We start from the raw sequence: 57,542 nt of genomic DNA on the forward strand, positions 1-57,542 counted from the left end.
CGGAATGACTTTTGTCCAACAAGAACCGTCCGCGAAAGCGCCATACACAAGAACGATGGTCTTTATGGCCACGATGACTACTTTCTGTTGAGGCTGTTTCAAGACATGCCGACCAGTGTGGCGGTCGGCAACATCGCTTGCGGCAGCGCTGCTACTCCGCCGCCTTGATGATCAGCTCGGAGACCTCTTTCGGGAATGCCAGCATCGCGACATGGCGCGAGGGCATCTCGATCGCGGTAGCATTAGCGGCTTTCACCTGGTCCTTCTCCATTTGCGGCGGGATGATGGCGTCCTTGGTCGCAACGGCCATGAAGGTCGGCTTCTCCCGCCATGCTGCCTCGCTGATCGTCGCGCCGAGCGCTCTGATGTGGAATGGTCCCTGCGTCGCGGCTACGACGGACTGCTCCTTGGGCGGAAGGTCGGCCGCGAAATATTTCCTGATGCCTTACTCGCTGATCGTGAGATATCCGTCCGGCTCCTTGACGAAGGTTTTCAGGCTCTCGGGATCCGGATATTTCGAAGTCGCGCTCTTCACTGACTCGCCCTTGTCCGGCGCGTAGGCCGCCAGATAGACCAGTGATTTGACCTTGTCGTCGTTTTCCGCCTCGGTGATGACGGCACCGGCCCAAGAATGGCCGACGAGCACGACGAGGACTTCCGCGTTCCGAATCGCCCGTTTGGTCGCAGCGACGTCGTTGTCCAGAGAGTCGAGCGGATTCTGAGCTGCGACTACCTTGAGCCCCGCCTTTTGAGATGGGGGATAACTTTCTCCCAGCTCGACCCGTCGGCGAACGCACCGTGGAGAAGGACTGCGGTCTTGGCCTTGAGCGCGGCAGCCGAGACCGGCTGCCAAATCGCAGTCATTCCGCTCAGGAGAGCCAAGCCCAAAGCAATTTTGTAGGGTTTCATAGCTGCGTTTCCTTTTCTTTGCTGGACATGTCTGCCGCGACAGAACTGATCATGGCGATCTATCGATCTAACCGAGGTCGTGAGGGCAATAGAGGCGCTGGAGCCGAGTAAAACCAGGATATATATGTAAATGCGCCCAACCGGTCAGCGGCGCCCAATGCGCGGTGGCGAGCCCGCGCGCAGCACTCCGCTCGCTCCGGCATGCTTCTCACAGGCGTCGACGATAAGTTTCGGCACGATCAGACCGAAACTCAATGCGAGGGTGATCATCGCGGCGTTGGCGCCGTCGACCAGGATCGCCGCAATAAGATCCTGCGTCACCTGAGCTTGGGTGGTGACCTGCAGCAGCCCCGCTGCCATCCTGAACAGATAGACTCCAGGAATCATCGACACGACGGCGGCGAATCCGATGGCGGCAAATGGCATGTTGTCGCGTCGTGCGACCGGCGTCAGCGTCAGACCGACGACCAAGGCCGCAACCAACGCGCCGGTCGCGGCGCCGGCTCCGAACTGCGTGATCGCGACCCATCGCGACGCGTGGGCGACCATGCCGACCCCGACCGGCCACGGCAGCATGCGGAACGGCGCTGAGAAGAACACGCAGTAGGCTGCGACTGCCACGCCGGCTGCGACGACGTCTCTCCACAACGACGCGATGCGACCAGGCGGTTCGATCGGCAACGAAGCGCCGAAGCAGGCCAGCCCGAGCAACAATCCCGCCGAGATCGCCGCAACGACCAGGATCGCATAAAGCAGGCGCGACGCGCCGAGCGACAACCGCCCGCGAGCCAAGTCGATCATTCCGTTCAGGAAATGCGGACCCGGCACCAGCACCATGCAGGGGCAGACCGCGACGAGGCGCAGCGACGAACTCACCTGATAGCGGATCGCCAATCCACCGATCAGACCGGCCAGCAGCGCCGCGCAAAACGGTTGCAGAAATAGATTTTCGCTCAAACGCGCCAAGCCTCGCCGCAGCAAGGCGCCGAGGCAACCGCCGACGAAGATCAAGCCCGCGGCGGCAACATGTTGGACGCCGAAGATGACGGCTAGCGCCAAGCTGCCGGCCCCGGCGGCGAGCATGAAGAGCCACGTCGGCGAGGGACGCAATCGCGCGATCGCATCTATTGTAGTGGCGGCGGTATGGGGCCCTAGACGTCCCGCCTCCACGTCGCAGATGGCACGGATGACGGAGGCCACCCGGTCCATCTCGACGCTCGTAGGGTTCGCCGAGGCTTGGTACAGGAATGTGCGGGTATCCTCGACTGCGGAGAGAGTTAGCTCGCCCCACCGAGGGATGAGGGTCGCGCTCAAACCGAGCGCACGCGCAAGCCGCGACGCCGCAGCAATGGTCTGTTCCGTAGACTGACCGCTTACGTAGAGCACCTCTGCGAACGCGAGCACCAGCCTCGCCCGCCGCTCGCAGGTCAGCGGCACGTACTCGGTGCTCTCTTCCGTAGGTTCACCCTGCGGCGGATCGTCCCGGAGCCGGCGCGACATAGGGTTTCACCATCTTTGCGGGATCGACGACACGATCAAACTCCGCTTCGTCGACGAAGCCGAGTTTCAGCGTAGCCTCCTTGAGCGTAAGATCGTTGTCCATGGCGAAATGGGCGATCCTGGATGCCTTGTCATAGCCTACGACAGGCGAGAGCGCGGTCACCAACATCAGCGAGCGCTCGACGAACTCCTTGATCCTCTTCAGGTTCGGCTTGGTGCCCTCGACCAGAAACCTGCGGAAATTGGTGCAGCCGTCGGTCATGATCGTGATCGAGTGCGTGATGTTGTGGATCATCAGAGGCTTGTACACGTTCATCTCGAGGTAACCGCCACCGCCGCCGAAGCCTACGGCGACGTCGTTGCCCATTACCTGAACGGCGATCATGGCGAGCGCCTCGCACTGTGTCGGATTGACCTTGCCCGGCATGATCGAAGAGCCGGGTTCATTCTCGGGGATTTTGAGCTCGGCGAAGCCGGCTCGAGGACCGCACGACATCAGGCGGATATCGTTGGCGATCTTGTAAAGCGACACCGCGAGCGTCCGCATCGTTCCGGAGAGCTGCACCAGCGCATCGTGCGCCCCCTGAACGGCGAACTTGTTCGGGGCGGTGACGAAGGGCAGGCCCGTGAACCTAGCGATCTCCGCTGCCGCTGCCTCGGCAAAGCCCGGCGCCGAGTTGATGCCGGTGCCCACCGCGGTCCCGCCGAGGGCGAGACGGTAGACGCCTTTTAGCGCGTCCTCAAGCCGTTCCAGATCGTCCGACAGCATCCCGGCGTAACCTGACCATTCCTGGCCCAACGTCAGCGGCGTCGCGTCCTGCATGTGGGTGCGGCCGATCTTGACGATGTCATCCCATTCCGCTGCCTTGGTTGCAATCGCGTCGCGCAATTGCGCAACCGCCGGAGCGAGCCGCTGCTTCACGTTGACGGCCGCTGCGATGCACATCGCTGAAGGAAAGGAATCGTTCGACGACTGCGCCATGTTGACGTGGTCGTTGGGGTGAACCGGAGCGTGGCTTCCGAGCGGCGTACCGGTGAGCTGACAGCAGCGGTTCGAGACCACCTCGTTGACGTTCATGTTGAACTGCGTACCGCTGCCGGTCATCCAAACGTGTAGCGGAAACATGTCGTGATATCGCCCGGCCAAGATTTCATCGCAACTCTGCACGATCAGTTCATGGGGTCTGTCGTCCAGCCGTCCGCCGGCATGATTGGCGACCGCCGCGGCCCTTTTCAGGGTCGCGTAAGCGGTGATCATTTCGCGCGGGATCAGATCGTGTCCGATGCTGAAATGTTCGAGCGAGCGTTGGGTCTGCGCGCCCCAGAGCTTGTCCGACGCAACCTTGACATGGCCAAGGCTGTCGCTTTCGATACGGTAGTCGGTCATATCATTCTCTTTTTTGATATAAATCGTTGCGACCCTTGATCGCAAGGGACGCAAAGCGCCGATCTCACTCAGCTGGCGGCCTGCACGGCGACGGCGGTTTCGATGGGCGTCGCCCCCGCCGTCAACTCCAGGATCTTGCGCCGCAAGGCCGGCGTATGTATCGCTTGCGCCATGGTTGCCGCTACGTGGTCACGACTGATGTTGGTGTGGAACTCGGCGGGCCCCAGGCCGACAGCGCCGACGCCGGGCTCATTGTTGAGCGAGGACGGCCGTATGATGACCCAGTCCAGCTCGATTCGCGACAATTCCACGTCGGCACGATTCTTGTCCGCGATGTAGTGCTCGAAGCTTTCGGCCCATCCTTCCCGGCGACCGGCTTCGGGAAACACCGAGACCAGGACGAAGCGCTCGACTCCAGCCCGCCTGGCGGCGGCGATCGATTTGGTCACGCCGTCGCCGTCGACCGTATCGATCATGGCCTCGCTGTCGGCATCGCCCGCGCCGGCCGAGAACACGATGACGTCACTCCCGGAAAAATGGTGCGCCAGCTTCGTCTGATCCATTCGGACGAGATCGCCATGCGTGCCGGCAACCCTGATCGAGCGCAGCTGTTCACCTTGGTCGACCCGGCGATACAGGCCGTCGACCTCATCGCCGCGCCGTTTGAGCAGGCTCGCCAGTCTGAATCCGGTCTCTCCGGAAATGCCGACAATGAAGATTCTCACGCGTGTCCCCGTCTGGCCTACAGCTTCTCGACGAACACCGTCTTGATGTTGCAGAACTCCCGAATGCCGAACTCCGACACTTCCCTGCCGTAGCCGCTGTTCTTCACGCCGCCGAACGGCAGCCTGGGGTCGGACCGAACGTTCTGATTGACGAAGGCCGCTCCCGCGTCCAACTCCTCGGCCGCGATGCGCTCGCCCCGGGCCGTGTCGGCGGTTATGATCGCGGATCCCAATCCGAACTCGCTCGCATTCACGATACGAATCGCATCTCGCTCGCCCTTTGCGGATATGACCGCGGCGACTGGGCCGAACAGCTCCTCATCATGGGCCGCCTGGCCCGGCAAAACGTTCGTCAGGATCGTTGCCGGGAACCACGCGCCGGCGCGCTTCGGGACGTCGCCGCCCAACAGCACTTGGGCGCCGTTTTTGACGCTTTGCCGGACCTGGCTTGCGATCTGGTCCCGCGAATGCACGCTTTCCATCGGTCCAAGAAGGGTATTGGGATCGTTGGGATCTCCCATCTCGAAGCGTTTCATCTCCTCGACCAGGGCGCGCTCAAAAGCCTGCTTGACGCTCTCGACCACAACAAAGCGCTTGGCCGCAATACAGCTCTGGCCCCCATTCACCATGCGACCGCGCGCACAGATCCTGGCGGCGGCGACCGGATCGGCATCGTCGAGCACGATATAACCGTCCGAGCCGCCGAGTTCATAGACGCCTTTCTTCATGACGCCGCCCGCGATCGCTGCAACCGACTTCCCTGCAGCAACACTGCCGGTCAACGTTACTGCGGCGATGTGCGGATCTTCGATCAGCGGCCGCAAGTCCTTCGAAGACAGCAGCACGGTCCGGAACAAGTCAGCGGGAAATCCTGCTAGCTTGAATATCTCCTCCAGCGCCAAGGCGCAGCCCGGCACGTTGGAGGCGTGCTTCAAGACACCACCGTTGCCGGCCATCAGATGCGGCGCGGCGAACCGGATAACCTGCCAGAACGGAAAATTCCACGGCATCACCGCAAGGATGACGCCAAGCGGATTGAAAGTCGCGAACGCTTTAGGCGGCGCGCCCGGGCCGGCATAGCCAGCGCTCATATCGAGAGGCTTCGGTTTGAGGAACCCTTCCGCGGACTCGGCGAAATAGGCGCAGCAGGACGCACATTTCTCGAGCTCGGCAAGGCCGTCGGTGACCGGTTTGCCCATCTCCTCCGTCATCAGCTTGGCATAGCGCGTGCGATTGTCGCGAATGACCTCCGCGGCCATTTTCATCAAGGGAGCGCGCTCCTTGAAGCTCGCTCGGCGCCATGCGACTTGTGCGCGATGAGCATCGGTCGCAATCGACAACGCCTGGTCCCCGGTATGCCCCGGATAGGCAGCTCCCTTCTCGCCAGTCGCTGGATTGACCGTTTGGAAGAGATTGGGTGCAGCTACTGCGATCGCTCTCTCTTCCGCCATATGTCGCGCTCCCGCTTTCTGTGGCTCTTCGCGTTCACATTGCCAGCGACTCTTCAGCGAGCAAGTAAAGAGAGGTAAAATCAACTTTCACGGCGTCCGTCGCATCCGGGCGGTGGCGTTGGGCCGGTGCGGGAGGCGCGTCCGGAGACGCCGTTCTTCGGTCTGAGCTCACGCAGCGGCTCCGCCTTCGGCCGGGGCCGCCGCGCCCGGAGGCCAGGGGCGTCCGGCCGTCTCAGTGAAACCCGCCAGGCGATCCGTTACCGGGGATCGAGATCAGGGTCGTGGCGCCGCCCTCTCCGAGCACGCCACCAAGCATTTTGAGCTCACCGGGCACCCCATCATCGAAGGCTACGACCCGCCGGAAGGCTGGGGCTGGTGTTATCGCGACGAGGTATTCATAGACCTCGACGGGCCGACGCCGCAGTTCGGTCCGATATCGCGGTTCGTACCCTGACGATCTGAAACAAATGCCACACGAAGCCAGGCGCAGCGCGCGCCCTCAAACGCGAGTTTGGGCCTGACCGGATACTTCCACCTGACCGACTCTCGGTTCCAAGGCCCCTATTGTCGGAGGAAATGGGCCTAGCAATGGAATGCCGGCCAGTCGCGAAGAATCAGGCGAGGACGCTGTCACCCTTCTCCCCGCGGAGCCTAGAGTAGTGGCGCTGCGCGCCTCGCCCAGCGCGATGGTCTCCTCGACCCGGGCGTCCGCCTCCGCAGGCAGTGCTACCCAATCGGCCCGCAGCGTCTCGGACGTTCCTCGGGTCTGACTCAGCTTGAACATCGGGCCGCGGCGCGGATCCGGGACGCAAAACCCACCCAGCGGGGCCAGGCAGCCGGCTTCGAGCTCAGATCGTGACCTGTCTCCAACCTCCACGATGCTAAGTCGCCGCAGCCCAACGAAAGTCGCGAAGCCGCACCGCACATGCAGGTCTGCCGCGTTTGACCAGCGGCCTGAACGTTACAGCGAATGTGCGACGTTCGCCGCGTAGGCTCTCGTCGTCTCAAGCAGGCGGAACATTGGCGCATCACCTGCCCTTTCCACCGCGAGAAACGATTTGTCCAGAAGGCTGTAAAATACCTCCGCGGGGAGCTGGCCTGCGCTCCCGCCACAGCTTGCAATGGCACGTTCGACCGTAAAAGAGCCGCGAAGAGCCGCGAGGTGCACCAGCATCCGCTGCTCTTGGTCCGACAACAGGCCATAACTCCAATCGAAGGCTGCGGCGAGGGTACGATGCCTGGGCAGAGCGGTCCGGCGCCCCTTTGTCAGAATGGAGAAGCGATTGTCGAGGCGGGAAGCAATTTCGCGGAGTCCTAGTTCCGCAACCCGGGCCGCGGCGAGCTCGAGCGCGAGAGGTATGCCGTCCAGCCTCCGACAAATTTCAGCTATTTTCGGTAGATCCCTCCGGCACGGTTGAAATCTTGTCGTCGACCTAACACGCTCGATGAACAAGGACACCGCCGAGTAGTTGTTCAGGTGTCTCTCGTCGATCTCCTGTCCCTCCCCCGGAAACATCAACGAGGGCAGGCTGTGGATCCATTCTCCCGCGGCACGCAGCGTCTCTCGGCTGGTTACAAGCAACCTCAGGCCAGGGCATCGACCCAGCAGTGTCTCAGCCAGCACGGCGATGTCCTCCACGATATGCTCGCAAGTGTCGAGCACCAAAAGGGCATCATCGGATCCAACGCGTGCGCAGAGCCCGTCCATGAAATCTCGTTCCGTCATTAGATGCAACGCTTCAGCGATGACCCGAATTGCTGCTGAGCCGTCGTTGACGTTCGACAAATCGATAAACCGGACCAAGCCCCGAAAATTCTCCGCGTACCGCTTGACCGTCGCGATCGCAACTGTCGTCTTGCCGATCCCGCCAGGACCGGTGATTGTGACCAGGCGGCTTTCCTCCAATGCATCTTCGATGATCCTGATCGCATCATCCCGCCCCACGATTTTGCCGGCCAGGATGGGCAGCGTTGGACTTGGTTGGGCCCTTGAGCCGGTCGATCCTTCCCCACCCGGATGATGGCGCACGGGCAGGACGAAGCAATAACCCCGGTTCGGTACCGTATTGATGGCGCAGTTCGCCTCCTCCCATTGGGACAGGATCTTTCTGAGGATGTTAATCTGCACGCGCACATTTGCTTCCTCGACCGTCACATTGGGCCAGACTAGGCGCATCAGGTCAGCGAAGCCCACCACGTTGCCGGCTCGGGCTACCAGCAAACAAAGCAAGTCGAGCGCCCGCCCTCCAATTGCGATGCGGTCTGCCCCACGCACGAGAGCCCGCCGTTTCGGAAGCAGTCGAAAGCCCGCGAATTCGTAGCACTCCTCCGCGATCAGTTCGGGATCAAAAATGGGAGCTCCATCAGCAGAAAGCGGATCGAAACCGATGAACTGCCTAGCTGCCGTCGCCGGCCCAAGATTAAGTCCCTCCTGTTTGATGTGAACGACCCCGGCTTGGTCCGAGGCAAGCACCCTGAGAGGCGTGTTCATCGAAGTTTCTCCTTGCTTCTTCGAGCAGAGCGTCAGAACACTAGGCGTACGCCTGCAGTGTGATGGCCAGTCTGTCGAAGGCCAACATCGCAAGGGTCTCTCCGACCCACACCTTGGTATATGCCTCTTGCTGTCGTTCCAGCACCTTAGTTTAATGCGAGCCGGCGCAACTTATGATATCGAGTGTAACCCGTTGATGTGTGGCCCGCGCAAATGGCTCAAGCGAACGAAACACCTACCGTACACGTCATCGATGACGATGACTCGGTGCGCCTGATGCTCGATAGCTTGCTGCGGTCGGTTTGGTTCAATGTCCGTAGCTACGGCACCACGCAGGAGTTCCTGAAGGAGGGCCCACCGGAAGGACCCGGCTGCATCGTTCTGGACATTCGCCTTCCAGGAATCAACGGCCTGGATTTCCAAGAGCAGCTCCAAGAAATCGGGGTGAGATTGCCCGTGGTGTTGATGACCGGACACGGCGATATCCCGATGAGCGTCAGAGGAATGAAGGCCGGTGCCGTCGACTTCCTGCCGAAGCCATTCCGAGACCAAGACATGATCGATGCGGTCACGATGGCGATCAATCGCGATCTTGTGCGGCGCTCGACCGAAGACTTTGCGATGGCCGCCGCCGAACGGTTCGCGGCGCTCTCCTTGCGCGAGCGCGAAGTGATGATGCTGGTGACGTCCGGCAAGCTGAACAAGCAGGTCGCCGGCGACCTCGGCCTCAGCGAGATCACGGTCAAGATGCATCGCGGTGCAGTGATGCGCAAAATGCAAGCCCATTCCCTTGCGGAACTAGTTCGCATGGCAGATGCCCTCAAGGATAAGACGCGCTGAGGTCGACTAGGACCATCCAACTTCGCAGGCGGCGACAGAAATGATCTCCATTGTTGATGATGACCTCGCCGTACGGGAGATGCTGGTCTCTCTAACCCGATCCCTTGGATACGACGCTTTCGCCTTCGCATCTGCCGAAGATTTTCTCGCATCAGTTGATTTCGAACGCTTCACTTGCGCGATCACTGATATTCATATGCCTGGAATGAGCGGCTTCGAGTTGCAGGAATGCCTTCAAAAGCTCGAACGCTCTCTTCCTCTCATCATGATAACGGCACGCACCGAACCAGACCTCGAGAAGAAAGCGCTTTCCGGAGGCGCGATCGGCTTTCTCCGAAAACCCATCGACGTCGAAAAGTTGCTCGGCTTCATCGAACGCGCGCTGAGTGCCTGAATCCTCTGCATACTACTGCTCGGACGTCCTCGCAGCGATTACGTTCTCAGCTCAAAGGTTGGCCGGTTGATACTCGACGAGGTCGAAGATCCGAGTGGCCGTGACCATGGCGAGAAGGGCAAGATCTTCAAACATGGTCGGCCCAACAAGATCGTCCCCGACTATTCGGCCGATGGCACCATGAAATCGATCGAGGACAGCCTCAAACGCATGAAGATCGACCATATCGACTTCGTGTGGGTGCACGACATCGCCCAGGACTTCTATGGTGATCGCTGGCTCGCATTATTTGAAACCGCTCGAACGGCGGCTTTCCGCGCTTTGTCGAAACTGCGCGACGAGGGTGTGATTAAGAGCTGGGGCCTCGGCGTCAATAAGGTCGAGCCTGTGAAACTTCTGCTTGCTCTTAGCGAAGCGGATCCGGACGCCACCTTGCTCGCAGACCGGTATACGCTGCTCGATCACGAGATTGCCCTCCATCGGGGGCCCCTACAGCTCCGGCGTACTCACAGGCCGGCGTCAGTCTGAATACGGGGCTGTGCCACCAGCAATTGCCGTCAAGGTCGAGCAGATCTCCGCACTCTGCGCAGAATATGACATACCGATCAAGGCAGCGGCGCTGCACTTCTCGCTGGCGCACCCGGCTTCAGCCGCCGGCATTCCCGGGGCCAGCAAACCGGGACGCATCCTCGAAGATCATGCAGCCCTCAGGACCCAAAATTTCCGCCGAATTTTGGCTTGAGCTGGGAAAGCGAGAGCTTGTGGCCGCCGACTCGCCGCTGCCGATCGACAAAAAGTGCGTATTATGCCGGCGTCTCACACCGGATAAATTCACGCCCCACGAGATTCTACGCACCGTTACGCCGATTAAGTTGAGCTCCGTCTGGTGTGGTTCTACCCTCGCTACAAGTTCGGAATGCCTGACGACTTTGGCTTTCAAAAGGTCTGGCCGATAAGCCCACGTCTTTCCAATGCTAAATGCCATACGGATAGCGGCGCGCCATGCGTAGGTCGGGGCGCAAGCCGCCGGAGCTCCTCCCTCGGACCGCCCCGATCGTCACTTTTCTTCACATTCCGCCGCGGCTCGCCGCATGAATGTCAGGAGACGAAAATAATTCCAGCCCGCATACCAACATCCGATTCCGCATCGACGGCGCCGCCCTAGCCTTGACCGACCCGGAGAACCAGACCTTTTTGTATCCCAATCACCCGGTGGGCAGCCGTAACATCGTCCACCAGCTAGCGGAACAGTTTTGAACGGCGATTGCTTTCAATCTACGTTTCGTGAGCTGCGGAATGACCTTTGCCCAGAAAGAACAGTCGGCAAAAGCTCCATGCATAAGAACGATCGTCTTTATGGCCATAATGACTCCTTCCTGTTGACCGTTGTTTCAGGACATGCCGACCAATGTGGCGGTCGGCAATATCGCCTGCGGCAGCGCTACTCCGCCGCCTTGATGATCAGCTCGGAGACTTCTTTCGGGAAGGCCAGCATCGCGACGTGGCTCGAGGGCACCTCGACTGCCGTGGCCTTGGCCGCCTTCACCTGGTCGCGCTCCATTTGCGGCGGAATGATCGCATCCCTCGTTGCGACGACCATGAAGGTCGGCTTCTCCCGCCAGGCAGCCTGGCTCATCGGAGCGGTGAGTGTCCTGATGTGGAAGGGTCCCTGCGTCGCCGCTACGACAGCCTGTTCCTTGGGCGGAAGGTCGGCCGCGAAATACTTCCTGATGCCTTCATCGCTGATCTTGAGATAACCGTCCGGATCCTTGACGAAGGCCTTGAGGCTCTCGGGATCCGGATATTTCGAGGTGGCGCTTTTCACCGATTCACCCTTATCGGGCGCGTATGCCGCCACATACACGAGCGATTTGACCTTTTCGTCATTTCCCGCTTCAGTTATGACGGCACCACCCCAGGAATGGGCGACGAGGACGACAGGACCTTCGGCATTCCGGATGGCCCGCTTGGTCGCGGCGACGTCGTTGTCTAGCGAGTCCAGCGGGTTCTGGACTGCAATGACCTTAAGCCCGGCCTTCTCGAGATAAGGAATGACTTTCTCCCAGCTCGACCCGTCCGCGAACGCACCATGCACAAGGACGGCGGTCTTGGCTTTTGGTTCGGCAGCCAAGACTTGTTGGCTGATCGCGACCATAGCTGTTAGGAGGCTCAGGCTCAAAACGCCTTTATACGACTTCATTGCTGCATTCCTTCATTTGGTGGGAGGTCTTGGTTTTGTCGATACGAGATCATCGATAACTTTGCTCGGTCACGTAGCTATAAACTTGCGGCCGCGCACCGCTGTGCACACGTCATAGCGAGAGTGGATGCGGTATACGAGATCGATCGTCGGGAGCATCGCTTGCAGTTCGTCTTGCGTTGAAACGTTCGCTCTGACGGTCATATCTTCCAGTCCGGCCGCGGTTATGCGACCAGTAGAAGCGTCTGGTCGCGATAAAGCGAGTTTAAAGATGTAAAAGCGCTGGGCGTGGATAAATCGTGCCGACCGCACTAAGCGCTGATCGCGTGGGTGGCTTGCTTCGGGATAACCGTCACAGGTGTCGACGATGAGTATCGGCACTTCCTTTTCCGGTAGGAGCGTGCGCACCACGCGCTTCTTGCGATCGGCAGGGCGCCCATCCGGTCGGCGTCTGTCATGCGCCGGCCTGCCTCTCTTTCGAATGGGACGCGTCGTCGGAAGCCGGGACGATGTCAGCTTGGGCCACGGCCCTTTCGCCAGCGTGCCGACCCTGATCCCAACCACGGTGTCGAGCAGACGGAGCGATGGCTGCGCCAGCGCATGCTTCGGATCGATGGCAGCGACGACCAGCACAACCGTCGTCGTGATCCCGATCGTCACCATATCCTCGTGCCGTCCCAGCACCATCATCACAATGGCGCCTAGGCCGATCACGAGGCCTATGCCCGCCGCATTGACAGGAGACAGGGCAATGTAGATGAAGCATAGAACGAAGCTCACGAAAGTCGCGGCCAACCGCGAAATTCCGGATGAAAGGCTCCCCTGGCGCGTCTCGCGGAGGACGAACAGTGTTGCGACAGCGGCCCACTCCACCAAGGAGGGTATCGCTCCGATCGATAAAGCCGCCGAGCAATTCAGTCGTCAGTAGGTAGGCGCCAGCGCAGGCTGCCGCCATAACGGACGCGTGAATCAAGTCCCGAGCCGTGAGTTGGTTCATGACAACCCAGATCCGATGTTCACACAGCGCCGCCTCCCTCAATCGCCAAGAAGTCCGTCATGGCACTCTTTGGCGTGGAAACAGGTGGCGGCAAATCGATCAAGTTCACGCCTCGGCGGCGTGACGTTCAGCTGCGCTGTTGTTCGGCTCTTCATTGTAGGTGCTCTATGCGGGGCTCGATCAGGCCAATCGGCTCGATTGGCTCGGGTCCGCATCGTGGTCAAGCTGTTTGCTAGGGGCGCCGCCCTGTTCATCGCTTTCCTTGCTAAGGAACGGACCTACGGTCCAGAATATGGACCGGGCCTTCGAGGCTTATACCCAGGTGTCAACCGGCGTTCAAAATTGACCCCGGATCGGCGTCCAATTTTGACCCCCTCGGGCCACGAGTCCTGGCGGTAGCGCTCGCGGCGTCGGAGCTGGTCGGGGTTGCGGAGACGCCGCGAGCGCGGGTTGGGATGTGATCGTCGTCGCGGCTCTTGAAGCGCCAGCTGTCATTGCCGGTTTCGATGATGTCGCAGTGGTGGGTCAGGCGGTCCAGCAACGCAGTCGTCATCTTGGCATCGGTGAAGACGGTCGGCCATTCGCCGAACGACAGGTTGGTGGTGACGATCACCGAGGTGCGCTCGTAGAGGCGGCTGATCAGGTGGAACAGCAGCTGGCCGCCGGACTGGGCGAATGGCAGATAGCCGAGCTCATCGAGAACGACGAAGTCCATGCGGGTCAGATGGTCGGCGAGCCGGCCTTGCCGGCCATTGCGGGCCTCGGATTCCAGCCGGTTGACGAGGTCGACGACGTTGAAGAAGCGGCCGCGGGCACCGGCACGGATGCAGCTGCGGGCGATGGCGATGGCCAGATCGTCTTTCCGGTCCCGGTGCCGCCGATCAGGACGGCGTTACGCTGCTGAGCAAGGAAGCTCCCACCGGCGAGATCGCGCACCAGAGCCGCGTTGATCGGCGTGCCCTCGAACTGGAAGTCGTCGAGATCCTTGGCCAGCGGCAGCTTGGCGATGGTGAGCTGGTATTTGATCGAGCGGGCCTGCTTCTCGCTGATCTCAGCGGTCAGCAGATCGCCGATGATGCGCTGGGGGTCATGCTGGCGCTTGACGGCGTTGGCCATGATCTCGTCGAAGGCGGCCTTCATACCATGGAGCTCGAGCTCAGCCATGAGATCGAAGAGTTCGGATCGTTCCATCAGACGGTTCTCCTGAGGTTGTCGTAACGGGCGCAATCGGCGACCGGGGCGTGGCGAAGGGTCAGTGCGGCGGGCGTGAAGATGGTGGGAGGCGGTTCCGGATCGCGCCGGCGCGCCAGGATGTTGAGGATGACGTCGGCGGAGTGGACGCCCTCGGCGATCGCCTCGGTGCAGGCAGCCTCGACCGCCGGCAGGCCATCGGTCAGTACGGCGGTGAGGATATCGACCATCTGCCGGCCGCCATCGTCGACACCGGCGAGCCTGCGCCGCACGCGCTCCATCGCAGCCGGCAGCACCCAGTCCTTGAAGGGCGCACCGTTGCGCAGGGCCCCGGGCTTGCGGGCAAGCACCGGGACGTAGTGCCAGGGGTCGTAGAGCGTCTCGCCTCGGCCGAACGCGCGGCTGTGCTCAGCGACGATCCTGCCGTCCTGGCGGATGACGATGCGGTCCGCATAGGCATGGACCTCGACCGGGCGGCCGACGGCGCTCGCCGCCACCGAGTACTTGTTGTTGTCGAAGCGGACCAGGCACGTCTTCGAGACCGAGGCCGGCACCGCATGGAAGCCATCGAACTGTCCGGCATAGGGGACGAGCTTGGGGCGTTCGGCCTCGAACACCTCCCAGATCGTCTGCTCCGCCAACTCGGGATGGCGATGCGCCTTGGCGTAGGCGATGCACTTGTCGAGCAGCCAGGCGTTCAGCTCCTCGTAACTCCTGAACCGAAGCCGGGGCGTGAAGAAGCGCTCGCGGACCAGGCCGACCTGGTTCTCGACCTGGCCCTTCTCCCAGCCCGAGGCGGGCGTGCAGGCGACCGGCTCGACCAGATGATGGCTGCACATCTGCAGGAAGCGGCGATTATATTGCCGGTCCTTGCCGACGAACACGGTCTCGACCGCGGTCTTCATGTTGTCGTAGATGCCGCGACGGCAGGCGCCCTTGAACAAGGCGAACGCCCGGTCGTGAGCGTCGAACACCATCTCCTGCGACTCGCGCGGATAGGCGCGGACGAACAGCATCCGGCTGTGACAGAGCCGGACATGGGCGACCTTCACGGTCACCGTCACCCCGTTCAACAGGACGATCTCGTGGCTCCAGTCGAACTGGTAGGCCTCACCCGGCGCAAAGCTCAACGGCACATAGGCCGCCGCCGTGGCCTCACCGTGTTCCTTGGCCCAGCGCCTGGCGTAGCGCCGCACCGCATCATAGCTGCCGTCATAGCCTTGGCCGCGCAGCTCCTCGAAGATCCGGATCAGCGTCAGCTGTTCGCGTGACGTCTTCGCCGCGTTGGCCGACAACAATCGCTCGAGCTCGTTCGTCCATTGCCCAAGCTTCGGCCGGGGCTGCACCACCCGCTCGTACTCGAATGATGTCTCGCCCGACCGCAGCACCTTGCGGACGGTGTTCCGCAAGACCTTGAGGTCACGGGCAATCTCCTTGATCGTCTTGCCCTTGACGAAGTGCTCGCGCCTGATGCGCCCAATCGTCTCCACAACCAGCATCCCCCTGACCACCCGCTTCAACCCAAAGCGGGCAGCCTGCTACGGCCAACAATCGGGGGGTCAATTTTGGACGCCGATCCCCCAGCTTAGGGGGTCAAATTTGCACGCCGGATAACATACCCAGGTTCTCGGCGGCAACGAGGTCATGCGGGATGGCGATCTTCACGGCCTCCCGATCCATAACACGCTTATTACCGACCAGGACATCGTAGTGCGAGAGCTCAAGGTCGATCCACGTTCGATCGGCCTGCCCGACTTAACGGGCGGCACGCAGCGGCTGGACCTCCGCTTCGTTCAGTTCGACATTTTTGTGATCGAGCTCTTTCAGCATCGCAAAGCGGACCAGCCGATGGGACGCGGAAACAGCTGGGCGGAGCCACGCGACCATATGAGCCCCGCTTACCCACGACCCATGCATATCTGCTACTACATCCACGATGATGTGAATTTTTCAAATTTCATCAACGATCTCGAGGCCCTATGGGCCCGCGGCGGCATGACTCTGGTCAAAGCGAACCGCGTTGTTTCGGTGCAAACGGAAGATCAGCGCAAGGCCGCGCCCCCGAGCGCCGATGCCAACAAGATTGCTTGAGGCAAATCGAATGGCTGGTCGCCGATCTACTGCAAAGGGCCGGAAGGCGAGCAGCTTGAGTTCGTCCAGGCGCTCGCCCCCGTGAAGCAGACTTTCCAACAAGCTCTCGAACAGCTTCGGCGCCCCCGAAGCGCTGGCTGAGTGCCCGATTTCTTGGCGGGGATGTGGAGGGCTGACAATGCTGCATCCGATCAAGGTGCGTTCTTTTGGCTTGTTGTCGGCCGTCGGGATGACTTGCGCGCGAGCGAGTGGGCAAGACGGTCCCCGAGCTGAATATTCCAGCGTACCCGACAATGCCTTCTCGACCGACCATCTTGCTTCTCTTGGTCAGCTCACCGCGGGCGTCGCCCACCAAATCAAAATACGCTCAATTTCGTCAACAACTTTACGGCGTTGGCCGTTGAACTGACGGACGATTTTAATGATCTCTTGAAGCCGATCATCGTCGCAGAAGATAATCCGTTCGAAGGCCGACGAATTGATTGTTCTCAAGGACAATCTCGGGAACTGTCTAGCATGGTGGGCGAGCCGACTTCACCGTCAAAAGTACGCTGCTGCACCCGCGCGACCGCACAGGCGAGCGCCGCTCCGCTGACATCAATGCGCTGGTCGAGGAGAGCCTCAGCCTCGCCTATCACGGGGCGCGTCTCAGCGCATATTGCCTGGCTCCGCCCTGCATTGGGCAGCCATCTCGTCGAGCAACAACCAGAGTCCTTGCACCTTTTTGGGACGCGCGGTCAGGACTGCGGCGATCCTTTACGGCTATAATCATCGCGTGACCTCCACGAACCAGTGTACCCGTTTCGAGTGAGTTGATCGCGTCGATCATCGATCGGCAGACTCGATGAACGCGGCGACCTCGCGCGGATGAGACAACATGACCGCGTGGCTGCTCTTGATCTCTTCCGTGCGCGCACCGCTTCGCTGGGCCATCTTCCTTTGTGAACTCGGCGTTATCATGCGGTCCTGAGACGGGATCAGGAAGGAGCTCGGCTTTGCCTTCCAGCCAACTTTCGTGATCTTGGCTTCGACGGCCTTCAGTCCCCATGGCACCTGCGCGACCGCCATGAATTTGGTGAGTGCCTCAGGGGAATCAGCGGCGAAGGAAGCCGGGAACTTCACGGGATCAACCAGCAGGTACCCGTCCTGCGGCGGCAGCAGGGGCGCCTTCGCCTCACCGGGCTCTGCTGGCCATTCATTCAGCGATGCGGCAGATTCGCCAGCATCCGGCGCAAACGCCGCGACGTAAGCCAGGCTCTTGACCTTCGGATTGGTGCCGGCCTGGGTGATCACCATGCCGCCATACGAGTGGCCAACCAGCGTGACAGGGTATTTGGCTGCTGCGATCACGGCTTCCGTGGCGGCGACATCACCCTCGAGCGTGATAGTCGGATTCTGGACCACCAGTACCTCGTATCCGACGTTGCTGAGGAGATCGTATACCGCTTGCCAGCCTGAGCCATCGACGAACGCGCCATGCACGAGTACGACGGATGTCGTTTTCTGTTGCTGGGCTACCGAGGAGGTCGATGTTAATGCGAGAGCGGAGAAGGCCAACAAAGATGCCCGATCGTTCATGGGATTCCTCTCGTGTTGTGAGGACGGCGTTTGGAATGTTGGATTGGATCGACGATCTGGCCGTCATAACGGAACGACGGTGCCATTGCGCACAGAGTTGATCAATTTTGCGAAAAGATAATCAGACCAGGATTCCCGCCGTTGATGAGCCTTCGCGCGCTGATACGCGTTCGTGGTATTAACGAAATACATGGCCGAGTCGGGCGCATCGTCGCTGGTGGGCTGGCGCCCAGTTGGAGTTGCAAACACGACCCTGAACACCCCTCAATGTCCACCGTGGCTGGTGGCACGACCAGTTCATTAAAGTAATGGCCGGTTGGACCGGTCCGACTCGTGCCTATGCGCACGTCGATCCGGGTCGCTGTCGACACCAGGATCTGTATTTTTCCCTTGGACATAACTCATTCTTCCTTGAGCTAAGTAGGCCATGGTCTGGTTCGTGCGAAAGCATGCGTCAGCGTCGTTCATTCATTCGGTCGAGAAAATCGTTGATCAGCGGCGCCATCACGTCGAGTTGGTCCTCGAGCGCGAAGTGACCGGTGTCGAGGAGGTGCAACTCGGCGTCGGGCAAGTCGCGCAGATAGGCGTGTGCGCCGACTTCAGCGAAGACCTTGTCGTTCTTCCCCCAGACAATTAGAGCGGGCGGCTTCCATTCGCGGAAAAAGGCCTGGAACGCAGCGTAAAGCGGGACGTTGGTCCGGTGGTCGTAGAACAGATCGAGCTGAATGTCTTTGTTGCCCGGACGATCCAGTAGCGCTTGGTCGTGGAGCCAGTTATCAGGACTGATGCGCGTCGGATCGCGGACACCATCGGTGTACAGGAATTTCGTCGCGGAGAGAGAGACGAGGGACGAAATCGCATTCCTCCGCTCCTCCGTCCCTTCCTTCCAATACGCCTTGATGGGGTCCCAGGCCTCCCGCAGTCCCTCTTCGTAGGCGTTGCCGTTCTGGATGATGAGGGCAGTCACACGCGCTGGATGCTTGATGGCGAGGCGATAGCCGACCGGTGCGCCATAATCCATGACGTACATGGCGTAGCGCTTCGCTCCGAGTTGGTTTAGCAACGCGTCGATCATCTCGGCATAGTTGGCAAACGAATAGGAAAATCGGCTGCGATCCGGCGAATCGCTTTGCCCGAAGCCCGGGTAATCCGGCGCGATGACACGGTATCGGTGGGCCAGATTCGGGATCAGGTTGCGGAACATGTGTGAGGATGTCGGAAAGCCGTGCAGAAGGAGCACGACGGGTCCATCTACTGGCCCGGCTTCGCGATAGAACACGTTCACGCCGCTGATCACGGCCATGCGGTAATGAACCGTTGAAGCGTCCACGCTGCCGAAGGGCGTCGGCGAAATGCAGCGACGAACGGGCGTTTCGGCCGGTCCAAATGCCGATGTCGTGGACTGCCCAAACGCTGGATGCGCGCTTGCAATGGTCAATGCGATGACGGTCGCGCAAGAAAGTCGCATGGCGGCTCCTCCAGTAGGTACACGTCGGGTCTGTTGGCAATAATCGGGTGTAATCGACCTGAGATCCAGTAAAGGAATGTAAAGGGTGCTGAGCCATCATCGAGCACGCAGCAAGATCCTTTGGAGAGGGACGGTTTAGACAGTCGGCGGATCGATCCCGGACAGCGTACGAGGAGTTATCGTTCTCGAAAAGCCAACCCATCGGTTTGCGAACGACTTGATGTCGACAATTGCCTCCATCGAGATCGCGGCGCGAAGGATAACGAGCGAAGAGGTGCGCGTTACACTCGCTAGCGTGGCACAGCACGTTTCAACACGATCCTGACGGACATCTTTGCCGCCATTGCAAGACCAGGAACTATCATTGGTATATGACCGGGCCGCGCTTTCGCGGCTATCACCTATTGCTGGACGATCAGGCGTCGGAAATCTTCACGGTTACGGACGACATCGCCGAGCGGCTTTGCAAGACGGGCAACACCACCCTGCGGTCGCGGAATAGTCGCTCCTCGACAGACGATCAAGGATTATGATGCCGATTTCGTATCTCTCCTCAACATATTCGTCGAGCTCCGCGATGAGAGTTTTGCGCCAGTCCGCGCGCTCTGGGAGGCGAAAGTGATCGCTGATGAAGCCAACGGCACCTCCGGACTGCTCGGCCCGGCACAGCAGCGGGCTTATTTTATTTTTTGAAGCCACAAGGTCGACATGATGCTCGCAGCAGTTCAGTCGCGGTGCTCTCTCAAGATGATATTCGTGGATCGGACGCGGAACACGTAACCAAGATGACGATTACCCAGTCATCTTCCGTCTACCGCCTCCGCCGTTATCGACATACGCTCGGCAAATACCGAAACCTTGGCCAAATAGGCTTGATAATGCTGCGAGGCTCGATAAGCTTCGCTCGCTGTGCCGTCTCGGTAAAACTCTCAAGGCCGTACGACTGCTATTTTAGCGTACGCAAATCGCTCTTGCCCGGACAAGCGACTAAGATAGCAGTAATTTTGACGGTATGTCCTCGCTGGCCCGTGGGAAAGTGACTTTTGCCCAGCGTTGCTCGGCCGCCTAATCAATTATTTTCTAAGTGCAGCCAGAAGCTCCTCAGCAAGTAGCCCGGCCGACGCCGGATTCTGGCCAGTGATCAGACGTCCATCGACGACGACGTGAGGTTCCCAGTTTGCTACAGACGTATATTCGGCGCCCTCTGCACGCAGTGCATCTTCCAATTCGTAGGGAACGTCTTTGCGCGCGTAGTCGTACTCTTCCTTCTTCGAGAAAGAGGTGAGCTTTTTGCCTTTCACGAACGGCTTGCCATCGCCGAGGTCGACCCCGAGAAGCGCGCACGGACCGTGACAAACGGCAGTCACAAACTTTCCCGTACTCCAGGCGCGCACAACTGTATTTTGAACGACAGGGTTACGCTGGATATCGACCATTGGTCCAAGACCGCCTGGCACGAAGATGGCATCAAAATCTGCAGCATCCACGTCCGCAAGTTTGCGACTGCGGTTCAAGCGGCGAAAAGCCTTGCTTTCAAAGAAGACCTTCTCCGCGCGATCTTTCTCGTCGTAGGCATCATATGGTGTCCATCCGCCTCTCAAGGAAGCGAACTCGATGGCGATACCTGCCTTGTCAAGAACATCGAACGGATGCGCGACCTCGGCGAAAAAGAAGCCTGTTTTACGATTGTGCGGACCGATCACCGCTGCGTTGGTTACAACAAACAGAACATGGATAGTCATGACTTCCCTCTTTAGTGTGTGGACGCACCAAACCAACCTTGTCCCTCGCTAACAATTCGCTATACCCAGCAGCGCGTAGCAGGTCGCCGAGCAAAGGAGGCTCTCGTTCATAGGCCGATACGAAAGACCTTTGCGTAGAGTGCAAGTGATGTCAGTCCGCTTCTGTAGGCGCTTTATCGATGAAGGCCGCAACTTCTCGCACGCACGCACTTTAGGCTGCCGGGTGGCGCAGACGAGTTAATTCAGGTAAAGATTTGCGGTCTTTGGAAGTACCGTAAGCCCTAGTGACGGCCGCCTTGCGTCGGCGGTGAGGCTTCGCGAAGCGATAGGACCAGTACCTCGACACAGAGGTTTTGACTCTTTCGTTTTTCGCCGGTTTTGCCGGTTTTTTGGGATAGGCACGGCCTAATTTGGTGCGCGCCTGTTCGGTGGTGAACATCCAATTGATTTGGGCGCGCTGGGTGTTTCGACGTCTCTCCCACGCCGGGGTCTCTTGGACGAGCTTGGCGTAGCTGTCGATGCGACGATCGAGACATTGCTGCTCGAGAGCGCCGATCTCGACCATGTTGAGCCAGCTGGCATGCTTCGGGGTGTGATGGAATTCCAGGCGTCGCAGCAAGCGACGCGCCTGGTCGGCCGGGAACGCCTGATAGAGCGCGCCGGCCGTATGGGTTGACAGATTGTCGAGCACGACGCGAATGCGACCGGCCCTGGGATAGTGCACGTCGACGAGTTCGCGTATGCACTGGCGAAGTCGGTGGCGGCGCGGCGCTCGGTGACCTTGACTTTGCGCCAGGGTCGGTTCACTTCCATGAACACGAACAGGTTGTAGTGATGAAGCGGGGGCAGAAGCCGTTCTTTGACAGCCGGCTCTTGGGCGGCGGGATCGTGCCTTGCGCCACAGTCACGATCCGGCACGCGCTTTCATTGATGGGCGTTCGAAGTCTGTTGGTATTTACGGCCGCGTCGGTCAACGCAACGCCCCGACGGCGCTCAACGCGCTCTATTACACGACCCAGCTCCGGGAAGGCCGTGTTCATACGCTGGAGCAGCAGGCTGCCCTCTCGATCACCAACCCGTTCGAACAGGGCTCATCCAGCGTCGCCGATGCTGCATCCAGGATCGCCGGCGACAAGGACTACCAAGCGCAATTCATGGACGGCTCTGGCCGCGAGGTAAACGAGAAGGAAATGCTGCGCGCGATAGCGAGCTACGGACGCGCGCTGATTTCCTTCGATTCACCGTTCGATAATTTCGTCGCTGGAGATGCGAACGCCATCAGTGACGCGGCCGAGCGCGGCTGGGATCTGATCAATACCAAGGCGCGCTGCAATCTCTGCTATGCACCGACGGAGAATGAGCGGGACGTCACGTTTCTCTCCGACAATAAGTTCCATCACATCGGGATTGGATTCTCCAGCATCACGTTGGCCCTCTGGCACAGCAGGCGAAGCGTGAACTGGTGCAGGGCCAGCAGTTGGATCTCGACATAGCGGCGATCGAGGGCGAGATGTCGATCTTGGGGCGTTTTCTCGTCACGAATAGGCAGAGAGAAATTGCCGTCTTTAAGACGCCCAACCTGCGGAACGTCCTTTTCACAGGCCTTACTTTCACGACGGGTCGATGCAAACATTGTGGGACGCCATGCATCACCATAACCATGGAGATGGCGTCACAAACCCATGGCTCAACCGGGATATCCAGCCTCTGGCGAGCTGATAAAGATCGAAAAGGTGGATGGAACCGTGATCGTCACCAGTGATCTTGTCGGCGACTTTCCCGGAAGCCCCATTGACTTGCGATATTTCCTTCGGCTACAGGCAGAAGGATCGCGGTCCTGGAAATGGCCTTGTGAAGTCCAGCCCCGACCGCCAGGCCAAACGTATTTTGCTCGGCAGATTGGCAGAATAATATCTCACGCGAAGACGAACTCGCCCTGGTGCTCCGCGCGAGCCGCGCATTTTAACAAGCGGAGATCAGCGTTTGGCGCAAGTCATGACTGCACATCGGGTTAGGATGCAAGCTCGTTGATGGACAACGTCACTAGATCGGCCCAGGGCGGAGTCAATGAAGCGGAATGTCGCTCCTGCGAGGTTACTTATCTCAAATATGATCTACTCGATGTGAGTTTGCGTTAACTTCTCAGACGAGATAACGTACAGTACGTCTGCAAGTTTACAAATTTTAACAAGCGCTAAGTACCGAAAGCGAGCTTTCCGGTGCTCTATTGCAACCTCCGCAGTCAGAAGGTGCGGTTCCGTCGATGGCGCAGGACGCAGCTCTCACGGCCGGCGGCTCGGCGCCAGACGCCGCTGGCCGGTGGCCGGTGGCCGGGGAGTATGATAAGTTGAGCCAGTCCGTCCCTTTTTTGGGATCCTCGACGCAGCAGGGCGGTGAGTTGCAACCGCTTTGGGAGGATGGAGAAAGGGTATTTTCCCGTGGGCAGCTAAACGGGGACGAGCGCAGGCAGAGGCCTGTGCTGGTGGTACGTGCCGCAGATGATCGAGCGCCGCCAGCACTCCTCGATCGCTTCGCTCATGAATATGGCTTGCGCGATGTATTGATCGATGCGCCCGTCCTCGTGCCACTTGCGTTGGAACGAGACGGCAACAAGACTCTGCTGCTGCTCGAGGATTTTAACGGCGAGCCGCTCAGCCAGTTGCTGGGCGAGCCGATCGAGGTCGGCATCATGCTGCGCATCGCCATAGCAATCTGCGCGGCAGTCGGTGTGATCCATCGGCGCGGCCTCGTCCACAAGGATCTCAAGCCCGCGAACATCGTCGTCGATATTCCGTCCGGGCAGGTGAGACTCACTGGCTTCGGCATAACCTCGCGGCTGCCACGCGAACGGCAGTTTCCCGAGCCGCCCGAGACCATCGCCGGCACGCTTCCCTACATGGCGCCTGAGCAGACAGGGCGCATGAACCGTTCGATCGATTCCCGCAGCGATCTCTACGCGCTCGGCGTGACGCTCTACCAGATGGCAACCGGTTCGCTTCCCTTCTTCGCCCATGACCCCATGGAATGGGTCCACTGCCACATCGCCCGCAAGCCGACGCCGCCAATCGAGCGGCTCGAGAGCCTTCCCAGCGCGATCTCCGCGATCATTTTAAAGCTGCTCGCCAAGATCGCGGAGGAGCGCTATCAGACCGCCAGCGGCGTCGAGCGCGACCTTCGGCGCTGCCTCCACGAATGGGAAGCCGGGGGCCATATCCGCGATTTCCCGCTCGCCCGTGAAGACACACCGGACCGCCTGCTCATCCCCGAGCGCCTTTACGGCCGGGACCGAGAGGTCGAGGCCCTGATGTTAGCCTTCGACCGCGTGGTCGGCTGTGGCGAGCCGGAGTTGGTGCTGGTCTCGGGCTATTCTGGCATCGGCAAGTCTTCGGTCATCAACGAGTTGCACAAGCTACTGGTGCCGCCACGGGGCTTGTTCGCGGCCGGCAAATTCGATCAGTACAAGCGCGACATCCCCTACTCGACCCTGGCGCAGGCTTTGCAGGGACTAGTGCGACCACTGCTTGGCAAGACTGATGCGGAACTGGCCCGCTGGCGCCGCTCCTTCCTTGAGGCGTTCGAGCAGAACGGCCAACTGATGGTGGATCTCGTGCCCGACCTCCGGCTTATCATCGGCGATCAGCCCGACGTGCCGGAAATGCCGCCGCAGCAGGCGCAGGCGAGATTCCAGCGGGTGTTCAGGAACTTCATCGGTGTTTTCGCACGCCCCGAGCACCCGTTGGCACTTTTCCTAGACGACCTTCAGTGGCTCGACGCCGCGACCCTCGACCTGATCGAGGACGTGCTGACCCGATCGGATCTTCGCCACTTGATCCTGATCGGCGCCTATCGCGACAACGAGGTCGACACCGCTCACCCACTGGTGCGCAAGCTCTTCATCATCAAGGCGACCGGCGTGAAGGTGCAGGAGATCACGCTCGCGCCGCTGGGGCGGGAACACATTGCGCAGTTGATCGCCGACACGCTGCACTGTGCACCGATCGCAGTCGCCCCCCTAGCCCAACTGGCATTGGACAAGACCGGCGGCAACCCATTCTTCGCGATTCAGTTTATCTCCGCGCTCGCCGACGAGGGAATGCTGTATGTCGACCACGTGACCGGCCGGTGGTCATGGGACTTCAGCCGTATTACCGCCAAGGGCTTCACTGATAACATCGTGCACCTCATGATCGGCAAGCTCGCCCGTCTGCCGGAGAAGACACGGCGAGCGGTGCAGAATCTGGCTTGCGTCGGCAACGTGGCCGACCTGTCCCTACTCGCGACCGCCTTCGGCGTGTCCCGAGCCCAGGTCGAGGCGGATCTGTGGGAAGCGGTTCGGCTCGAACTTGTGGAACGGCGCAAAGACGCCTACGCCTTTGTCCATGACCGGATATATGAAGCCAGTTACTCGCTGATACCGGAAAATGCGAGGGCGCCAATCCATCTTAGGATAGGCCGCCTCCTAGTCGACCGGACGACGCCGGAACAGCGGCAGGAGACGATATTCGAGATCGTGAACCAGTTGAATCGTGGCTCGGCATTGATCGAGGAAGACGACGAGCGGGCACGGCTTGCTGAGCTGAATTTGATCGCCGCCCGGCGCGCCAAGACGTCGACTGCCTATGTCTCGGCCTGCGCCTATCTGCGTTTTGGCATGGCGCTGCTCGGGGACGAGGCATGGAAGTTTCGACGAGAGCTCGCTTCCACCCTGTGGCTGGAACGGGCCGAATGCGAATATCTGAGCGGTGACTTCGACGAGGCCGAGCGGCGTATCGCCGAGTTGCTAACTCAGGCTGGATCAAAGATCGACAAGGCGGCCGCATATCGCATCAGGATCGACCTTCAGGTGATGAGGTCGGAACATGTGGAGGCGATCGACACTGCCATAGAGTGCCTTCGTCTGTTTGACATCGAGCTCTCGCCCCATCCCCCGCGCGCGGAGATGGACGCGGCCTATGCGCAGGTCCTGCACAAGCTCGACGGCCGTCGGATCGAGTCGCTGGTCTCGTTGCCGAGGCTGACGGATCCGAACGCGGAAGCGGCGATGACGATACTAGCGACGATGTGCGGCCCGGCCATGTGGACCGATTCGACACTCTCGGTACTCCAGCTCTGTCACATGGTGGTGCTCGCACTGGATCACGGCGTGACGGGAGCCTCCGCGCCAGGCTTCGCGGCGTTCGGCATCATGCTCGGGCACGTCTATGGGCGCTACGAGGAGGGTTATCGCTTCGCGCAGTTGGCGCGCGCGCTGGTCGCTCGGCACGGCCTGGCAGCGAACGAGGCGATGGCTCTCTGGGCACTCGAACTCGTAAGCCTCTGGACCCAGCCGGTCTCCACCGCCGTGGAGGCGATAAGGGCGGCTTTCGAGAGCGGCGTGAAGTCCGGCGACATCCCCGTGGCCTGTTATTGTTGCAACCACATCGTCTCCAATCTCCTGCTCCGCGGGGACCGGCTGGAGGAGGTTTGGACGGAATCAGAGCGCAGCCTCGCCTTCGCTCGGCGTGCCGGCTACCGTGACGTGGTGGATGTGATCACCGCGCAGCGGCGCTTCATGCTCACGATGCGCGGCCTCACAGAGAGCTTTGGGAGCTTCGGCGCCGGAGATTTCGACGAGAGCGAATACGAACGCTCGCTGACATCCGACCGCGCGACGATCATGATCTGCTGGTACTGGATTATCAAGGGGCAGGCCAGATTTCTGGCGGGCGACCTAGCGGTCGCGCATGACTGCTTCGAGCGCGCTGCGCCTCTACTGTGGGCCTCTCCGGGGCACATCCAGCTGCTCGACTATGAGCTCTACGCGGGATTGACCTTGGCGTGCCTAGAACCAGAGCTGCCGGACGTGGGAGCCGATGTCAGGCGCGCACGTCTCCTTGGCCATTGCGGTCGTTTGGCAACGTGGGCGGAAAGCTGTCCGTCGACCTTCGCCGACAAACACGCCCTTCTCCGCGCCGAGATCGCCCGCCTGGACGGCCACGATACCGATGCGATGCGCTTTTACGAGGTGGCCGTCCGCTCCGCACGGGTCAACGGATTTCCCCATTACGAGGGTCTCGCATACGAGCTTGCCGCCCGATTCTATCGCGCGCGGGGATATGAGGAGATCGCCGATCTCTACCTGCGCAATGCTCGTCGCTGCTACGCCCTCTGGGGAGCAGACGGCAAGGTGCGCCAACTCGACGAGACCAATCCGCATTTTCGCCCCCTTGAAACCGCTTCCGCCTCCTCCAACACGATCGGGACACCGGTCGAGCACCTCGACCTCGCCACCGTGATGAAGGTGTTGCAGTCGATCGCCGGCGAAATGGTGCTAGAGAAACTCCTCGACACGCTGATGCGAACCGCGCTCGAGCAGGCCGGTGCCGAGCGCGGCCTGCTCATCCTCGCCCGCGCCGCCGAGCCGCGAATCGCGGCGCGGGCGGCGGTCGCCGGCCCCGTCATCCGCGTGGACCTGCCGGACGAGTCCGTCGACCCCGCCGCGCTGCCGCAGTCGGTGCTTCAATATGTCCTGCGTACCCATGACGCCGTTATCCTGAGCGACGCTGCGCTGGAGGCTCCCTTCGCCGGGGACGCCTATGTCCGCGAGCACAGGCTGCGCTCGGCGCTGTGCGTGCCCTTGATCAATCAGGGTAAGCTCATCGGCGCGCTGTATCTGGAGAACAACCTCGCGCCGCGGGCCTTCGTGGCCGCGCGGATTGCGGTCCTAAAGCTGATCGCCTCGCAGGCCGCGATCTCGCTGGAGAACACGCAGCTCTATCGCGACCTCGAACAACGTGAGGCGCGGATCAGAAGCCTGGTGGACGCCAACATCATCGGCGTCTTCTTTTGGGATTTCGAAGGCCGGATCCTCGATGCCAACAATGAGTTTCTACGCATCGTCGGGCGTGATCGCACCGATCTCGCCTCCGGTTCGCTGCGCTGGACCGACATCACGCCTTCCGAATGGCTCACGCGCGATCAGGAGTTGTGGGTACCAGAGCTCCGAAGGATCGGCACCACCCCACCCTTCGAGAAGGAGTTCTTGCATAAGGGTGGGACGCGAGTTCCGGTGCTAATGGGCGTTGCGTTGCTTGAGGGTAACCAGGAGCAGGGCACGGCCTTTGTGCTCGACCTTAGCGAATACAAGCGCGCAGAGGCCGAGGCGATCGAAAGCGACCGTCGCTACCGTGAAGCGCAGACCGACCTGGCGCGCGCCAATCGTATCTCGACGATGGGCCACCTCACCGCCTCGATCGCCCATGAGGTGCGCCAACCGCTCACCGCGACGATCGGCAACGCCCAAGCCGGCATGCGTTGGCTCGACCGTGCACCTCCCGACATAAAGGAGGTCCGCAAAGCCTTCACCGCCATCGTGAAAGACGCGGCGCGCGCTAACGACATTGTAAATCGAATCCACGACATGGTGCGGAAGGCGCCGCCCCGTGTGACGCAGGTCAACGTTAATACGGTCGTGCGGGAAGTCATCGAGCTGACCCGCAGCGAGACGAACCGCCATAGGGCACTGGTCGAGGCCCGCTTTGCCGAGCAGCTCCCTCTTGTCACAACCGATCGGATCCAGTTGCAGCAAGTGATGCTCAACTTGATACTCAATGCCGTTGAGGCCATCGGCAGCGTCGAAGACGACCCCAGGGAAGTCCTGATCCGCACTGCAGTAGAGGGCGCCGGTGTCATCGTGACGGTGTGCGACACCGGGCCTGGGCTGCAGGTGGCCGAGCCCGAGCAGGTTTTCGAGGCTTTCTATACGACCAAGTCGGGCGGATTCGGACTCGGCCTGTCCATCTGCCGCTCTATTGTCGAATCTTACGGCGGCAGACTGTGGGCGATGGCTAACCAACCCCGCGGCACCACCTTCCTGTTCACGCTCCCAGCGTCGATATCGGTCGGGTGAACTAAAACGCCCTCCATAGCGCGACCGGACATGGTCATGGGCCGCCTCAAGCTCGGTCTGGCCGGTGGACCGCCACGCATTCCACACGTCCGAAAAAATGACGCTTCAACCAAGCCGATGTCGTCTACCAGCAGGGTAAAGGCGATAGTCGATGCGATCTGTGAAAATGCAGCCGATCGTCCTGCTGATTCGTTGATTGTCATGACTGAGTCTTGCGTTGTTTCTTGCATGCCACTGATGTGCGACGAACTCTCTTCAGTGGCTCTGGCGGTTTGACTGGCCAATGACTGGACTTATGAGGCGACCACCGCAAAACCTGGCGCCGCGCGCCGGCGCGGCTCGACCTGACTTCGCAATGCGTGTCGTCAAGCTTCTTTTGAGCGCCAAATCCGACCAGCAAATCGCCCTGGTAACCGTTCAAACGGCATGGAATTGGCTAGAAGGCCACCCACATCTCATGCTTGAGCGCGTCGCGAGCATTGTCATGAGAGATGCTTTTGGACGACGTTGCGGCGTGTGGCGCTCCTCCGTAACTTGGATGACCAAGATGCGTCTCCATTAGTGGCCCGTTCCTCGGCAGACGACGGATCATGATGGCCTGATCCTCGCTTGTCATGTTATTCGCGATTTTTCCGCAGTTTCGCGAAGGCCCGGTCTGTCGCCATGAAGCGCGCGACCATCGCGGTCACGAGTTTTCCCAGATCACTGGCCGGCTGCCCCGATTGATGCGACACCAGCTCCGAATAAGCCAGGAGATCTCGGTGCACCGCGGCAGGCAGCTCGACGGAGACCTTAACGGGCTTGTCATCCGGCAACGTTGTAATCCTGAGTTTTGCCATTGCTCACCCTCGATACGGCTCGAGCACAAGATCATGGTTGACCATCACCCGCACCGGAAATCCCGGCCGGATCGTCAAGGTCGGCTGGATGTTCATCTGCTGCCGCACGAGCTGCTGCCCTGTCTGGCTCGTCGCGTTGCCGAAGCCTTGCCGCAGCGCCTGAATGATTGCGGCATTGTTGGCATTGCCATTGCCTCCCGCGTTCACCTCGCTGCCAACGGAGAGTAACGTCGACAGCAGGGCGGACCCGATCAGCTGCTTCCAATGATTGTCGACCTCGTCGTCAAGACCCGAATAGCCACCGGAATCCGCGCCCTGCTGCCGCTCCAGGACGATCGAACGGCCATTCGGCAGGATCAGCCGCGTCCAGACCAGAAGCACCCGCGACTGGCCGATCGCCACCTGGCTGTCATAGGCTCCGATCAGCCGGGCTCCTTGAGGAATGAGCAGCAACCGCCCTGTCGGCGTATCGAACACATTCTCTGTCACTTGGGCCGTAACTTGTCCTGGCAGATCTGAGCGGATTCCCGTGATCAAGGCGCCCGGAATGACCGTGCCCGCCTGCACGACGTAAGGAGACGCCGGCCGCGTGATGCGATCAGGGCTCGTGGTGCGGCGATCCACCGGCCCATTCACGAAGGCGAGCTTGCGGTCCCGGCCGTTCTGCGCGAAGGCATCGTCCGTGGCCGGCGGCATCCCTCCAAGCCCGGCGCCCAGAGCCACATTTGGCGAGGGCTGCGTTGCCGTCGTCGTGGCCGTCGCAAACAACCGGCTGACGCGCGCGGCCTCCTGCTCCTGTTCGCGGCGCTGCTGATCCTGGTCTTGACTTGAACCAGGTGTTTGCCCTTGGGAGGCAAGGATTGGCCGTCCGAGATCGCCGGGCAAGGGCGGCCCGAGCACCGGGACGTCTTTGGCAACCTGCGTGTAGTCACGCGGCAGGCTGGAGACGCCGTCCGCGACCTCGCGATGCCCCGAACTGGCGAGCTCGGGTTGGGCCGCCGGCTTACGCGCGCCAGGGCTTTGCAGCGCCCACAGAACTGCGCCTGCGATCAGCGCGAGCGCCACGGCGCTGCCGCTGGCCAGAATCTTGCGCGACAACCGAGTGATCCGTGGCGGCTCACCGCCGAGGCGGAAGGGCGCCGCAGGATCGGCAGCCGGCTCCGGATCGTTCGGCCGTGCGCTCGTGCCTTTGTCCTCCGCACTCATGGCCGAACCTGTCCGTCGGTGCGAACGATCCGCACGGTCTGCTGCGGGTCGCCGCCCAGGCGCAGCTCGGCTGCCGCGAACAGCCGGTCCACGATCAAGACGTTGCCATAAGCTCGATAGTTGACGATTTCCGGCTTGCCCTCGGCACCGGTCAAGAACAACGGCGGCATCTCGCCTTGAGCGATGCCCAGAGAAAACTCGACATACACCTTTCGCCCGTCGTCATAGACGGCGACCGGTCGCCACGGCGGATCATCGCCTTCCATGCGATAGCGGAAGCGGCGCTGCGCGGGATCTGGCAGGACGGGTTTCAGAGCCACAAGCGCCGCCTGCACCGCATGCAACTCTGGATAGTACCAGGCCACGGCCGGCATATAAGGCTTCTCGCGAGCGCGGAGCTCGATCAGATAGGTGCGGCGGTCGGTGTTGACGACGAGATTGGTCTCGATGCCAGCGCGTGTCGGCTTGACCAGAATGTGCACGCGACGCGTATCGCCCGCCCCGCTCTCGGTGTCGCCGACCACCCACCGCACGGTGTCGCCGGCCGCGACCGGGCCTGATCCCGTGAGCTGTTCACCTGGCTCGAGCGCGATATCGGTAATTTGCCCCGGTGCTGCGTAGACCTGATAGATCGCTCCTGGACTATAAGCATAGATCTGCGCCGCGTTGTAATAGCCCCGCTTGCGCGGCTCGACGCGGGCCGCACCGTTGGCCGCTTCGATCCGATCGACAGGATCGCCCTCCTCCTTCGCGCCAGCCTTGCCACCAAACGTCACCTTCCATGGCGGCGGCACATGGAGTGCCCGCGGCCTGTCATCAACGGTGACAGGCGCCGCCGACAACGGTGGCACCTCGGCGTCATAGCGGATCTCCGGCGGCTTCGACGTGACGCAGCCGCTTAGCAAGAGCGAAAGCGCCGTCGCGGTGAGGATGCAGCCGTTCATTGCGACAGCTCCTTCGACCAGCTGATGGCGTGGACATAGACGCCGAGAGGGTTCTTGCGCAGCCGGTCGGCATCGTCAGGCATCGCGAGCACGATGGTGAGAATGGCGGTCCAGCGTTCGGTCGCACTCAGCGCGCCATTGTCATAGTGCCGCTCGATCCATGCCACGCGAAAACTCTCGGACGAGGCCCGGATGACGCTGGAGACCTCCACCGAGATCTGGGCTTTGCCGAGCCTCGCGAAGGGATCGTTCGTCCGGGCGTAGTCATTGAGAGCTGCCGCCCCGCGATCGCTCGTGAAGTCATAGGCGCGCAGCCAGCTCTGGCGCAGGACGATGGGATCGGCGGGGAGGCTTCTCACGTCCTCGACGAAGCGCGCGAGATGAAAGGCGATCTGCGGATCGGTCGGTTGATACTCGGCAATCGCGGGGGCCACCCGCTGGACGTCGCCGAGATGACCGACCTCCACCACCCAGGGAGTCACACTGCCCCGTGCCGATTGCCAAACGAGGCCCGCGGCCAAGCCACTCGCCAGCATCAGGCACCCGAACGCCATCAGCCGCCAATTCCTGGCTTGCACACGCGCCGAGCCGATGCGCTCATCCCAAACCTGCGCCGCCTTCTGATACGGCGTGATCGGTTGCGGCGTGCGGCCATAATGGACAGCGGGACGTTTGAACATCGTCATGGTTTGTCCTCCGAGAGATCGACGGAGCTGCCCTGCCCGCCTTGTCCGGCGCCGCGCACGGCCTGCGTCGCCGCCGAGGTGCCCTGACCGATGGTCCGCCCTGCCTTCAGCTGCTCGGCCCATCGCGGCGAGCCCGATGCGGAACCCCCGCGATCCGCCGAAGCTGCGGACGAAGGGCCGCCCGCGTTGGCCGCAGCGGCCTGTCGCAATGGACTGGCGGCGGAAGCCTCCGACGGGGATGGCTCTCCGCCACCACGCAGCGCTCGGACAACTCCGCCGCCCAGCGCTGACGCGCCTCGACCGCTACCGGTCGCCGCCGCACTGGCAAGACCGGCACTGCCAGCGATGAGCCCGGCGCCGGCAACAGCGAGACCGCCGGCAGCGAGCCCCGCGCCTGCTGCCGATGCGGCGCCGAGCTGCGGTCCGCCGGAGACGAGTCCGTTTGCGATGCCAGGACCGAAAATGCCGAGGCCGAGCAACGCCAGTGCGCCGAGCACGAGCGTCATTGCGCTTTCGATGGTCGGCGGATCACCGTTGCCGGGCGAGATCAGCTGCGAGAACTGGGTCGAGCCGATGCCAACGATCACGGCGAGCACCAGGACCTTGATGCCGGAGGACATGACATTGCCGAGCACGCGCTCCGCGGCAAAGGCCGTCTTGCCGAACAGTCCGAACGGAATGAGGACAAAGCCGGCAAGCGTCGTCAGCTTGAACTCGATCAGGGTGACGAAGAGCTGGATTGCCAGGATGAAGAAGGCGAGCAGCACCACGATCCAGGCAAACAGCAAAACCGCGATCTGGACGAAGTTCTCGAAGAAGCTCACATAGCCCATGAGATTGGCGGTGGCCTGCAGCATCGGTCGTCCGGCATCGAGGCCGACCTGCGCGATCTTACCCGGACGCAGGAAGTCGGCGACCGACAGCGCGGAGCCCGACGCCTTCAGACCGAGTCCGGCAAAGCTCTCGAAGACGATCCGGGCGAGGCTGTTCCAGTTGCCGATCAAATAGGCGAAAACGCCGACGAACAAGGTTTTCTTCACAAGGCGTGCGATGACATCGTCGTCGCGGCCCCAGACCCAGAATAAGGCAGCGAGGGTGAGATCGATCGCAGCAAGCGTCGTCGCCAGCGTGCCGACATCGCCGCTGACGAGACCGAAGCCGGAGTCGATGGTGCGGGTGAACGTCTCCAGAAACTGATCGATGATTCCTGTCCCGGTCATCGTGTCCGCTCCACAGATCCGGGCGCCGGCGAAGGCGAGCCACTGCTCGGTGTGGCCGGCAAGACACGACCGAAGAAGCGGCGGCGGCCCTCCGACCACATCCCGCGGCAATCGGCGAACGCTTCAGCCTGCTCTGGTCGAACGGCGCGGCAGCGCGTGAGACTCATCTCCAGCGCATTGGACTTTGGAGCCGGCTGCCGCGTCTCCGCATCCTGCCCACTCCGCAGCGGGATCGTGCAGGCGGAAAGAATAGCGAGCGTGGCAACTGCCACAGCGATCAGCCTTGGCCATTTGATATGATTTCTCTGCATCAATGGAACATCTGTACGTTGGAGGGCTGGTAGCCTTGACCCGGCGTCAGGAAGCGCTTGAGCTGCTCGCGCCCCTGATCCTGAGCGGCGGCGCGCTGCGCGGCGTCCAACATCGCGGCCCGGCCCTGCGCGGCCACGCTCGCGGTGAGATCGGCCAATTGCTGAGCCTGCAGCGCAAGGATCTGGTTGCCGGCCTGGGTGACCTGCAGAGCCCCGCTCGCGCCTTGGCTGGCCGCGACCAGCGCCGACGACTGGGTCTTGACCGTGTCGAGATTGCCAACGACGCCGGCCTGCACCCTCAAGGCATCCTGCAGCGCCGCCACTGAAGTCTGCCAGCGCGCCTGCGCATTGCTTATCAGCGCCTCGCTCGATTGGCTGCTGCTCGCCGGCGCATAGGTGGTCGCGAACGCCTTGTCGATCTGCTGCACATCATAGGCGAGGCGCTGGGCCTCCTTGAGCAGCTGCTGAGTGCGCTGGATCGACTGCTGCAGCTGCGCCAGCGACGAATACGGCAGGCTCGCAAGGTTCTTCGCCTGGTTGATTAGCATCTGCGCCTGATTCTGCAGCGAGATGATTTGATTGTTGATCTGCTGCAGCTCGCGCGCGGCGGTCAGGACGTTCTGGGCATAATTGTTCGCATCGAACACGACCAGTTGCGCCGACGACATGGAGGTCGACGCCGCCCAGATGACGATCGCCGCCGCAGCGCCGCGGGAGAGACGACGAAGATCCGTCATACGCGGACCTCCCGGCCATTCAGATGGGGAATGAGGTCGATCGCCCAGGACACGCCGCGATGGGTGAGCCAGCCGGCAAGGAAACCATCCTGTCCGTGCTCGGCGAGCACACGCGTCATGTCGGCCTGGTCAGTCTTGGAAGACGCCGCGATCAGCGCCAGCGCGACCTCACCGAGACCGAGCTCGAACAGCCGGTTGCCGCGCCGCGACTGACAGTAATAGTCCCGCTTCGGCGTGGCGCGGACCAGGATCTCGATCTGGCGGTCGTTCAGCCCGAACCGTCGATAGACAGCAGTGATCTGCGGCTCGAGCGCGCGCTCGTTCGGCAGCAACAACCGGGTCGGGCAGCTCTCGATGATGGCGGGTGCGATCTTTGATCCATCGATATCGGACAGCGACTGCGTGGCGAACACGACGGACGCGTTCTTCTTGCGCAGCGTCTTCAGCCATTCCCGGAGCTGGCCGGCAAAGCCGTCGTCGTCGAGCGCGAGCCAGCCTTCGTCGACGATCAGGAGCGTCGGGCGGCCGTCGAGCTGGCCTTCGATGCGGTGGAAAAGATAGGAGAGCACGGCAGGCGCTGCCGCCGTGCCGATCAGACCTTCGGTCTCGAACGCCTGCACGGACGCACCACCGAGCCGCTCTGCGTCGGCATCGAGCAGCCGGCCATAAGGGCCGCCACCGAGGCAAGAGGGTTGTAGCGCCCGCTTCAGCGCATTGGACTGCAGCAGGATCGACAGGCCCGTCAGTGTCCGCTCAGACACGGGCGCCGACGCCAGCGAGGTCAGCGCCGACCACAGATGATCCCTCACCTCGGGCGTGATGCTGATCTGCTCGCGCGAGAGCATCGCCGCGATCCAGTCGGCTGCCCAGCCGCGCTCTGTCACATCGTCAATGGCGGCAAGCGGCTGCAGCGCGACGGCTTCCGATGCCTCGTCCGACAAGGCACCACCGAGATCATGCCAGTCACCGCCCATGGCGAGCGCGGCCGCGCGGATCGAGCCCCCGAAATCGAAGGCGAACACCTGGGAGCCAGGATAACGGCGGAACTGCATCGCCATCAACGCCAGCAGCACCGACTTGCCAGCACCGGTCGGGCCGACCACGAGCGTATGCCCGACGTCTCCGACATGCAGCGAGAACCTGAACGGCGTCGAGCCCTCGGTGCGCGCCACGAACAGCGGCGGCGCACCGAGATGCTGATCGCGCTGCGGGCCGGCCCAGACCGCCGACAGCGGGATCATATGGGCCATGTTCAGGGTCGAGACCGGCGGCTGGCGCACATTGGCGTAGACGTGCCCGGGCAACGACCCCAGCCAGGCCTCGACCGCATTGACCGTCTCGAGCATGCAGGTGAAGTCGCGGCCCTGGATCACCTTCTCGGCGAGCCGCAATCGTTCATCAGCAATGCGCGGATCCTCATCCCAGACCGTGATGGTCGCGGTGACCAAGGCCTCCCCGATCAGATCCGAGCCGAGATCCTGAAGTGCCGCATCTGCGTCGAGCGCCTTGTTGTGGGCATCGGTGTCGACCAGGGCAGCGGCCTCGTTGGTCACGACCTCCTTGAGGAGAGCGGCAATCGACTTGCGCTTGGCGAACCACTGCCGCCGGATCCTGGTCAGCAGCCTGGTCGCGTCGCTCTTGTCGATCATGATCGCCCGGGTCGACCAGCGATAGGGAAACGCCAGCGCGTTGAGCTCGTCGAGAATGCCGGGCGTCGTGGCGGTCGGGAAGCCGACGATCGTCAGTACCCGCAGGTGAGCGTCGCCCAGCCGTGGCTCGAGGCCTCCGGTCAGAGGTTGATCGGCCAACAGCGCATCGAGATGGACCGGGATTTCGGGGACGCGGACGCGCTGCAGCTTGGTCGAGATGGTCGCATGCAGATAGGTCAGCGTCTCCTCGTCGTCGAGCCACCGGCACTCTGGCATGAAGCCATCGAGCAGTTGCAGGATGCGATCCGTGCGGTCGGCGAAACCACGCAGGATCTCGTGGGCATCACTCCCCTCGCCTTGCGCGCGTCCCTCATACAGCCAGCGCTCGGCGCGCGAGGCATCTTCGGACGGCGGCAGATATACGAAGGTCAGGAAATAGTTCGACTCGAAATGCGCGCCTTGCGCCTGGAACTGCGCCCGGCGCTCGGCCTCCACCAGCGCGGAGGCGGGATCAGGGAATTGGCTCGCGGGATAGAGCTGAGACGGATACCTGAAGGCCTCGACGAATAGCGCCCAGCCAGAGCCCAACCTGCGGAGCGCATTGTTGAGCCGACCCGCGACCGCCACGAGCTCGGCCGGCACCGCCGAGTCCAGATCCGGCCCCCGAAATCGGGCGCTCCGCTGTAGCGAGCCATCCTTATTGAGGACGATGCCATGATCGACCAGAGCGGCCCACGGCAGATAATCGGACAGGCGCGCATTGCTGTTGCGATATTCGCGCAAGTTCATCATGGCTTGCTCCTCACACATTGAGATGACCGGGAATGCGCAGGTGCCGGCGCACGACCTCGACGAAGTCCGGATCGCGTTTGGCGGCCCACACCGCCACGCCGTGCCCGATCGCCCAGAACAGAAGCCCCGCGATCCAGAGCCGCAGCCCCAAGCCAAGCGCCGCAGCGAGCGTGCCGTTGAGAATGGCGATGGCGCGCGGCGCACCGCCGAGCAGGATCGGCTCGGTCAACGAGCGGCGCACGGCGATCGCAAAGCCGGGAAACGGCTGATCGGCATAGAGCGGAGCCTCCATCAGATCACTGCTCCGCCACCGAACGAGAAGAACGCCAGGAAGAAACTCGAGGCCGCAAAGGCGATCGAGAGCCCGAAGACGATCTGGATCAGCCGGCGGAATCCTCCCGACGTATCGCCGAAAGCGAGCGTCAGGCCCGTGCTGATGATGATGATCACCGCCAGAATCTTTGCCACCGGCCCCTGGACCGAGAGCAGGATCTGATTGAGCGGCTGCTCCCATGGCATGTTGGAGCCGGCGGCGCAGGCCGGGCTTGTCGTAAAGCTGGCGAGCGTCACAGCCGCGGACGCCACCGCCCAAAGAGCCGAAGAACCAGAGCGTTGCTTCATGGCTGTTCTCCTGACGCGGGTGCGAGCTGGGTGAGCTGATAGTCGCCGCGGGCATTCAGTCCATCGACGCGGGCGAGCTCGACCAGGCGCCGGTCGGCGCCGCGGCCGGCGAGCACGGCGATCAGCTGGATGGTCTCGGCGATCAGAGCACGCGGCACGGTGACCACGGCTTCCTGGATCAGTTGCTCCAGGCGCCTGAGCGCGCCGATCGCGGAGCCCGCATGGATGGTGCCGATCCCGCCAGGATGACCGGTCCCCCAAGCCTTGAGGAGATCCAGCGCCTCGGGGCCCCTGACTTCGCCGATCGGGATGCGATCGGGCCGTAGCCGCAACGCGGACCGCACGAGGTCCGTCAGGCTGGCAACACGGTCCTTGGTCCGAAGCGACACGAGATTGGGCGCTGCGCATTGCAGCTCCCGCGTATCCTCGATCAGCACCACGCGATCTTTCGTTCCTGCAACTTCCGCCAGCAGCGCATTCGTCAGCGTGGTCTTGCCAGTCGAGGTGCCCCCTGCGACGAGGATGTTGCTGCGCGCGGCCACCGCTGTTCGCAACTGCTTGGCCTGCTCTTCCGTAATGATGGCGGCTGCGACGTAATCCGCGAGCGTGAACACGGCGACCGCGGGCTTGCGAATGGCAAACACCGGCGCGGTCACGACCGGCGGCAGCAGACCTTCGAAACGTTCGCCGGTCTCCGGCAGCTCGGCCGAGACACGCGGCGCTCCGGCATGAACCTCGCTGCCGACATGATGCGCGACCAGACGCACAATGCGTTCGCCGTCGGCGGGCGAGAGCGTCTCACCCGTTGCAGTCAGACCCGAAGCGAGACGATCGACCCAGAGCCGGCCATCCGGGTTGAGCATCACCTCGATGACGGCGGGATCATCGAGCCAGTCTGCGATGGCAGGCCCCAGCGCCGTGCGCAACATTCGCGCGCCGCGCGAGCTCGCCTCCGTTCGCCATGAATGAACCGCCATGATCACCCCCGTGACCGGCGACGGCGCCTCGCGCGTCGTCCACAGCGATGATCAGAAGCGGCAACCGGCAGAGCTCCGCAATGCGCTCACTAAGGACATCGCGTTCTGGCGTAGAAAGAGAAACGAATGGCGAAATGGGGTCAGGACGAGCGGCTGGACTCGTCGGATTGCGTCTCTCTGGCCGCGACATCCTGAGATATCTCGGCGGCAAGTGTCTGCCCTTTGGCTAACCGCCGTCCAAGAGCCTCGACGAAACCCTCATAGCGCTCGCGGCCTTTGGCCTGCGCGGCCGTTTGAGCCGTATCCGGCAGCGGCGGGGTCACGGTCAGCCAGAACCGCACGAACAGCGCGAGCGCCTCGTTGGCGATCGTCACGTGACGCTCGAGCCGCTCCACCTGCCGGCTCAGCCGGTCGAGACGCCGCCCTAGCGCTGCCTCCATCCGCTCGGCATTGTCAGGCGACAGATAGGACGTCAGCGCGGTCTCGACGACGAGCGCCTGCGGCACACGCTTGCGGCTGGCGTAATCAGCGAGCTGACCTGCGAGGTCTGGGGGCAGCCGAAAGGTGTGCTTGGTGCGCATCATGAGCCTCCTTTACAGACCAAGGCCATCGTCCGGGTCCAGCGCCGCCTGTCGCGGCAAGCCACGAAGCTGGTCACGGAGCACGCTGTTGCGCACCGTCTCAGCATCCACGTCTCGGTCTTCAAAGTTGAACTCCTGCGCAGGCCGCGCTTGCTCCGGCACGATCTCCTCCTGCTCGGCAAGCTCCGGCTCCCTCCGGACCCCGGCATTCGCGGCGTCACCGGCTGCACTCAGCGCAGGCGGCCTCCCCTGCTCTCTTGCTGCGATCGTCCGAGCGATCGGCGGCAGCCTGCTCCAGTCGTCCGCCAACATGCCGTCGTCTTGGTCCGTCAAAACCGGATCGGGAGGTGGCAACCCCCGATCGACCAGCCGCGGATCTGCGAAATACCGGGCCTTCTTGCCGCGGATCGGCGGAACACCGGAGACCAGCACCAGCTCATCATCACCGGGCAGCTGCATCACCTCTCCCGGCGTGAGCAAAGGACGCGCCGTCTCCTGGCGTGAGACCATGAGATGTCCGAGCCAGGGGCTCAGTCGATGGCCCGCATAATTCTTCATCGCCCGCATCTCGGTCGCGGTCCCCAGCGCGTCCGACACACGCTTGGCGGTACGCTCGTCATTGGTCGCAAACGACACCCGCACATGACAGTTATCGAGGATCGCGTTGTTGGCCCCGTAGGCCTTCTCGATCTGATTGAGCGATTGCGCGATCAGAAAGCTCTTCAGCCCGTAGCCGGCCATGAACGCGAGCGCGGACTCGAAGAAATCGAGCCGGCCGAGTGCCGGGAATTCGTCGAGCATCAGAAGCAGCCGGTGGCGTCGCTCGCGGGCCTGCAGATCCTCAGTGAGGCGGCGGCCGATCTGGTTGAGGATCAGCCGCACCAGCGGCTTGGTCCGGCTGATGTCGGAGGGCGGGACCACGAGATAGAGCGTGGTCGGCCGCTCGCCTGCGACGAGATCACGGATCCGCCAGTCGCAACGGCGCGTCACCTGCGCCACGACAGGATCACGGTACAATCCGAGAAACGACATCGCAGTCGAGAGCACGCCTGAGCGTTCGTTCTCGCTCTTATTCAGAAGCTCACGGGCAGCGGATGCGATCACGGGATGCGGCCCGGCGTCCCCCAGATGCGCTGATGTCATCATCGCGCGCAGGGTGACATCGATCGGCCGCCTCGGATCGGAGAGGAAGTTGGCGACCCCCGCCAGAGTCTTGTCCGGCTCTGCGTAGAGCACGTGGAGGATGGCCCCGACAAGCAGCGCGTGGCTCGTCTTCTCCCAATGATTGCGCCGCTCCAGCGAGCCTTCGGGATCGACCAGGACGTCGGCGACGTTCTGGACGTCGCGGACCTCCCACTCCCCTCGCCTCACCTCGAGCAGCGGATTGTAAGCTGCCGATCGCGCATTGGTCGGATCGAACAGCAGCACCCGGCCATGCCGCGCGCGAAAGCCCGCCGTCAGCTGCCAATTCTCGCCCTTGATATCGTGAACGATGCAACTGCCCGACCACGTCAGCAAGGTCGGCACCACCAAGCCAACGCCCTTGCCCGAGCGGGTCGGCGCAAAGCACAGCACATGCTCCGGACCGTCATGACGAAGATAGCGATCCGCGTGCCGTCCCAGCACCACGCCGTCCGCTCCTAGCAACCCGGCCGCAGAGATCTCCTTCAGCGTCGCCCATCGCGCAGACCCATAAGTGAAGACATCGGCGGGCTCGCGCGCCCGCCACACCGACATGCCGAACGCAACCGCGATCGACGCCACACCGCCGAACGCCGCAATCAGTCCTCCCTCGGCAAACACCTCGGGCGCATAGGCATCATACGCGAACCACCACCAGAGGAACGCAGGCGGGAGATAGACAGGCATGCCCCGCGCCAGCTCGAACCACGGCGGCCCAAGCTGCGGTTGATACCCTAGCCGCCACGCCGTCCACTGTGTTGCGGCCCACATCGTGACAAGCACGATCGCGACGACCGCTGTGATCTGCCCCCAGAGGATTCTCGTGCCAGGCATGAGGGCAGGTCAGACGGCCGGAACGCCGGGCGAAAGCGGTCCCGAACAGTCGGTAAACGTCAGCCTCGTTCGACGTATGAATCGACGCTCGGCAGGCGAAGACTGCAGCAGACCGGCCCTTGGCAACACCTCGTGCAAAAGGTCTCTCCCAATCCTGTCAAGCACGCCGCAGATCCCGCTCAACGAATTGTTGGTACTCCTCCCGGCCCTCAGCGCTTGCCCGGGACGGAAGCGTGAACCAGATCGCAGCCGCGATCTGGAGAGCGACATTCACGCCGAAAGCTGCCTGGTACGCGATTGCTGGATAGTGACCGCTGACCGCCGGCCAGAGCTGGACCACGAGCCCCGTCAAGCATTGCAAGGCGAACGCGCCTCCGATGTGGAACACGTTGAGCGCCGCATTCGCTCGTCCAGCGATCTCCTTCGGAAAGTACTCTGCCAAGACGGCGTAGCTCAGCACGGTCGCCGCACCGACGGACGCAATGAACACCCAGGAGATGCACGATGGCAGCGGCAGGCGCACGATCAGCGCCGATTGCGCGGCGATGAACAGGATCGCAACGGACGACAATAACTGACCAGGCCCGATGCCCCGACGACGCAACCGATCGGCGACAACGCCAAGCACGAGCGCGCCAAGACTCAAGGCAACCGCCATCATCAAAAGGTTCTGCAGCAAAGCCGGTCGGCTGAGGCTATCGACATCGTTGAACCATGATGCAGCCCAAAGCCCCTGTAGCGACCAGGCCGTCCCGATGCAGGTGGCCGAGAGCGGCGCCAGCCGCCAGAAGCGAGGGTCAGCGTAAATGGTCTTCAGGCCGACCTTGGACGCACCTGAAGCAGATGGCGACGCCGGCACGACCTTGGGCACAATCAGAAAGATCAGCAGCGAGCAGCCAAGCGATCCGAGCGCAAGCAGATTAAACAATCCACGCCAGCCGATCGAGGCGACCAGCCAGTCCGCCGGCAGCGTGGCGGTGACGGCTCCCGATGCTGCCATCATGACCATAAGGCCATTGAGCAACGGCACCCGCTCGCCCGGAAACCAAAGCAACAGTGCCTTCAGGCCGGAGGTCATAGCGGCAGCAACGCCGAGGCCGATCAGGGCGCGGCCGGCAAGGAGGAGCAGGAAGTGATCCGAGACCGCAAACAGCGCCGCGCCAGCGGCCGCGGCCAACAGCACCGCACTCTGAACGAGCCGTGGACCATATCGATCCAGGAGAATGCCAATCGGGATCTGGGCTACCGCGAAGGTCAGGAAGTAGACCGACGTCAACAGACCGAGATGGCCGGCGCTGAGGCCGAATTCGGCGGCGAGCGAGCCTGCGATCGTCGCATTGATGGTCCGGAACAGAAACGACAGATAGTAGGCGCCAACGAATGGCAGAAACACCCTGAGGGTCAGCTGCCACATGGACATTTGACCTGTGGCCGCCTGGCGCGGCATCGCATGAGCCTGCAAATCGTCTACCGGACGCGTGACATCGCGATCAGCGGCAGCCGATCCCGCGCTGGTTTGCGAGCGCGCCGTGTCCTCGGAAGCGTCTTCCGGCGCGCTCTGGACCACCGCATTGAGCCGTTCCAGCGTCTCCCCAATCAAAGAGCGACCCTGATGAACGCGGCCGGAGACCTGCGCCGCAAATTCGTCGAAGCGTTCGGCTCCCCGCTGGCAGGCTTCGTGCAAGGCAGCAGCCGGGAGGCGTGGAGTCATGGCAAACTGAAAACGCGCCTGCAGCGCGACAGCCTCGGTGACGAGCCTGACATCAGCCCCCAGTTGCTCCAGCTGCCGGTTCATGGTGCCGATACAATCGCGCACGGACTCTCCGTCGTCTTCGCCGGGACCCAGATAGCGATCGAGAGCGGCTTCTACGAGCGCTGACCTCGACTGGCCCGGGCGTTGAACCGCAACGGCGACGGCCAAGCGTGCTGCTACGTCCTGGGAGAGATAAACGCCGATCCTGTATTTCATCGCGTCACGCCTGCACAACTAAACGGAATCAAAGGATGGGCAGCTACGTCCGCACGCTGCCCGCGAGCCGGTCGACGGCTCTGCGCTATCGGCGCTGCGCCACAGGGACTGCGGGACCAGCCTGCTCGGCGTCGAGATTCCGGGGACGCGGTTTGGATGTGGGATAGCCGTGACGCCAGCAGCCGCGCTCGACGGCATCGAAGAACCCTTGGACTTGCGCATTGAAGGCGGCAGGCTCTTCCAGATTGATGGTGTGACCCGTGTTCGGACAGATCCAAAGGCCGGCATCGGGCAGGCATGCCTTCAGCATCAGGTTGGTGTCGACACAGGGCGTGTCCTCGTCACCGACAGCGAGCAACACCGGGATCGCCAATGTCGCCAAGCTGTCCCTGGAGTCGTACAGCGACGGACGCAACATCTGATAGCGCACCATGGTCGTCGACAGTCCCCGTGCGGACAACCGCCCGAGCCGGTCCGCGAACTCCCGCCATGCCCGGGGATTCTTGTGCTTGAGCTGAATGCGCGTCGGACTGTGCGCGATCCTGTCCGCCGTCACATCCAGACCGCGATCGATGAACGACCGCGCCAGCGTCGATGTCTGCTTCAGCCATTGCTCGCGCTGCGACGGCGAACAGCCCGATCCGGCGGCTGCGGCAACGATGGCAGTGGCCCTTCCCGGGTATCGCAGTCCGAACTGCAGGGCGGCATAGGCGCCCATGCTGGCCCCGACCAGATGAGCTCGGTCGAGCCCAAGTCCGCGCATCACCGCATCGATATCGCCGACGGCATGGTCCCAGCCGTACAGCGCGGCATCCTCAGGAACATCGCTGGGCGGGTAGCCCCTTGCGTTATAGACGATGCAGCGATGGCTTTTCGCGAAGTGACGGACCTGCAGATCCCAGCTTCGCAAGTCGGAGCCGAACTCGTGAGCAAAGATGATCGGACGGCCCTGGCCGGTTTCCTCGACATAGAGCTTGACCCCGCCGGCATCGACATACGGCATCGCGATCGTCCCCCGTTGCATATCCGCGCTCGTGGGACGAAGGAACCGACGAGATACAAGCGAGGCAATGCCTCAACGATACTCGTCGTAGTCTTGCGCAGAATCTCGCGGAATAACCGGGGTGTCTAAGCCTCCCTGGTGGTCAGCCCCATGCCATTTCGATTTTCTCAGAGGCGATCAGAGGCCGAGGCCGAGCTTGCGTCCAAAACTCCAGCTCACGCCGCCGCCGCTGATGGCGATCCCGCGCACCTCGCGCCCGAGTTGCTGTTCAAGTGCCGGACGCCAAGGCACGAGCTGAAAGCCGAGCCCGTCATCGATCATGGCGAAGCGACCGGACGCCAGGGTCACGCGCTGACGGTAGATGCCCGCGATGGGATCGCCTTCGCCGATCGGCCGGTAGGCCAGCGACGTCTCGGCCGAGAGCCTGGATGCGGCGGCATTCAGTTCGCGCTGGCGCAAGGTGGTGAGCAGATCGCGCGCGAACACGACCTGCTGCCCTTGCCGACGAGCGAGACCCTCAGCAGCCAGATGATCGATCCGGCGTTCCATGGCGGTCCGGACGTCCGCCGCAAACCCGCCGGCAGCAGCAACAGGCTCGCGCGCCAGCAATTGCCGATCGAGCCATGTCGCACCATCCGCGCTCACCTGGGCGTCGAGTGCGAGATCAGATCGTGTCGCGAGCGACAGCCGCTTGCGCCCCTGCGCATCGTCATACACGCGCGCCTCGACGATCGCTCCCAGCTGAGCATCGCCGGTCAGCTCAAGATCGGCGAATCTGAGATGGTGGGTTCGGCCATCGACGCCGTCGACGATGGCATAGGCCGAGCCCTTGAGCTCGTCATGGAGACCACGCGCCACTAGGCGACCGAGCACCGGATCGGCCGGCTGATCACCATGCAGCGCAAAGCCCGCGACGTCGGGCTCCCGGCCGAAGCCCGCGATGGCCCGGTGCATGGTTTTGATGATATCGCCGCGGAGCGCAAGATCGCGCAACGTCTCCTCCAGACCCGGCTTCAGCGTCCAACGTCCCGGCGCAATCTGCTCCGCCAGACCAAGACGTTCCAGCCGGGCCGCCCTGCCGGTCATCAGCCTTCGCAGCTCCGGATCTTCGCCGCGGGCCACTGGGCGAAGATCCGCGACGCCAGCTCCCTCATCGGCCACAGCGCGAAGCGTGCGATCGAGCCCGGTCCAGTGCTCGGCATCGACCTCGCGTTCCAGAGCCGACTTGATCTCGTGCTCGCTGCGCGGCCCGAGCTCAAGACCGACGCGCTCCGCTGCCCGCTCGCGAAATCCGCGGCTGATATAGTCGCGGCTGATGACGAGGTCCCGGCCGTCATCGCTCCGGCCGCGCACGAGAACATGGACGTGCGGATTGTCCGTGTTCCAATGGTCGACCGCGATCCACTCCAGCCGCGTCCCGAGATCACGCTCGGCATCGCGCATCAGCTCGCGCGTGAAGGCACGCAGGTCCTGCATGTCAGCGGCATCCTCCGGCGAGACAATGAAGCGGAAATGATGCCGGTCGCCCTCAACGCCAGCAGCGAACGCCCGCTCATCAGCTAGGTCCGATCGCGCATCGAACATTTTGGCATCCGCGCCGTCGCGCGTGACGCCCTCACGCTTGAGATAACTCACATGCTTGCCAAGCGGCGCCGACCGGAACTTTGTCCCGCGATGCCGGACCACGCGCGCCTTGATCACGACCCGGCGCGTCGGCGAGCGCAGCGACAATGCCAGCGCAGCAGACCGGCCCCGCCCGAACCGCGCACCGGCCCCTCGTCCCTCACGACCAAAGCCTTTGCCGGTATGGCCGGCCTTCCGAGCGGCGCGCATGACCTGGCCAACAAAGGTCTTCGGCTTGGCCGGGCCACGGCCGCCGTTCTTGATCCGACCGGGACGAACGCGGAAGTCGCTCTCGTCCCGGCTCATGTCGACCTCGGCGAGAAGCCGACTTGGCCGATGGCGCTCGCTTGATTGATTTGCCGACGCTTTCGCGGGGAAGCGCCAGCCGGCCTGATCTGGATCACGTCTGAAACACGAATCCAACCAACCACATGCGCCCGACAGCCGTCGGCGCTTTTATCTCGCCATCCCTGGCTGAGCTTTCCGGCCTTCACCTGATTCCTCTCCAACATGCGATGATCTACGACAGGCCGCGAAGAAGGGTTACGTTCGCTCATCGCCAGAGATTTCCGCCGGCATGCCGAGCAAACAATGAATGCGGCCGCGATAGAAGCGACGAAAGATCGCCGCGGCGAGCGACACGCAATGATCTGTCCAAGCGCTTGCCAATTACACTTGGATGACCGCCGGCCATGCGTTGCGAACCGCGCGGGACGAACAAGTTCACATGCGAGAAAGCTGCCGCTCGGACGGCATCGACCGGGCGCTGGGCTTGCACACCGGCCACGGCGGACTGAAGCTTCGCGACGTAGGCTCGCGTCTCGTCCGGCAGCGGCCGGCCTGTTGCCAGATGACGTTCATACCGCCCTGGACCCGCATTGTAGGCTGCGAGGAACCCCGGCGATCCATAACGGTCGTGCAGCTCACGAAGATAGGCTGCACCCGCCAGAATGTTGTCGTGAGGATCGAAGGGATCGGCCCCAAGGCCGTAACGGGCGCGCAGATCGCGCCAGGTCTCCGGCATGATCTGCATCAGGCCAATGGCGCCCTTCGGCGAGCGAGCCCGCCGATCACCGCCGCTTTCGATGCGCAAGACGGCGTAGATCCAGTGCTCGGGAATATCGAACCGATGCGCAGCTTCGCTCACAGAACCTGCAAATGTCTCAACAGAGGACGTGCTCACGACGTGCAGACGGGAGGACGACGGAGAGGCTTGTGCCGTCGCGCCGGCGACAATCGACCATGCGAGGACCGCAGCGATGATTATGCTCTGCCCGTGACTCCGGACGCGCGCGGCTACGACGCGAGACGCGGCCGCGACGAACGAGCCAGCGGAGGTCTGAGCGATCGAACGAGCATCGAAGGGCCGGCGACCGTCCTGCATCGTCAATGCTCCCCGCTCACCCACAGCGGATCTGCGTGACCGACGATGGCGGACATCGGCAGCACGCCGAAATATCGCCCATCGAGGGAGATCGCCGAGCGCGTGTTCATCAGAAAGGCTTCATCTTCCCTGAGCGTTCGGCAGCCCTGCCACACCGGCAGCGGCCGACCTCGGCTATCACGCGCTTGTGCCTGCCCCACCTCGATTGCGTCGATGAGGATTGCCAGCCCGTTCCTGCAGACGACCTGCCCGGGCAGTGCCGCAACATGCTTCATCATCGGTATGCCGCGCGGCAGGTAGCCTCGGCTCATCAGGAAATTGGCGATCGGCTGCGGCGGCTGCACAGCGACGATTTCGCCGATGGAGCGATCGCCGCTTTGGCGCACACGGTAGAGACCCGTCGGGACGCTTGCAGAAAGGTTCCAGACAAGGCGGACGGTCGACGACTGCGGCACAGCCGATACGGCGATGGCAGCCACGCCGATGAACGCAAAACGAAGCACAGCAGCCGTCGTCATCGCGCAAACCTCCGCCGGTGCAGCCACGCTTGATGCCGTCCGCGCGTGTAGTCGCGCGGCACGTCGTGAGCGGACAGGCGGTTGTGAACGTGCTGCCAATAGTCCGGGGCGGCCTCCGCGGCATCGATGCCGAGCGCCTCGATGCGATCGATCCGCTGCAGCACAGCTTCGACCCGGGGCCAGCCGGCGAGTCGCAGGAGGATCTCGCCGCCAGGACGCACGAACGGAACGGTGGAATATCCCTGCCCCCGCGCGACTGCCCTGACGATGTCGATGCGCGAGACAACCGTCCCGAAATCGCTGGCTGCCCACCGGACGAAGGCAAAGACGCTGCCAGGCGCGAAGGACAGGATACGCCGGCGCTTGTCGATGATGGTCTCTTCGACCGCATGGCCGAACCGAATCCAGTTCTCGATCCGCTTCTCGAGCCAGAGCAACTCCACCTGTGTGAGGTCGCTCATGCTGCCCTCCGGCGAGAGCAGATGGGCTGATCTGCCCAATCCCGGACGGCCGGCGACACCGTGCAGCCACGCCTAGGGTTCAGGTCCCGATCAAGCTCAAGGACGCCGCGCCGAGGCTGCGCGCCCTGGTCATCACCAGGCGTGCAAAATGCGCTGTCCGTTAGAAGGAATCCGAAGGATTCCTTGTTAGTAAAGTTAAGGGCCGGCCAAGCAATTGAGCTGCCATCGGTTTTGACCGATTTCGGTCCCCAATAGCACGAGGATCCGGTCCCCGATAGCACGAGGGTTTTGGTCCCCGATAGCACGAGCTGATTCACAGGTTTTCCCCAGAGGCAGTGCTGATGCCGCGCTTGCGCAGACGCGCGGCGAACGGGTCTTCGGGAACGGGCGCAAAGGAGAGCCGCTCCCGGTCTCGCAATCCGGGCTCGATGGCGAGCCGGTAGCCGGGCAGCGTCTGGCGGCGGACGATGTCACGCAGGTCGTAGGCAAAATGCTTCAGCGGCGACAGGCTGCCCGACTTGGCGTGCAGATGCGCGACGTCGAAGCTCCAGCCGCCCTGTTGGCGCCCGCCATGCTTGCGAACCAGCCGATAAAGCCAGCGCTCAAGACCACCTCTCAGATCGAAATACGCGCGGTCGATCGTGAGCACGAGCGCGTTGTCGAGAACGCCCGAATAGAACCAGTCTGGCAGGATCAGCTGCAGACCGGACGGCTTGCCATGGGCATCGGCCGTCTCCCGCCATTCGTTGATCCAGGAGAAGCGATGCCGCCGCCGTTCCGTGAGCTGGCGGATCGACGTCAGCACGGTCGTCGCCTGCAGGCGGTCAAGCCCCGCCTTGAGACGATCGTAATCGCGCGCGCCGGTCCCGCGTCCGACGAAGGTCAGGATCTCGTGCGGCGTCGCCGCCATCAGACGCGAGGTCTTCAGACCCGCATCGCGCGCTTCGACGATCTGCGAAGCCGCCCATATCAGCACGTCCGCATCCCAGATCGTCGCCATCCCGTGCTCCGGGACCGCCTCGACGCGGATCGTGATTGTCCCCGCGTGAAAATCGATCGGGACAACGCGCCTGCTCTTGGCAAGCGAGAAGAACGGATAAGCCATCAGATCCTGGGCGTCGCGAGGCGCGAGATCACCCGGCAGCGCACGAAACAGCTCGAGCTGCTCGCGCTCGGCGCGCCAGCTGCCGCGCATCGTTAAGCTCCTCTCGAGCGCGCAGGAGCTTCGTAGCCGGCGTATCGCACGAGGCCTGAATGCCGCTTGGCCGGCAGCACGGTGCCCTGCCCCGGATCAGCGGTTGAGGTCTTGGTGCCGCGGTCGGCCCAAGCCTTGAGGTCTTCGAGCGCGTAGACGACGCGACCGCCGATCTTGCGATAGGTCGGACCGGTGCCGTAAGTCCTGTGCTTCTCAAGCGTGCGGCCGGACAGGCCGAGATAGCGCGCAGCTTCGGGCGTTCGGAGAAAGCGCGGCGGCAGGCCGGCGACGGGATCGGGCATTTTGCACCTCCAGGAGAGCCTCGCGCAACGATCGAGCGACGTTGCGTGTCGGCGGCCATGATGGAGGCGTAGGACCGCGAAGGAGGATGCCGAAGACGAGGGGGGTCATGTTCGGCCCCCCTCCGCAATTCTATTCGTCCTTGCGCCGCGGACGTAGCAGCTGAAGATAGCCGCCGCGAATCAGGGCCAATCCAGATTGAACGAGGCGTCTGGTGCGGCTGCGCAGATCGTGCGTTTTCCAGCTGCGCGCCGAGATGCGCCCAGCCCCGAACAGAGCGTCGGCGATGGCGCGATAGTTGTTACCCTGCTGCCAGGCGTCGAGCGCGCGCAGGGTCAGCACGAGGCGCGCGCGCCGTTGCTCTGTCCAGCCGTCCGACGTTGGACCAAGCGGGCGTCCTTTGAGCGCACGCCAGAGACGATCGGCCGCCTCGTGTCGCACCTTGAACTCACGATCGTAGGGCAGCAGCACGGTATACGACGCACTCGTGAGCGGCTTCGTCTGTAGCCACAGACGATGCTGAACCCCGCCGAGGCTGACGACCACGTGCCAGCCATCCGCCGCCAGCCGGAGCTGGTGTGGCGCCAACGGTGGAAGCTTCAACGTCGGGGTGACGACGGGGAAGCGCTTGTCGAGCTCGGCCAGCGCGAGCACCGTCGACGAGCGTTCGGGCGCCCAGAAGACGATCTGGGCATCAAAGGAGAGCGCGGGGTCAGGTGCGAAATATCAACCCCCAGCGCCTCCGAAACGTTGCTGCATCATCACGATCAGCACGGGCCGTCGCGGAATACTGCGCCCGATAGTTCGGAGACCGGCGGACACACTCCCAGGCCAGGCCTGGACGGTCCGCGCGATGCATGTTCGCGTAGGCCTTGGGTGCGCGCCAATCAAATTCCGACATCGTGCTGTCCTCATCAGGTTAGGACTGCCACGGAATATCCGAATGATGGCGCCATTTCTGATTGCGGTGCTGATTCTTTTAGCGCGTCGGTACTTTGATGCAGGCTGCGCGCTCCACTAACTACACGATTGCTTGAAACGATCGGGTTCCGCAGTGGTTGCACAACGTCAGGTCTCGGGAGGTCCACGCAACAAGCCGTTGTAGCCCTCCTCCGACATCCACTTCGCCCGCGCCAGATGGCTGTCGAAGGCGCGCCGGGCCCGCTCGGGTTCCCTGGACGGATCGATATGGAGAACGATCTGGGCGACCTCTTTCCAATCGGCGCCGGCCGCCTCCGCATCGAGCATGCGGAGATACGTCACGATGTGTTCCTCGTCATAGGGCGTCAGGACGGGATCGCTCGGAGCGTTGTCCGCGACATCGGGATCGAGCGGTGGAAAGGACATCGTTCACAAACCTGAAAAGGGCAAACGCGACGTTCATTTCGGGGGAGCAGAGGCGCGGCGGGAGCCTTACGCTTTCCCGGCGCCGGGCGCCATTAGCCAACGGACTCAATCGCTTGGGGCTTCATTGTAGAAAATACTCCGTGGTGAAATACTCGACAAGCCTGTGCTGTCTTGGAGATGAATATCCGAGACATCCTGGCGACCAATCTGAAGCACCTGCGCCGAACGAAGGGTGTGTCGCAGGAGGAGCTTGCGCATCGCGCGGAGATCGACCGGACCTATATCAGCATGATCGAACGAAGCCGCAATGCGGTTTCCATCGACGTGCTCGCTGCTCTTGCTGGTGGTCTCGGGGTCGAGCCGGCGGACCTGTTGAAGCCGCCGCCTCTCTCGGGCGATCAAAAGAAGAAAGCACGCCGCATTCCAAACCGGTAATGCCAAAGCTTGCTCAAAGTTTGGCGCTGTCGTCGATCGTCACAGTTTTTGGCGGCATCGCCCCCGGTTTCCCCGAGGCAGGCGGAATCCGACATCGGCTTTGGACAAGGACTTGGGGACCAAGGCGACGCTCACCCTAGCCATAGCGGCTTCCTTTTCAGCCCACCGGCTGGAATCAATATGGGATGACCGCCCTCACCCGCCGCCGCGATTCCAAGGCGCCAGAAGAGACCTGGCGCATCTACTTCGGCGACATTCAAGCCGGTACGATAACCAGGAACAAGGGATCGATCGGATCACCGGCTTGGCAATGGTTCTGCGGCTTTTATCCGGGCAGTCATCCCGGCGAGCAGAGTGTCGGCACGGCAGCATCGTTCGCAGAGGCGCGCTCGGCATTTGAGAGCGCGTGGCGCGCATTCGTTTCACGTCGATCTCCGGGAGATTTCGACGAGTGGCGTCGACATCAAGCGTTCACTGGAAATACGCGATGTGGGACGCCGGCTGCCGCCTCCCAACCCAGAATACGTCCGGCCGATCCCGGTGCTTCTGCGGTGCGGAGATCGATCTCAGGACGAACGAGGGACACGTCTACTCAACACATATGGACACCACGCAGTGATGAGCGCTGGAGCGGACTGAGCCTTAGAATGTGCAACCTCTGCAGCATCACCACCAATCAGGCTGCAATCGCGGCGCTGTTTCGGATCGTCCGCCGATATTAGGGTAATCTTCCTCCTATGCCGGGTGTCTTCCCGGACTACCCGGCACCCGCCATTCGCGGCAACGGAGAAGACCGCGAGATGCTGATGATGCGCCGGGGGGATGCCGCCGCCTCCGAGAACCGGCGGGCCACCCGTGACGAACATCCGCAACACCTCGTCTCCGCATTGGCGGGGCTGGCTGAAGCCTGAGAACCGTTGCCTCGTGCCCTTCAACAGCTTTGCGTAATACGCGCCAGAGCCGAACCCCGAGACCAAGAAGGATGTGGTCCGCTTCGCGTTGTCTGACGATCGCTCATTGACCGGAATCTGGACCGAATTCAAAGGTGAGCGCGGCACGAAATCGAAGCCGATCCCCGGTCCTCACCTAGTCTACGGCTTCCTGACGACCGCACCTAGCGCAATCGTCGAACCGATCCACCCCAAGGCGATGCCGATGATCCCAACGACCGATTGGGAACGGGACGTGTGGCTACGTGCCCCTTGGGACGAAGCTAGAGCGTCGCAGTGTCCGCTATCGAATGATGCCCTCAAGGTCGTCGCGCGCGGTCCCGCAAAGGAAGATGCAATATCGCAGCCCAGTTGAGCAATTTTGACCAGACGGAGCCGATGAGTTGCGTTCTCCTTCTCTGTCATGCTGGAGGAGCTTCGCAATGGCGACGGGTGCGCGTTGGGCTGAGCTGCTAACATGCCCGAACTGTAGAAAGTCCGGGCTTGTGCAGCTTTCTCAACCGGGTGGATCGACATACGAATATCGTGCGGAATCCGTTCCGGACGGGTTCAAGATCGCTTGCACTGAATATGGTGAACTCTACTGGTGTCGCGGTTGCCGCCGGGAGGCGATTCACAGCGACCCGGGCCGACTGCATGCGACGAGCAAGCCTGTCGTCGCATCGACTCCTTTACTGAATTCTCCTTTTCCAATCCTGCGAACAAAACCTTTAGATCGAGATCATAACACTTGACTCTTGCCGACCAAGCTGACGCTAAAACAACGACCCCGAAATTAATCCGTTCAACCATAGCCTATGTAATTGCACATCTGCCGGCCTTGCTCCTCATTTAGACATGACCGATCAATGGCAAGCCTCGCGCAAGATGATGCTGTTTCACCTCGAAGCAGCGTCTTCATACGCCGAAGAGCTCGGTGAAGCGACGACTCTGCACCTGATTGATCCTACGAGACGAGAAATCGAACAGCCATTCCTGGAAGAGCAGGCTTATGAGTCGAAGCCGCCGAGCGTGGCGTGAGCCTGTAGAATTTCGAACGTGCCACTCTCGGCTAGAGAACACCTAGTTGGAGAGGGGTGGATCCGAAATCTGACCAGCAACTGTCGAACTCTGGCTCCAGCTTTGGCTCCGCTGGGGTTACCCATGCGGAGCAATCAGTGAACTTACCCGGACGTCTTGTGAGGGAGGCTGTACCGATCAGCATGAGGGGCCCCACCGAGCGTTTCCCGACCTCGTCTCCCGCCGCAACATGAGCCACGGACATCTTCGGGATCAAACTGCCGATGTCTTAAGTCGCCGCTTGAAGCCGATCCGCAGAGACCTCTCACCGGTCTCCCAGCCACGATGCCGGCTGCTGCAGGCATTTCACTGCATTTGCGGCATTCTGAGTACTGGACTATGGTTGTGTCGGCCCCACGCCCTGCCGTAAGCAGGTGTGAAGCTCCCCGCCACGACGGATCATGGGCACAAGCCACCACAGGCGCAATTTGCGCCCGTTCTCGTCGTTATTCCCTATGCGAAGCAAAACCGCTGCATTCGGCACAGGCGCCGTCATTGGCACACTAGGCGGCCTGGTTGGTCTTGGCGGCGCCGAGTTCCGGCTGCCGATTCTCATCGGCTTATTCAAGTTTCGTGGCCTAGAGGCCGTGGTCCTGAACAAGGCCACCAGCCTGATCGTAGTCGCAACGGCGCTCCTTTTCCGAGCTCGCACCGTGCCGTTCGCCGAGGTCGGCACGCATTGGCCCACCATCGTCAACTTGCTCGCCGGCAGCCTTGTCGGTGCCTACTTCGGCGCGTCGTGGGCCACTCGGCTCAAGTCCGAGACGCTCTACAAGATCATTGCCGTGCTGCTGGTTCTCATTTCTGCCGTGCTCCTGTTTGCCCATGATGCACATTCGAGCACGCTACCGTTTGATGGCTGGAGCCTGGCGGTGGCCGGCGTGGCCGCTGGTTTCGCTATCGGCGTGGTGGCATCACTTCTAGGCGTCGCTGGCGGGGAGTTTCTAATCCCCACGCTGATCCTGCTGTTCGGCGCAGAGGTAAAGCTCGCTGGCAGCCTTTCGCTGGCTGTCAGCCTGCCGACAATGCTCGTCGGATTCGCGCGCTATAGCCGAGACCAGAGCTTCATCGTGATCCGCAACAACTGGCAGTTCATGCTGGCGATGGCGGCCGGTTCAATGGTCGGTACCTTTGTCGGCGGCGGGCTTCTTGGCATTGTGCCCAGCGCGATATTATTGCCGACGCTTGCGGCAATTTTGCTGATTTCATCGATCAAGGTCTGGAGGCATACGTAACCATCGCTTTGGGGCTATCTACCAACATTGAATAATGGCTCATCTTGAACCTTAAACTTTGAATAAGCGACTTCCGCTTCTAAGCTTGACCGGTCGCAGCAGCCCCCCGCAAAAGCAAGGTCGATAGTGCCCCGCCCGGACGACCCGAGCGGGGCGCCATCGTCTCACTCCGCCGTCTTGCGCGGCCGCGACCAGAGGAGCGTGTAGCCCTCGCCGCCCTCGTCATCGAACAGGTTGGCGTAGATCGGGGCGTTGAAAGAGGGGTCGTCGAGCTTGAGCGAGAGGTAGTCGCGTCCCTCCTCGGAGCGGCGCGCCCAGGCGGCGCCGATCTCGACCCTGCCTGCGTAGACGCGGTGGCTGGGCGCGTTCTCGCTCGAGCGGTTGGTCTCAAGGACGATGCGCACGCCCTTCGCTTTGAGGCTCAGGGTGATGATCTCGCCCTGGAAATCGTCGCCGACCTTCTTGAAGGAACCGATGGAAGCCATGTCGTCTCTCCTTGGGTGGTTCGGGCCGCGACCACCGCGGCCTCGATGGCGCATCTCGGGCGAATGGCGATCGACGGCGCACCCGCAGGGCCGGAGCGGCAGCGGAGGACGGCGCCGGACAACTTTCTTGTCCCGCGAGGAATGGGCGGCTCCGCCCAGGGGAAGAAAGTTGGCCGGCGGCGTTGCGCCCAGGCGATCGAGGCGTAGCCGGCCTTCGGCCAGATCAAGCCATCAAGAGGCAAGGTGCGTCGCCGTCCCGATCAGCTTCAGGAGAGATAAGGTGAACCGCGGCGGCGCAAGACGGCAGACAAGCCAGACGTACGATCAGAAGCCGCCGACAAGAAAAGCGCGTGACGGTTTCGGCCCCGTGACGGCGAACCTGCCGTGAGCCGGTCAGCCCACGCCTCGCGTTGGTAAGATCGTTTGCGATGGGTCGCAAGCTCCAGTTCGGAGTGGCCCGCCTTCGCTCAGCTGAGCACATTCGTGCTTGCAAACAACGTCGTCGACCGTTCGAAGCCTAGGCGGCTAGACTGCCCAGTCCAGGTTCACAGCCGCGAAGAGTGGAGAGGCCGATCGCCGCCCTGCTTGGACTGCAACGGGCGGGGCAGATCGTGACTGAGCAACTCGTGCAGAGCGCATCCGCCCGCCAGGAATGCACCCAGCCAACCGATGATATCACTCCAGAGCGGCGATGGCCCAGCAAGTAAGGCAACACCCAGCGCCGTGTGACGGCCGGCCATTGCTGCCGGGACGAGAAAGGCAGCTGCTACGAAGCCGCGCATCAGCAGGGATCGCGAAGTTGCGAACAGGACCCGGCCGACAGTCAGGATGAGAGCCGCCGCGGTCAGCCCCGCCAAAAATGCCCAGGCGATCCCGACGCCTGCACTCAGGACCGCCATGCCGGTGCTGACCGCAACGAAGAACGGGAGAGCGTGAACAGCCAGCTTAAACAGCGCGCGGCACAACAGTCCGACGCTGACCAATCCAAGGATGAGAGTAATAGCGGGCATGGCGGTGGCCTCCGTGCAAAGCTATGACGGGATGCGCCTTCCACCACCACCGCGGCGCGATCCGAACAATATGATTCCTGATTTGGACAAAGTTGCGGAGAGTCGCGCCGACGCGCAAGCGGCATCGGACGCGTTGTGAACTCGGCGGAGCGTTGAGGAGTTGACGGCGCTCACGCGCCGCCTTTCCCGAAGGTCCAGACGGGAATGCCGAGGCGACGGGCCTTGTCGGCGAGGTTGCCCTGGATCCCCGAGCCGGGGAAGACCATGACGCCGATCGGAAGCGTCTCCAGCATGGCGTCGTTGCGCTTGAACGGTGCTGCCTTGTTGTGCCTCGTCCAGTCGGGCTTGAAGGCGATCTGCGGCACCTTCCGGTTGGCGGCCCATTTGGAGGCGATCAGTTCGGCTCCTTTTGGCGAGCCGCCATGCAAGAGCACCATGTCGGGGTGCTTGGCGTGAACCTTGTCGAGCCGGTCCCAGATGAGTGCGACATCGTTGAAATCCGGTCCGCCGGTGAGTGCGATCTTCGGACCCTGCGGCAGCATGACCTCGGTCTCGGCCCGTCGCTTGGCAGCGAGGAAGTCGCGGGAGTCGATCATGGCGGCCGTCAGCATGCGGTGGTTGACCTGCGAGCCAGATCGCGGGCGCCAGGGCAATCGCGTATGCAGCTCGAAGGCCTCCGCGGCAAGGTCGCGAAACAGCTCCATGACGTTGCGGCGCTCGACCAGCGAGACTCCTTCCGATGTCAGCCGCTCGAGCTCGACGGAGCGGACCTCCGAGCCGTTCTGCTCGCGCTGGCTTGAGCGCTGCGCCTGCTCATTGTCGTCGAGTTCGCGCTCGATGCGCATCGTGGCGCGTTGGAACAGGTTGACCGTCGACCACAACAGATCCTTCAGCTCAGGCTCGAGGCGAGTGTCGGAGAGTGTCGCCACCAGGGCATCGAAGATGTCGGCGACTGCACCAGTGATGGCCCTGCCCTCTGGCAGCGGTCGCGCGTCTGGCTCGTCGTCGAAGGGCCGGTAGCCGTACATCTGGAGTTCGGCCAGAGCGTCGTCGGTCGTCGACCGGGTGTCGTGCGGCTCACGCATCTCGTCGTGGTGGTCGGACATGGGGATCTCGTCTGTGATCTCTGACCGCGCC

The 57,542-nt window shown here is 62.3% G+C and carries 52 protein-coding genes and 4 pseudogenes (1 of these 56 only partly in view); 13 read left to right on the forward strand and 43 right to left on the reverse strand.

Going from position 1 to position 57,542, the window contains the following annotated elements; genetic code table 11:
- On the forward strand, window positions 1–168 hold the 3' portion of the coding sequence (locus QW868_RS03980; RefSeq protein WP_315750780.1) for a hypothetical protein. Its footprint begins 126 nt before the window's first position; only the last 168 of its 294 coding nucleotides appear in the window; its start codon lies off the left edge, out of view; the stop codon is at window positions 166–168.
- On the opposite strand, the gene QW868_RS03985 is transcribed toward QW868_RS03980, so the two are convergent.
- The 7 genes from QW868_RS03985 to QW868_RS04015 all read right to left on the reverse strand — a co-directional run bounded on the left by QW868_RS03985 (window position 152) and on the right by QW868_RS04015 (window position 8,463).
- On the reverse strand, window positions 152–310 hold the full coding sequence (locus tag QW868_RS03985) for a hypothetical protein (RefSeq protein WP_315764423.1): 159 nt from the start codon (window positions 308–310) through the stop codon (window positions 152–154). The two genes, QW868_RS03980 and QW868_RS03985, sit on opposite strands and share 17 nt — an antisense overlap.
- 135 nt (window positions 311–445) lie before the next feature.
- A complete protein-coding gene (locus QW868_RS03990; protein ID WP_315750775.1) occupies window positions 446–853 on the reverse strand; it encodes a hypothetical protein in 408 nt (135 codons plus the stop codon).
- Between the two features lie 200 nt (window positions 854–1,053).
- Complete coding sequence (locus QW868_RS03995) at window positions 1,054–2,409, reverse strand: threonine/serine exporter ThrE family protein (protein WP_315750773.1); 1,356 nt, start codon at window positions 2,407–2,409, stop codon at window positions 1,054–1,056.
- A complete protein-coding gene (fumC, locus tag QW868_RS04000) occupies window positions 2,372–3,796 on the reverse strand; it encodes a class II fumarate hydratase (RefSeq protein ID WP_315750771.1) in 1,425 nt (474 codons plus the stop codon). Before fumC ends, QW868_RS03995 begins: the two co-directional genes overlap by 38 nt.
- 68 nt (window positions 3,797–3,864) lie before the next feature.
- Window positions 3,865–4,521, reverse strand: coding sequence for an NAD(P)H-binding protein (locus QW868_RS04005; protein ID WP_315750769.1), 657 nt, complete (start codon window positions 4,519–4,521; stop codon window positions 3,865–3,867).
- Between the two features lie 17 nt (window positions 4,522–4,538).
- Entirely contained in the window at window positions 4,539–5,972 is a 1,434-nt protein-coding gene (locus tag QW868_RS04010) for an NAD-dependent succinate-semialdehyde dehydrogenase (protein WP_315750767.1), read from the reverse strand.
- 961 nt (window positions 5,973–6,933) lie between these two features.
- Window positions 6,934–8,463, reverse strand: a complete 1,530-nt coding sequence (locus QW868_RS04015) for an ATP-binding protein (protein WP_315792174.1) — start codon at window positions 8,461–8,463, stop codon at window positions 6,934–6,936.
- A gap of 213 nt (window positions 8,464–8,676) precedes the next feature.
- Between QW868_RS04015 and QW868_RS04020 the strand changes: the two genes are divergently transcribed.
- The 3 genes from QW868_RS04020 to QW868_RS04030 all read left to right on the forward strand — a co-directional run bounded on the left by QW868_RS04020 (window position 8,677) and on the right by QW868_RS04030 (window position 10,225).
- Window positions 8,677–9,303 (forward strand): response regulator transcription factor, encoded by a 627-nt coding sequence (locus QW868_RS04020; RefSeq protein WP_315792173.1) that lies wholly within the window; start codon window positions 8,677–8,679, stop codon window positions 9,301–9,303.
- 40 nt (window positions 9,304–9,343) lie between these two features.
- Window positions 9,344–9,697, forward strand: coding sequence for a response regulator transcription factor (locus tag QW868_RS04025; protein ID WP_315744976.1), 354 nt, complete (start codon window positions 9,344–9,346; stop codon window positions 9,695–9,697).
- A 66-nt stretch (window positions 9,698–9,763) separates the two neighbouring features.
- Window positions 9,764–10,225, forward strand: a complete 462-nt coding sequence (locus tag QW868_RS04030; protein WP_315750763.1) for an aldo/keto reductase — start codon at window positions 9,764–9,766, stop codon at window positions 10,223–10,225.
- 913 nt (window positions 10,226–11,138) lie between these two features.
- On the opposite strand, the gene QW868_RS04035 is transcribed toward QW868_RS04030, so the two are convergent.
- From QW868_RS04035 to istA, 4 genes and pseudogenes are all read right to left on the reverse strand, one after another.
- Window positions 11,139–11,897, reverse strand: coding sequence for an alpha/beta hydrolase (locus QW868_RS04035; RefSeq protein ID WP_315744980.1), 759 nt, complete (start codon window positions 11,895–11,897; stop codon window positions 11,139–11,141).
- 69 nt (window positions 11,898–11,966) lie between these two features.
- Window positions 11,967–12,770, reverse strand: a complete 804-nt coding sequence (locus tag QW868_RS04040) for an FUSC family protein (RefSeq protein ID WP_315750880.1) — start codon at window positions 12,768–12,770, stop codon at window positions 11,967–11,969.
- A 593-nt stretch (window positions 12,771–13,363) separates the two neighbouring features.
- Window positions 13,364–14,085: pseudogene (istB, locus tag QW868_RS04045) on the reverse strand (IS21-like element helper ATPase IstB); the annotation flags it as partial.
- Window positions 14,085–15,584, reverse strand: a complete 1,500-nt coding sequence (istA, locus tag QW868_RS04050; RefSeq protein WP_409977817.1) for an IS21 family transposase — start codon at window positions 15,582–15,584, stop codon at window positions 14,085–14,087. The gene istA and the pseudogene istB, both read right to left, overlap by 1 nt.
- Window positions 15,585–15,729: 145 nt before the next feature.
- On the opposite strand from istA, the gene QW868_RS04055 reads away from it, so the two are divergent.
- Window positions 15,730–16,176: a hypothetical protein gene (locus QW868_RS04055; protein WP_315764428.1), complete on the forward strand. Its 447-nt coding sequence runs from the start codon at window positions 15,730–15,732 to the stop codon at window positions 16,174–16,176.
- Between the two features lie 327 nt (window positions 16,177–16,503).
- Here the strand turns inward: QW868_RS04055 and QW868_RS04060 are convergent, their stop codons facing one another.
- From QW868_RS04060 to QW868_RS04070, 3 genes are all read right to left on the reverse strand, one after another.
- Complete coding sequence (locus QW868_RS04060) at window positions 16,504–16,668, reverse strand: hypothetical protein (RefSeq protein ID WP_315744986.1); 165 nt, start codon at window positions 16,666–16,668, stop codon at window positions 16,504–16,506.
- A 333-nt stretch (window positions 16,669–17,001) separates the two neighbouring features.
- Entirely contained in the window at window positions 17,002–17,754 is a 753-nt protein-coding gene (locus QW868_RS04065) for an alpha/beta hydrolase (RefSeq protein ID WP_315744988.1), read from the reverse strand.
- A 454-nt stretch (window positions 17,755–18,208) separates the two neighbouring features.
- Entirely contained in the window at window positions 18,209–19,222 is a 1,014-nt protein-coding gene (locus QW868_RS04070) for an alpha/beta fold hydrolase (RefSeq protein ID WP_409977818.1), read from the reverse strand.
- 359 nt (window positions 19,223–19,581) lie between these two features.
- Here QW868_RS04070 and QW868_RS33515 point away from each other — a divergent pair.
- Window positions 19,582–19,755 (forward strand): annotated as a pseudogene (locus QW868_RS33515) (ferritin-like domain-containing protein); the annotation flags it as partial.
- 540 nt (window positions 19,756–20,295) lie between these two features.
- On the opposite strand, the gene QW868_RS04075 reads toward QW868_RS33515, so the two are convergent.
- Together QW868_RS04075 and QW868_RS04080 are read right to left on the reverse strand one after the other, a co-directional pair.
- A complete protein-coding gene (locus tag QW868_RS04075; protein ID WP_315750757.1) occupies window positions 20,296–20,964 on the reverse strand; it encodes a type 1 glutamine amidotransferase domain-containing protein in 669 nt (222 codons plus the stop codon).
- Window positions 20,965–21,334: 370 nt separating this feature from the next.
- A pseudogene (locus QW868_RS04080) lies at window positions 21,335–21,792 on the reverse strand (transposase); the annotation flags it as partial.
- A 65-nt stretch (window positions 21,793–21,857) separates the two neighbouring features.
- Between QW868_RS04080 and QW868_RS04085 the strand changes: the two are divergent.
- The 3 genes from QW868_RS04085 (at window position 21,858) to QW868_RS04095 (ending at window position 29,128) form a co-directional block, all read left to right on the forward strand.
- Window positions 21,858–22,457 carry a cytochrome-c peroxidase gene (locus tag QW868_RS04085; protein WP_315750755.1) on the forward strand — a complete coding sequence of 200 codons (600 nt, stop codon included), beginning with the start codon at window positions 21,858–21,860 and terminating at the stop codon, window positions 22,455–22,457.
- A gap of 854 nt (window positions 22,458–23,311) precedes the next feature.
- Window positions 23,312–28,852: an AAA family ATPase gene (locus QW868_RS04090; protein WP_316229977.1), complete on the forward strand. Its 5,541-nt coding sequence runs from the start codon at window positions 23,312–23,314 to the stop codon at window positions 28,850–28,852.
- 36 nt (window positions 28,853–28,888) lie between these two features.
- Window positions 28,889–29,128, forward strand: a complete 240-nt coding sequence (locus QW868_RS04095) for a hypothetical protein (protein WP_315745072.1) — start codon at window positions 28,889–28,891, stop codon at window positions 29,126–29,128.
- 341 nt (window positions 29,129–29,469) lie between these two features.
- Here the strand turns inward: QW868_RS04095 and QW868_RS04100 are convergent, their stop codons facing one another.
- From QW868_RS04100 to QW868_RS04210, 24 genes are all read right to left on the reverse strand, one after another.
- Entirely contained in the window at window positions 29,470–29,691 is a 222-nt protein-coding gene (locus tag QW868_RS04100) for a DUF2274 domain-containing protein (RefSeq protein WP_315750751.1), read from the reverse strand.
- A gap of 3 nt (window positions 29,692–29,694) precedes the next feature.
- Window positions 29,695–30,897: a TrbI/VirB10 family protein gene (locus tag QW868_RS04105; protein WP_315764434.1), complete on the reverse strand. Its 1,203-nt coding sequence runs from the start codon at window positions 30,895–30,897 to the stop codon at window positions 29,695–29,697.
- Window positions 30,894–31,841 carry a P-type conjugative transfer protein TrbG gene (trbG, locus tag QW868_RS04110; protein WP_315764437.1) on the reverse strand — a complete coding sequence of 316 codons (948 nt, stop codon included), beginning with the start codon at window positions 31,839–31,841 and terminating at the stop codon, window positions 30,894–30,896. The genes QW868_RS04105 and trbG overlap by 4 nt, the downstream gene beginning before the upstream one ends.
- Window positions 31,838–32,521: a conjugal transfer protein TrbF gene (gene trbF, locus QW868_RS04115; RefSeq protein WP_315750878.1), complete on the reverse strand. Its 684-nt coding sequence runs from the start codon at window positions 32,519–32,521 to the stop codon at window positions 31,838–31,840. Before trbF ends, trbG begins: the two co-directional genes overlap by 4 nt.
- A 2-nt stretch (window positions 32,522–32,523) precedes the next feature.
- Window positions 32,524–33,747: a P-type conjugative transfer protein TrbL gene (gene trbL, locus QW868_RS04120; RefSeq protein WP_315750745.1), complete on the reverse strand. Its 1,224-nt coding sequence runs from the start codon at window positions 33,745–33,747 to the stop codon at window positions 32,524–32,526.
- Entirely contained in the window at window positions 33,744–34,058 is a 315-nt protein-coding gene (trbK-alt, locus tag QW868_RS33520; RefSeq protein ID WP_409977820.1) for a putative entry exclusion protein TrbK-alt, read from the reverse strand. The genes trbL and trbK-alt overlap by 4 nt, the downstream gene beginning before the upstream one ends.
- Window positions 34,058–34,795 (reverse strand): P-type conjugative transfer protein TrbJ, encoded by a 738-nt coding sequence (gene trbJ, locus QW868_RS04125; RefSeq protein WP_315764440.1) that lies wholly within the window; start codon window positions 34,793–34,795, stop codon window positions 34,058–34,060. Before trbJ ends, trbK-alt begins: the two co-directional genes overlap by 1 nt.
- On the reverse strand, window positions 34,792–37,236 hold the full coding sequence (gene trbE, locus QW868_RS04130) for a conjugal transfer protein TrbE (RefSeq protein WP_315750741.1): 2,445 nt from the start codon (window positions 37,234–37,236) through the stop codon (window positions 34,792–34,794). The genes trbJ and trbE overlap by 4 nt, the downstream gene beginning before the upstream one ends.
- A gap of 10 nt (window positions 37,237–37,246) precedes the next feature.
- On the reverse strand, window positions 37,247–37,528 hold the full coding sequence (locus tag QW868_RS04135) for a VirB3 family type IV secretion system protein (protein WP_315750739.1): 282 nt from the start codon (window positions 37,526–37,528) through the stop codon (window positions 37,247–37,249).
- Window positions 37,528–37,857 (reverse strand): TrbC/VirB2 family protein, encoded by a 330-nt coding sequence (locus QW868_RS04140; protein ID WP_315750737.1) that lies wholly within the window; start codon window positions 37,855–37,857, stop codon window positions 37,528–37,530. Before QW868_RS04140 ends, QW868_RS04135 begins: the two co-directional genes overlap by 1 nt.
- The gene (gene trbB, locus QW868_RS04145) at window positions 37,854–38,834 is read right to left on the reverse strand and encodes a P-type conjugative transfer ATPase TrbB (RefSeq protein WP_315750735.1); all 981 of its coding nucleotides are present in this window, start codon (window positions 38,832–38,834) and stop codon (window positions 37,854–37,856) included. Before trbB ends, QW868_RS04140 begins: the two co-directional genes overlap by 4 nt.
- A 140-nt stretch (window positions 38,835–38,974) precedes the next feature.
- Entirely contained in the window at window positions 38,975–39,415 is a 441-nt protein-coding gene (locus QW868_RS04150) for a CopG family transcriptional regulator (protein WP_315750733.1), read from the reverse strand.
- A 12-nt stretch (window positions 39,416–39,427) separates the two neighbouring features.
- A complete protein-coding gene (locus QW868_RS04155) occupies window positions 39,428–41,431 on the reverse strand; it encodes a conjugal transfer protein TraG (protein WP_315750731.1) in 2,004 nt (667 codons plus the stop codon).
- Between the two features lie 157 nt (window positions 41,432–41,588).
- Window positions 41,589–43,400: an MFS transporter gene (locus QW868_RS04160; protein WP_316229978.1), complete on the reverse strand. Its 1,812-nt coding sequence runs from the start codon at window positions 43,398–43,400 to the stop codon at window positions 41,589–41,591.
- A gap of 85 nt (window positions 43,401–43,485) precedes the next feature.
- Window positions 43,486–44,424, reverse strand: coding sequence for an alpha/beta hydrolase (locus tag QW868_RS04165; RefSeq protein WP_315764449.1), 939 nt, complete (start codon window positions 44,422–44,424; stop codon window positions 43,486–43,488).
- A gap of 156 nt (window positions 44,425–44,580) precedes the next feature.
- The gene (locus QW868_RS04170) at window positions 44,581–46,332 is read right to left on the reverse strand and encodes a relaxase/mobilization nuclease domain-containing protein (protein ID WP_315764452.1); all 1,752 of its coding nucleotides are present in this window, start codon (window positions 46,330–46,332) and stop codon (window positions 44,581–44,583) included.
- 247 nt (window positions 46,333–46,579) lie between these two features.
- Window positions 46,580–47,410, reverse strand: coding sequence for a lytic transglycosylase domain-containing protein (locus tag QW868_RS04175; RefSeq protein ID WP_315792172.1), 831 nt, complete (start codon window positions 47,408–47,410; stop codon window positions 46,580–46,582).
- Between the two features lie 2 nt (window positions 47,411–47,412).
- Window positions 47,413–47,928 (reverse strand): S26 family signal peptidase, encoded by a 516-nt coding sequence (locus QW868_RS04180; protein WP_315764455.1) that lies wholly within the window; start codon window positions 47,926–47,928, stop codon window positions 47,413–47,415.
- Window positions 47,925–48,389: a DUF2840 domain-containing protein gene (locus tag QW868_RS04185; protein ID WP_315764458.1), complete on the reverse strand. Its 465-nt coding sequence runs from the start codon at window positions 48,387–48,389 to the stop codon at window positions 47,925–47,927. The genes QW868_RS04180 and QW868_RS04185 overlap by 4 nt, the downstream gene beginning before the upstream one ends.
- Window positions 48,390–48,702: 313 nt before the next feature.
- Window positions 48,703–49,584 carry a replication initiator protein A gene (locus QW868_RS04190; RefSeq protein ID WP_315764461.1) on the reverse strand — a complete coding sequence of 294 codons (882 nt, stop codon included), beginning with the start codon at window positions 49,582–49,584 and terminating at the stop codon, window positions 48,703–48,705.
- 2 nt (window positions 49,585–49,586) lie between these two features.
- Window positions 49,587–49,886, reverse strand: a complete 300-nt coding sequence (locus QW868_RS04195) for a helix-turn-helix domain-containing protein (protein WP_315764465.1) — start codon at window positions 49,884–49,886, stop codon at window positions 49,587–49,589.
- 130 nt (window positions 49,887–50,016) lie between these two features.
- Window positions 50,017–50,538 carry a DUF2285 domain-containing protein gene (locus QW868_RS04200; RefSeq protein WP_315764468.1) on the reverse strand — a complete coding sequence of 174 codons (522 nt, stop codon included), beginning with the start codon at window positions 50,536–50,538 and terminating at the stop codon, window positions 50,017–50,019.
- Between the two features lie 58 nt (window positions 50,539–50,596).
- Window positions 50,597–50,785 carry a transcriptional regulator domain-containing protein gene (locus tag QW868_RS04205; protein WP_315764471.1) on the reverse strand — a complete coding sequence of 63 codons (189 nt, stop codon included), beginning with the start codon at window positions 50,783–50,785 and terminating at the stop codon, window positions 50,597–50,599.
- Between the two features lie 167 nt (window positions 50,786–50,952).
- Window positions 50,953–51,231, reverse strand: coding sequence for a DNA -binding domain-containing protein (locus tag QW868_RS04210; RefSeq protein WP_315764474.1), 279 nt, complete (start codon window positions 51,229–51,231; stop codon window positions 50,953–50,955).
- A 177-nt stretch (window positions 51,232–51,408) separates the two neighbouring features.
- Here QW868_RS04210 and QW868_RS04215 point away from each other — a divergent pair, with 177 nt between their 5' ends.
- The 4 genes and pseudogenes from QW868_RS04215 to QW868_RS04230 all read left to right on the forward strand — a co-directional run bounded on the left by QW868_RS04215 (window position 51,409) and on the right by QW868_RS04230 (window position 54,910).
- On the forward strand, window positions 51,409–51,666 hold the full coding sequence (locus tag QW868_RS04215) for a helix-turn-helix domain-containing protein (protein WP_041750670.1): 258 nt from the start codon (window positions 51,409–51,411) through the stop codon (window positions 51,664–51,666).
- A gap of 737 nt (window positions 51,667–52,403) precedes the next feature.
- Window positions 52,404–52,971, forward strand: a pseudogene (locus QW868_RS04220) (SOS response-associated peptidase family protein).
- Window positions 52,972–53,453: 482 nt separating this feature from the next.
- Entirely contained in the window at window positions 53,454–53,636 is a 183-nt protein-coding gene (locus tag QW868_RS04225) for a hypothetical protein (protein WP_315764478.1), read from the forward strand.
- Between the two features lie 494 nt (window positions 53,637–54,130).
- The gene (locus QW868_RS04230; RefSeq protein WP_315764480.1) at window positions 54,131–54,910 is read left to right on the forward strand and encodes a sulfite exporter TauE/SafE family protein; all 780 of its coding nucleotides are present in this window, start codon (window positions 54,131–54,133) and stop codon (window positions 54,908–54,910) included.
- Window positions 54,911–55,074: 164 nt separating this feature from the next.
- On the opposite strand, the gene QW868_RS04235 is transcribed toward QW868_RS04230, so the two are convergent.
- The 3 genes from QW868_RS04235 to QW868_RS04245 form a co-directional block, all read right to left on the reverse strand.
- A complete protein-coding gene (locus QW868_RS04235; RefSeq protein WP_315764483.1) occupies window positions 55,075–55,395 on the reverse strand; it encodes a DUF736 domain-containing protein in 321 nt (106 codons plus the stop codon).
- Window positions 55,396–55,940: 545 nt separating this feature from the next.
- Entirely contained in the window at window positions 55,941–56,405 is a 465-nt protein-coding gene (locus tag QW868_RS04240) for a hypothetical protein (RefSeq protein WP_315792171.1), read from the reverse strand.
- A gap of 170 nt (window positions 56,406–56,575) precedes the next feature.
- Complete coding sequence (locus tag QW868_RS04245) at window positions 56,576–57,511, reverse strand: DUF2493 domain-containing protein (RefSeq protein WP_315764487.1); 936 nt, start codon at window positions 57,509–57,511, stop codon at window positions 56,576–56,578.
- Window positions 57,512–57,542: the final 31 nt, after the last annotated feature.

The sequence above is a fragment of the Bradyrhizobium sp. SZCCHNR1051 genome (assembly GCF_032489615.1).
Lineage (GTDB): Bacteria > Pseudomonadota > Alphaproteobacteria > Rhizobiales > Xanthobacteraceae > Bradyrhizobium.

Bases quoted from the DNA above. Each gene is read 5' to 3' on its own strand.
- fumC (WP_315750771.1), bottom strand. From the start codon at position 3,796: ATGACCGACTACCGTATCGAAAGCGACAGCCTTGGCCATGTCAAGGTT.
- istA (WP_409977817.1), bottom strand. From the start codon at position 15,584: ATGCTGGTTGTGGAGACGATTGGGCGCATCAGGCGCGAGCACTTCGTC.
- QW868_RS04155 (WP_315750731.1), bottom strand. From the start codon at position 41,431: ATGCCTGGCACGAGAATCCTCTGGGGGCAGATCACAGCGGTCGTCGCG.
- QW868_RS04010 (WP_315750767.1), bottom strand. From the start codon at position 5,972: ATGGCGGAAGAGAGAGCGATCGCAGTAGCTGCACCCAATCTCTTCCAA.
- QW868_RS04065 (WP_315744988.1), bottom strand. From the start codon at position 17,754: ATGAACGATCGGGCATCTTTGTTGGCCTTCTCCGCTCTCGCATTAACA.
- QW868_RS04015 (WP_315792174.1), bottom strand. From the start codon at position 8,463: ATGAACACGCCTCTCAGGGTGCTTGCCTCGGACCAAGCCGGGGTCGTT.
- QW868_RS04175 (WP_315792172.1), bottom strand. From the start codon at position 47,410: ATGCAGGACGGTCGCCGGCCCTTCGATGCTCGTTCGATCGCTCAGACC.
- QW868_RS04225 (WP_315764478.1), top strand. From the start codon at position 53,454: ATGACCGATCAATGGCAAGCCTCGCGCAAGATGATGCTGTTTCACCTC.
- QW868_RS04185 (WP_315764458.1), bottom strand. From the start codon at position 48,389: ATGAGCGACCTCACACAGGTGGAGTTGCTCTGGCTCGAGAAGCGGATC.
- QW868_RS04160 (WP_316229978.1), bottom strand. From the start codon at position 43,400: ATGAAATACAGGATCGGCGTTTATCTCTCCCAGGACGTAGCAGCACGC.
- QW868_RS04235 (WP_315764483.1), bottom strand. From the start codon at position 55,395: ATGGCTTCCATCGGTTCCTTCAAGAAGGTCGGCGACGATTTCCAGGGC.
- QW868_RS04245 (WP_315764487.1), bottom strand. From the start codon at position 57,511: ATGTCCGACCACCACGACGAGATGCGTGAGCCGCACGACACCCGGTCG.
- trbF (WP_315750878.1), bottom strand. From the start codon at position 32,521: ATGTTCAAACGTCCCGCTGTCCATTATGGCCGCACGCCGCAACCGATC.
- QW868_RS03995 (WP_315750773.1), bottom strand. From the start codon at position 2,409: ATGTCGCGCCGGCTCCGGGACGATCCGCCGCAGGGTGAACCTACGGAA.
- QW868_RS04070 (WP_409977818.1), bottom strand. From the start codon at position 19,222: ATGCGACTTTCTTGCGCGACCGTCATCGCATTGACCATTGCAAGCGCG.
- QW868_RS04095 (WP_315745072.1), top strand. From the start codon at position 28,889: ATGGGCCGCCTCAAGCTCGGTCTGGCCGGTGGACCGCCACGCATTCCA.
- trbE (WP_315750741.1), bottom strand. From the start codon at position 37,236: ATGATGAACTTGCGCGAATATCGCAACAGCAATGCGCGCCTGTCCGAT.
- QW868_RS04205 (WP_315764471.1), bottom strand. From the start codon at position 50,785: ATGTCGGAATTTGATTGGCGCGCACCCAAGGCCTACGCGAACATGCAT.
- QW868_RS04215 (WP_041750670.1), top strand. From the start codon at position 51,409: ATGAATATCCGAGACATCCTGGCGACCAATCTGAAGCACCTGCGCCGA.
- QW868_RS04195 (WP_315764465.1), bottom strand. From the start codon at position 49,886: ATGCCCGATCCCGTCGCCGGCCTGCCGCCGCGCTTTCTCCGAACGCCC.
- QW868_RS04170 (WP_315764452.1), bottom strand. From the start codon at position 46,332: ATGAGCCGGGACGAGAGCGACTTCCGCGTTCGTCCCGGTCGGATCAAG.
- QW868_RS04020 (WP_315792173.1), top strand. From the start codon at position 8,677: ATGGCTCAAGCGAACGAAACACCTACCGTACACGTCATCGATGACGAT.
- trbJ (WP_315764440.1), bottom strand. From the start codon at position 34,795: ATGACGGATCTTCGTCGTCTCTCCCGCGGCGCTGCGGCGGCGATCGTC.
- QW868_RS04035 (WP_315744980.1), bottom strand. From the start codon at position 11,897: ATGAAGTCGTATAAAGGCGTTTTGAGCCTGAGCCTCCTAACAGCTATG.
- QW868_RS04105 (WP_315764434.1), bottom strand. From the start codon at position 30,897: ATGAGTGCGGAGGACAAAGGCACGAGCGCACGGCCGAACGATCCGGAG.
- QW868_RS04100 (WP_315750751.1), bottom strand. From the start codon at position 29,691: ATGGCAAAACTCAGGATTACAACGTTGCCGGATGACAAGCCCGTTAAG.
- QW868_RS04230 (WP_315764480.1), top strand. From the start codon at position 54,131: ATGCGAAGCAAAACCGCTGCATTCGGCACAGGCGCCGTCATTGGCACA.
- QW868_RS04240 (WP_315792171.1), bottom strand. From the start codon at position 56,405: ATGCCCGCTATTACTCTCATCCTTGGATTGGTCAGCGTCGGACTGTTG.
- trbK-alt (WP_409977820.1), bottom strand. From the start codon at position 34,058: ATGCAGAGAAATCATATCAAATGGCCAAGGCTGATCGCTGTGGCAGTT.
- QW868_RS04210 (WP_315764474.1), bottom strand. From the start codon at position 51,231: ATGTCCTTTCCACCGCTCGATCCCGATGTCGCGGACAACGCTCCGAGC.
- QW868_RS04075 (WP_315750757.1), bottom strand. From the start codon at position 20,964: ATGACTATCCATGTTCTGTTTGTTGTAACCAACGCAGCGGTGATCGGT.
- trbB (WP_315750735.1), bottom strand. From the start codon at position 38,834: ATGGCGGTTCATTCATGGCGAACGGAGGCGAGCTCGCGCGGCGCGCGA.
- QW868_RS03985 (WP_315764423.1), bottom strand. From the start codon at position 310: ATGGCCGTTGCGACCAAGGACGCCATCATCCCGCCGCAAATGGAGAAG.
- QW868_RS04150 (WP_315750733.1), bottom strand. From the start codon at position 39,415: ATGCGCACCAAGCACACCTTTCGGCTGCCCCCAGACCTCGCAGGTCAG.
- QW868_RS04165 (WP_315764449.1), bottom strand. From the start codon at position 44,424: ATGCAACGGGGGACGATCGCGATGCCGTATGTCGATGCCGGCGGGGTC.
- QW868_RS04135 (WP_315750739.1), bottom strand. From the start codon at position 37,528: ATGGAGGCTCCGCTCTATGCCGATCAGCCGTTTCCCGGCTTTGCGATC.
- QW868_RS04190 (WP_315764461.1), bottom strand. From the start codon at position 49,584: ATGCGCGGCAGCTGGCGCGCCGAGCGCGAGCAGCTCGAGCTGTTTCGT.
- QW868_RS04180 (WP_315764455.1), bottom strand. From the start codon at position 47,928: ATGACGACGGCTGCTGTGCTTCGTTTTGCGTTCATCGGCGTGGCTGCC.
- trbL (WP_315750745.1), bottom strand. From the start codon at position 33,747: ATGACCGGGACAGGAATCATCGATCAGTTTCTGGAGACGTTCACCCGC.
- QW868_RS04025 (WP_315744976.1), top strand. From the start codon at position 9,344: ATGATCTCCATTGTTGATGATGACCTCGCCGTACGGGAGATGCTGGTC.
- QW868_RS04140 (WP_315750737.1), bottom strand. From the start codon at position 37,857: ATGAAGCAACGCTCTGGTTCTTCGGCTCTTTGGGCGGTGGCGTCCGCG.
- QW868_RS04055 (WP_315764428.1), top strand. From the start codon at position 15,730: ATGCGGGATGGCGATCTTCACGGCCTCCCGATCCATAACACGCTTATT.
- trbG (WP_315764437.1), bottom strand. From the start codon at position 31,841: ATGAACGGCTGCATCCTCACCGCGACGGCGCTTTCGCTCTTGCTAAGC.